Genomic DNA, 56,869 nt, shown 5'->3' on the forward strand with positions numbered 1-56,869 from the left:
TTGTAGGCCTGCCCGGTGGAGTGCAGGAAGCGCGGGCCGAACTCGGCGCAGGTCGCGACGTGGCGCTTCTCGCGCACCTCGAGCCGCATCGCCTGGAGGGCCTCGATGGTGGCCTTGTCGCGCGCGATGTAGCCGAGCAGGGCGACATAGTCGCCATGGCTGGAGCGGGAGAGATGCGCCTTCAGCCACGAGGTGAGGTCGCCGTTGGCGCCGGCGGCGCGGAGCGCCGCGGCGTTGGTCGCGTCGGTGTAGAGATCGGCATCTGCTGTTCTGACCACCGGCTGCTCCGCCGGCAGCGCGCCGGTCTTCTCGAACGCGGCCGTCAGCTCGCGGGTCTTGATCTTGGCTGCCTCGACATCGGGCTGGTCAAATGGATTGATGCCGAGGATCGAACCGGCGACGGCGGTAGCCATCTCGAAGCGGAAGAACTCCTGGCCGAGATGGTCGATCGACTTCATGACGATGCGCACAACGGGATGGCCGGCCTGTTCGAGCGCGGTGAGCTTCTGGTCATGCGTAGCGTCCGCCTCGCCTTCGGTGCGGATGTCGATGAAGAAGCGATCGTTGCCGTAAAGCGAGGGTTCGCCGAGCGGCTCGCCCGCAATCGGGATCAGGCCCTTGCCCTCCTTGCCGGTCGATTCCGCGATCAGCTGCTCGGCCCAGGCGCCGAAATCGGCGATCTTGTTCGACGACAGGATCGTCACCTTGTCGCGTCCTTCGAGGCCGGCGAGGCCCATGGCGAGTCCGAGCTGCACGCCCGGATTTTCCTGCGGCGGCACGTCCGGCCCGCAGGAGCGGGCCATCGACAGCGCATGCTTGATGAGGGTTTTGACGTCGATGCCCGCAGTGGCCGCCGGCACCAGCCCGAACGGCGAAAGCACCGAATAGCGTCCGCCGATCGAGGGCTCGCCGTGGAAGGAGCGGGCATAGTTCAGCTTTTTCGCAGCCTTCTCCAGCGACGAACCGGGATCGGTCACCGCGATGAAGCGATGGCCGGTCTTGACCTTTGGTCCGACCGCCTGCGCGACGCGCTCATGAAAATAGTCCTTCATCGCGTTCGGTTCGGTGGTGCCGCCGGACTTGCTGGAGACGATGAATACGGTGTTGGCGATGTCGATCTTGGCTTCCATCGCCCGCACCTGCGCCGGGTCGGTGGAGTCCAGCACGTGCAGCTTCGGGAAGCCCGACTTTTTCGCGAACGTCTCGGCCAGCACTTCCGGTCCGAGGCTCGATCCGCCCATGCCGAGCACGACGGCATCGGAGAATTTCTGACCCTTCACGCGGTTGGCGTAGTCCTCATAGTCGGCGACGTCGGCTTTCGCTGCGCTGTCGAGCCAGCCGAGCCATTTGTCCTCATCCGTCCCGGTCCAGACCGACTTGTCGCGCTGCCACAGCCTGCGGATCTTTGCAGAGGCCCGCCATTCCTCGGTGCTCTTGGCGACCGCCTTGCCGAGCCCGTCGCCGAGCGAGAGCTGCTGGCGGTCGATCGCCGGCCCGAGCACGGTGGCCCGCTTGTGGGCGACCGCGCCATAGAGCTTGTCGGCGGCATCCGCGAACTGCTTGACGCCGTCCTTGACGAGCTCCTCGGTGATCGCATCGAGCGAGACGCCGGAGCGCTCCAGCTCTTCCAGCACACGGTGAGCGTCCTCGACATTCTCCTCAAGGCTGTCGCGCGGCTTGCCGTGGTCGCGGAACGCATCGAGCGTCGCCGGCGGCACGGTGTTGACGGTATCTGGGCCGATCAGCCCCTCGACATAGAGGACATCGCTGTAATCCTTGTTCTTGGTGCCGGTCGAGGCCCACAGCATGCGCTGCGGCCTGGCGCCCTTGGCCGCGAGCTTCTCCCAGCGCGGACCGGAAAACAGCCGCTTGTAGTCCTGGTAAGCGACTTTGGCGTTGGCGATCGCGACCTTGCCCTTGAGCGCGGCGAGCCGCTCCTTCTCGGATGGATCGTTGGCGCGAGCGATCTTTTCGTCGAGCTGCTTGTCGACCACCGAGTCGATGCGGCTGACGAAGAAGCTTGCCACGCTCGCGACATGCGACGGATCGCCGCCGCCCGCGACATATTTTTCGAGGCCGGCGAGATAGGCTTCTGCGACCTCAAGATAAACTGCCTTCGAGAACAACAGCGTGATGTTGATGCTGATGCCGTCGCCGATCAGCGTTTCGATCGCCGGCAGGCCCTCCGGCGTCGCCGGCACCTTCACCATCAGATTCCTGCGGTTGACGTCCTTCCAGAGCCGCCGCGCCTCGGCGACCGTGCCGGCGGTGTCCATCGCCAGATAGGGCGAGACTTCCAGGCTGACATAGCCATCGGCTCCCTTGAGGCGGTCATAGACCGGGCGCAGCACGTCGGCGGCGTTCTGGATGTCCTCGATTGCGACGGCTTCGAACAGGTCGGCGACGGTCCGGTCGCCGCGCTTCAGCGCCTTGCCGATCGGGGCGTCGTACTCGTCCGAGCTGCCGATCGCCTTCTCGAAGATTGACGGATTGGAGGTGACGCCCTTAACGCCGTCGGTGTCGATCAGCCGCTTCAGGTCGCCCTTGGCGATGAAGCCGCGGGCCAGGAAGTCCAGCCAGACGGCTTGTCCGTGCTTTTCCAGTTCTTTGACGGGATTCATGATGTTTATTTATCTCCAAGCCTGCGGGCGAGGGGTTTCCGCGCCGGTCCTGACGCGCTATCCTGTAGCTTACATGCTCCCGGGAGGGAACCAATCAAGGGTATTGGCGTCATACTCTCAGTGTAACTCCGTTGCGATCATGGTGATCCAGGCGGCAGTGGTGGATTTGCGCAATAAAAATTGGCCGGGACGGTTCGGCCGAGGTCTTGTTGCGTAATTTCTACTGTCGCGTCACGGAGTGTCGTCAGTGGATTCCGATCCGCCTGACGCATCATTGGCTCGGCCGCGAATGGCTATGCTTGGGGGAAAGCATGCACGCACATCCTGACCGTGCTGCACTCGCCGTCGCCGACAACGCGCAATCGGCGGCTGCGGCCATATGCATCGACGCGTCCCACGATCTCGAAATCAGCCAATGTGCCACACGCCTGCGGCTGCTGGTCGCGGCCGGCTTCGCGATGACACTGCTCAGCGCAAGCCTTGCGCTCGATTGGTGGGACGGCCTTGGCGACTACGACACGGCGATGGGCTATGCCGGCGTCGTGGTGTTCGGTTCGATCACCTGCTGGCTGATCTGGATGCTGCCGGCCGAACGGGGGGCGGTGGTCATTGTCACCCCGTACGGCATCCGCGATCTCCGCATCGGCAATGAATTTCTGCTGTGGGACTCGATTGCAGGTGTTTCGGGTGAGGAATGCCGCGGGCACAAGGTGATTGTCCTGACGCCGACGCCGGCCCTGCAGCGGCAGCTCTCCTGCATCCGCGCCGCCTCGCGTGGCGCGCCGGCCGATCGCATCGTCATTCAGTCCGAGGGGCTGACGACCGATTTTGACACATTGCTGCGCGCCTGCCGCGACTGTCATGCTGCCAGCGATTCACGCACCGCATTGCGGCGAGACCGCGATCACGGCGCGGAAAGCCCGGCCGCACCAGCGTCATAAAGCTGCCGCCGGCTGGCTTCTATGCTGCGCTGCCGGATAGCCTATCCCCGGTAACGCCCGGATGTTGCGGTGAGGCGACATTTGCTGGAAATTAGCGAATACAGGTATAGATTCGCATAAATAACAGGCAGGTGCCTGTTCGTAACTCACCCGATGCCTACGTTGTGCGTTGCGTGGTGAAGGGCCCCGGGTGTCGAATGATCGTCATGTGCTCACGCTGATTCGAGAGTGGCGCTAAGGAACGGTCCGGTCGCTGCTTTAGTTCAGTTGTGTAGCGGAACTCACGCGGAGAGGGATCATGTACAACGATTCGCTATTCAACGCTTTCGCTAAGTCGTTCGAGGCGAGAAGCCAGCACGACATGTCGATGGCGGAATATCTGGAATCGTGTCGAAGCGATCCCATGAAATACGCCAATTCGGCCGAACGATTGCTAGCGGCGATCGGCGAGCCCCAGACGATTGACACGGCCAAGGACTCACGCCTTGGCCGTATTTTTTTGAACCGCACGATCCGCACCTATCCGGCCTTTGCCGGCTTCTACGGCATGGAAGAAACCATCGAGCGCATCGTCGGTTTCTTCCGCCACGCCGCGCAAGGTCTCGAAGAGCGCAAGCAGATTCTCTATCTGCTCGGCCCGGTCGGCGGCGGCAAATCCTCGCTCGCCGAGCGGCTGAAGTCGCTGATGGAAGTGCATCCGATCTACGTGCTCAAGGCCGGCGATGAACTGAGCCCGGTGTTCGAAAGCCCACTCAGCCTGTTCGATCCCGATCAGCTCGGTCCGATGCTGGAAGAGAAGTACGGCATTCCGCGCCGGCGCCTCACCGGCCTGATGAGCCCCTGGTGCTACAAGCGGCTCGAGGCCTTCGGCGGCGATATCTCGCAATTCCGCGTCGCCAAGATCCAGCCGTCGCGGCTGCGCCAGATCGCGGTCGCCAAGACCGAGCCCGGTGACGAGAACAACCAGGACATCTCCTCGCTGGTCGGCAAGGTCGATATCCGCAAGCTCGAGACCTACGCGCAGAACGATCCCGATGCCTACAGCTATTCGGGAGGCCTCAACCGCGCCAACCAGGGCATCCTCGAATTCGTCGAGATGTTCAAGGCGCCGATCAAGATGCTGCACCCGCTGCTCACAGCAACGCAGGAAGGCAACTATATCGGCACCGAGAATATCGGCGCGATCCCGTTCACCGGCGTCATCCTCGCCCACTCCAACGAGGCGGAGTGGTCGAGCTTCAAGGCCAACAAGAACAACGAAGCCTTCATCGACCGCATCTGCGTGATCAAGGTGCCCTATGTCCTGCGGTTTACCGAGGAGCAGAAAATCTACGAGAAGCTGATCCAGGGCTCCGAGCTCGCCTCTGCGCCCTGCGCGCCGGCGACGCTGGAGACGATGGCCCGGTTCTCGGTGATGTCGCGCCTGCGCAAGCACGAGAATTCCACGGTGTTCGCCAAGATGCGGGTTTACGACGGCGAAAGCCTGAAGGAATCCGATCCGAAGGCGCGCAGCGTGCAGGAATATCGCGACGCCGCCGGCGTCGACGAGGGCATGGACGGTGTGTCCACCCGCTTTGCCTTCAAGATCCTGGCTGCGACCTTCAACCACGATCCACAGGAAGTCGCCGCCGACACCGTACATCTGATGTACGCGCTGGAGCAGTCGATCAAGCGCGAGCAGCTGCCCGAGGAAGTCGAGAAGCGCTACCTCGAATTCATCAAGGCGGATCTTGCACCGCGTTATGCCGAGTTCATCGGAAACGAGATCCAGAAGGCTTATCTCGAATCCTACTCGGATTACGGGCAGAACCTGTTCGATCGCTACGTCGATTACGCCGATGCCTGGATCGAGGACCAGGACTTCAAGGATGCCGACACCGGCCAGCTGCTTGATCGCGAGCTTTTGAACCAGGAGCTGACCAAAATTGAGAAGCCGGCGGGCATCGCCAACCCGAAGGATTTCCGCAACGAGGTGGTCAAATTCTCGTTACGGTCGCGCGCCCAGAATGGCGGCAAGAATCCGACCTGGATCTCCTACGAGAAGATTCGCGATGTGATCGAAAAGCGGATATTCTCTCAGGTCGAGGACCTGCTTCCGGTCATCTCGTTCGGGTCGAAGAAGGACGGCGAGACGGAGAAGAAGCACGGCGAGTTCGTCGCACGCATGGTGGAGCGCGGCTACACCGAGCGTCAGGTTCGCCGACTGGTCGAATGGTACATGCGCGTGAAGCAAGCCGGTTGAGGCGGATGAGAAAGTGGCCATTCACATTATTGACAGGCGCCTGAATCCAGGCGGCAAGAGTCTTGAGAACCGCCAGCGGTTCTTGCGTCGGGCCAAGTCCCTGGTGCAGGGCGCCGTCAAGAAGACCTCGCAGGAACGCGACATTAAGGACGTCTTGGAGGGTGGTGAGGTCACGATACCGCTCGACGGCATGCGCGAGCCGCGCTTCCGCCGTGAAGGCGGAACGCGCGACATGGTGCTGCCCGGCAACAAGAAGTTCATCGAGGGGGACTATCTCCAGCGCTCCGGCCAGGGCAGCGCCAAGGATTCCGGTCCCGGCGAAGGCGACAGCGAAGACGCCTTCCGCTTCGTGCTGAGCCGCGATGAATTCGTCGATCTCTTCCTCGACGATCTCGAGCTGCCCGATCTCGCCAAGCGCAAGATCGCGCAGACCGAGAGCGACGGCATCCAGCGGGCCGGCTATACCACCTCGGGCTCGCCCGCCAACATCTCGGTCAGCCGGACAGTGCGGCTCGCGCTTGCGCGCCGCATCGCGCTCAAGCGTCCCCGCAAGGACGAGATCGAAGAGCTGGAAGCCGCGATCGCCGCGTGCACCGACGAGGACGAGCGCACCGAGCTTCTCGCCCAGCTTGAAAAGCTGAAGGCGAAATCGAAGCGCATTCCCTTCATCGATCCGATCGACATCCGCTATCGCCGCTTCGAGACGGTGCCCAAGCCGGTTGCGCAGGCCGTGATGTTCTGCCTGATGGACGTCTCCGGCTCGATGTCCGAGCACATGAAGGATCTCGCCAAGCGTTTCTACATGCTGCTCTACGTGTTCCTGAAGCGCCGCTACAAGCATGTCGAGATCGTCTTCATTCGCCACACCGACCGTGCCGAGGAGGTCGACGAGCAGACCTTCTTCTACGGTCCGGCGTCCGGTGGCACGCTGGTCTCCAGCGCGCTCCAGGCGATGTACGAGATCGTGCGCGAGCGCTTCAATCCGTCGGACTGGAACATCTACGCCGCGCAAGCCTCCGACGGCGACAATTCCTATTCCGACGGCGAGCTCACCGGCATGCTGCTGACCGACAAGATTCTCCCGGTCTGCCAGTTCTTTGCCTATCTCGAGGTCGGGGAGTCCGGCGGCAGCGCCTTCGATCTCTCCGACTCCTCGCTCTGGACCCTTTACGACCGCCTGCGCAACAGCGGCGCACCGCTCTCGATGCGCAAGGTCAGCGAGCGCAGCGAGATCTTTCCGGTGTTCCACGACCTGTTCCAGCGCCGCGAAACCCAGGAGAAAGCCGCTCCATGACGGAACGCTTGTTCGAAGGCGCGGATTGGGATTTCCACACCTTGCAGCGTATTACCGACGCCTGCGAGGAGGTGGCGACGAACGATCTCGGCCTCGACGTCTATCCGAACCAGATCGAGGTCATCACCGCCGAGCAGATGCTGGACGCCTACTCGTCGGTCGGCATGCCCTTGTTCTACAAGCACTGGTCGTTCGGCAAGCACTTCGCCTACCATGAGGCCTCCTACCGCAAGGGCCTGATGGGGCTCGCCTATGAGATCGTGATCAACTCCTCGCCCTGTATCTCCTATCTGATGGAGGAGAACACGGCGACGATGCAGACGCTGGTGATTGCGCATGCCGCCTTCGGCCACAACCACTTCTTCAAGAACAATTACCTGTTCAAGCAGTGGACCGACGCCGACGGCATTCTGGACTATCTCGATTTCGCCAAGAACTATGTGATGAGCTGCGAGGAACGCTACGGCCGCACCGAGGTCGAGCGTACGCTGGATGCCGCGCATGCGCTGATGTCGCACGGTATCGACCGCTATCCCGGCAAGAAGAAGCTGGATCTGCGCGCCGAGGAAAAGCGGGCAGGGCGCCGCCGCCAGCATGAGGAGGAGGTCTTCAACGACCTCTGGCGCACCGTGCCCAAGGGCGCGTCCAAAACCCGGTCTGCGCTGAGTATCGAGCGGCGCCGCAAGCTGCTCGGCCTGCCGCAGGAAAACCTGCTCTACTTCCTGGAGAAGAGCGCACCAAGACTGGCGCCCTGGCAGCGCGAGCTGTTGCGCATCGTTCGCCACATCGCGCAATATTTCTATCCGCAGAGCCAGACCAAGGTGATGAACGAGGGGACGGCGACCTACGTCCACTATCGCATCATGACCAAGCTGCACCAGCAGGGCCGCATCACCGACGGCAATTTCCTCGAATTCCTGCAATCGCACACCAACGTGGTGTTCCAGCCCGAATTCGACGATCCGCGCTTCTCCGGCTTCAACCCCTATGCGCTCGGTTTCGCAATGATGCAGGACATCGAGCGTATCGTCACCAATCCGGCAGACGAGGACCGTGAATGGTTCCCGGATATCGCCGGCAAGAACGACGTGATGGGCGTGCTGCGCGACGTCTGGGCCAACTACCGCGACGAAAGCTTCATCGCGCAGTTCCTGAGCCCCAAGCTGATGCGGCACCTCCGCATGTTCCATCTGCACGACGACCCCGAGGAGCGCGCCGGCATCCGGGTCGATGCCATCCACGACGAGCGCGGCTTCCGCCGCGTCCGGCGCGAGCTGGCGCGGCAGCACGATGTCGGCTACATCGACGCCAATATCGAGGTCGTCGATGTCGACCTCTCCGGCGACCGCCGGCTGATCCTGCACCACCGTGTCATCAAGGGCTCGCAGCTCAACGAGACCGACGCCAAGCGGGTGCTCCAGCATCTCGCCGATCTCTGGACCTATGACGTCGCACTGATCGAGGTCGATGCCAACGACAAGGTGCTGCGGGAGTATGTCGTGAGCCCGCGTCCGATCACGGCGGCGGCGTAGCGCCGCCGCCTAGGCCGAACCTTTGGTCGGCTTCTTCTTGGCCTTGGATGTGTTCAAGGCCGCAGCGGCGCGGATGAGCGCCTTCAGCGCCTTCTCATTGATTTTTGCCCCCTCGGGAAAATCGATCGCGCGCCTCACATTTCCGTCGAGGCTGGAATTGAACAGGCCCGCGGGATCATCCAGCGCCGCGCCCTTGGCAAAGGTCATCTTCACGATGGCCTTGTAGGTCTCGCCGGTGCAGATGATGCCGTCGTGCTCCCACACCGGGACGCCGCGCCACTTCCACTCTTCCACCACGTCAGGATCGGCGTCCTTGATGAGACCGCGGATTCGCCCGAGCATCTCGCCGCGCCAGTCGCCGAGCTCCTTGATCCTGCCGTCGATCAGCCTGGAGGCTGAGACTCCGTTCGTTGCGTCCGTCGCGCCGCTCTTCTTTGCCGTCACGGCCTTCTTCATGATCTCGCCTCGCTTGATGCACCGCTACGCCGGCCCACATAGGGCAGCGCGAACAGATATAGCCCGGTCGCGAGCAGCGGAATCAGCGGGACGAAGGCCAACAGCCCGATCCAATTGGCCTGGACCTGCAGCGTCAGGGCGACGATGTTGGCGATGACGGCGAGCGTGAAAGCCATCGACAGCCAGCGATGGATCTGTCGAATCCACATGTTCGAACTCAATGGGACCTCCTCTGGGATATGATCGGAATAGGAAGGCTGTCGAGCTAGTCTGCCCGCGCCAACAGCTCGTCCAGCTTCGCAAAAAACTGCTTCCAGCCGGCGTGCGCGCCGCCATAGGCCTGCTTCTGGCTGGGACGGAAGCCCGCTTGCTCGACGCGCAGATGCGTGCCGGCGCCCGTCGGCGTGAGCGTGAATGTCACCACGCTCTTAAGGTCGTAGGCCGCGTCCTCATGCGTGAAATTCCAGGTGTAGGCGAGCGATCGCTGCGGTTCGATGGCGAGGACCTCGCAGTCCAGCACGCCACCCCATTCGCCGCGAAGATTGAAGCGGTGACCGACGGTGGGCTTGAAGTCGTTCTTCATCAGCCATTCCTCGATCAGGTGCGGCTGTGTCAGCGCGCGCCAGATCCGCTCCGGCGGAAAGGCAAATTCGCGCTCGATGGTCACGGAACGCGTCTCGGTCGCAGCTTCGGTCATTGGTCCATCCTCTTCAGGAGATCGTCGAGGGCATCGAGCCGGTTCTGCCAGAACCCGGCCATCTGGCTGGTCCAGTCGATCAGCGGATTGAGCGCGCCGGGCTGCGCGCTGTAGTGCGTCTGGCGTCCCTCATGGCGGTCGCGCACGAGGCCAGCCTGCTTCAGCGCGCCGAGATGTTTTGAGACCGCCGGCTGTGAAACGCCTGATAGCGCCGTCAGTGCCCCGACTGTCTGATCTCCGTCGCGGCACAGCCGCTCGAAGATCGCCCGCCGCGTGGGGTCGGCGAGCGTCCTGAACAGCAGATCGTGAGCGGCGGACATGCGAAATCCATAACCAATAAGTTATGGATTATTCATAACCGTAGAGTTATGGGTAAGTCAAGCGCGATGCAGATCAGTTGGGAAGTGGGGCCCACGGGCTCCCCCTTACCTCTCCCGCTTGCGGGAGAGGTCGACGCGAAGCGTCGGGTGAGGGCTCTCTCCTCTTGGAGGTTCTCGATTGCGGAGACACCCTCTCCCCGACCGTCCCCCGCAAGCGGGGGAGCGCACCTTTTTCGCAGTAATCTGCCTATGGCCGCAGATAAAGATAGCCCTGCGACTGAAGCTCGGCCAAGCGAACCACGCCGCCTTTCTCCGCACTGACGAAGCCGGGCAGCAGATCCGTCAGCGTGATGTTCTGCGCCTTCATCGTGTTGCCGCAGGCGGCAAGCTCGACGCCGTCCTTGGAGAAGTCGACCACGCGCTTGCTGATATCGGGGTTGGCCTGCGCCGCGTGAAACGCCTTCAATGCCGGCCCGTGAATCACCAGCGCGATCGTGACGTGATCGGGACCGCCGACGCCGTCGATGTGGTTCTGGATGTTGCCGAGCACGAAATTGACCTTCTCGGCGTCGCTGAGATGGTAGACGACCTTGAGCTTGTTGCCTGCGTTGGCTTCCGTCGCGGCCTTTGCACCACGTGCGGCGAACATCGCACCCAGGGCCGAGGCCGTGCTCCACAGAATATTGCGTCGGTTCATGATGACCTCCCTCGGCTGCATGGTTGGTTGGGGTGGCGGTAGCGTCGTGCGCCGGATCATGCGCCTGCTTTTGCCGGACACATATCACTTGTGGCGGAGCGCCGCGAGTTCCTTGCGGTCGGTCACGAGCGAGGCGCACTCGCTGCTGTCGGTGCGGTCGAGGCGAAAACTCCTGTCGTCGGCGCCGCCGACCAGCGATCGTTCGGCATCATCATCCGGCTTGTTGTTCTGCCAGACCCTGACCCGTTCGAGCCGCACGATGGCGGACTTGTCGTCCTTCGCGAGCGCAACGCCGATGCCGCCGCCCTCGCAATCGACGCCGCAGCCGAGGCGAACCTCGTTGCCCTCCCTCACGAACACCGCGTGGTGACAGGAACCGCTGGAGTCGAAATCGCCGCTGCGATGGCGGTATCTGAAGCCGAGCCGGAACGAATTGTGGAGCTGCTTGTCTTCCTCATCGGCCTCCGCCGAGACCAGCAGCTTCATCGAAGCGACCTTCTGCTTCGGATGCCGCGCCAAATGGTCGGCATCGTAGCGGCGGACGAAACAGGCATAGGCCTTGTTGCCGGGTGCGCCCGCATACATGCGCGCGTTGAAGGTTTCGGCGTCGGCCTTGCTGGCCTCGCGGACGTCGTCGGCCTCCTCGGCTCGGGCGACGCCGATGAACGCGGCAAGGGCAAGCGGAAGGACGAGGGCAAGCTTCATGATCGCACCGAACGCGTGAGCCGTTGACGGCCCGCATCGGGACGGCGGGGGCCGACTGGCGGTTAGTCGCAGGCGACGTGCCGCGCGTTCAAGCGGACCTGTGTCGCACTCCTGTGGGGAGCCTCGCGCAAGGTTCCACCCTTAACATTTTAGAAGGACGGGCGTTGATGAACCCCAGGTTGTTGCAAAGGACTGGTGGCGGTCGAACATGTCCGTAGGTCAGAACTCGCCTAACCTTGCGATCGGCTATTCCCGGGTACGGCTGCTGAAGCTCTTCGGGGCCGGTCTGCTGCTGACGCTGCTCTGTGCTGCGCTCGCATTCAACTGGCACCTCGGCAAGAACATCACCACGTTCCAGATCGCGGCCTGCTATGTCGGCGTGGCGTTTTTCGGCCTTGCCACCTGCAAGATGCTCTGGACGTTGATCTCCTCCAGGGAGCCGGTCGTCTTCATCAGCCGTGTCGGCATCCGCGACACCAGGCTTGCCGACGAGACCATCGCCTGGAGCTCCGTGCGGGACATCTTGATCTGGCAGCATCGCACCCAGACGATCGTGGTGCTCAAGGTCGATCCCCTTGTCGCCGAGCGATTCGCCGGGGGCTTTCTGAAGCGCGTATTGTCGCTGATGAACAGGGCGCTTGGCGCCAACGGCGTGATCCTCAATGCGGGTGGATTGACCATGGACGCCGAAACATTGTTCGATACCTGCAAGCAATATTGGGCTGCCGGCCGATCGGCCTATCCGGGGCGCTCCATGGCGGAGCCTGAGCCCGAGCCTGTCAGCTAGAGCGCGATATGTTTGGCAGAACCGGTGCAGGCCCAGACCTCACAACACCCTCTCCCCGCCGGGGAGAGGTAATCGCCGATGCGGCCAACGCGTCACCGCAAGCTGGCGTTGAACTTGTCCAGCACTGCCGGGCCCGGGCAGAGCGTGTCGGCTTCCGCGGAGCCGAGACGGACGCTCGGTGCGCTGCCTTAGTCGCAGGTTGGACCAGGAAGGTTCAAGCAAACGTAGGGCCGTCGCCCCTCTGGAACTCGATGTCGAGATTCCTTCGACATTGTCCGAGTTCGGCAATGTGATAGCCTTCACAGACGATTGCTTCTCGAAGTCGTAGAGTGGGGCTGCCTCTAGCAAGTTTGTGGAGTGCCCCGCAATGGGCGAAATTCGCAACTTCAGACCCGGAAATCAGGATGGGCCGCCTCCACACGGCCCAATACCACGTCGTCTCGCGGCTATCATCGTCGGTGACATCGCCTCCTACAGTCGCCTGATGCAGGCCGACGAGGAGGGCACGCATGTCCGCGTCAAACGGATCGAGCGGGATCTCATCCAGCCCAGCATCCTCGAGCACCACGGAAGTCTGGTGAAGACGACGGGCGATGGCTTCATCGCGATTTTCGACAGTCCCGTCGAGGCCGTTCGATGCAGCATTGTCATCCAGCAGAATCTTATCGGCCGCAATGCCTCGATTCCGAAGGATTCCCGGATCGAATACCGAATTGGCGTCAATCTCGGTGATGTCATCGTTGAGCCGGACGACGTCTACGGCGACGGCGTCAACATCGCCACACGCATCGAGGGCATTGCCGAGCCCGGTCAAGTCTACATCTCGGGCGCGATCTACGAGCAGATCAAGCACAAGGTGGTGTGCGGCTATGAATCGCTCGGGGATCGCAAGGTCAAGAACATCACGGATCCCGTGCGCGTCTATCGCGTGCTGCCGGACGCAGATGCCGTCGGCACGACGCGCGGCCGGCGCGAGAATACCTTGATCTTTCTCCTGGGCATCACGCTGCTCGTCATCGCCACCGGCGTGCTCTGGTATCTGCTGGTGCAGCGGCCCGGCAGGGTAGGCGAGCAGGCTGCCACGCCGACCGCCTCTCCGGCCGCATCACCGATCCCGCAGCCGTCACCGCGCGAGGCGGCGACACAGACGCCGCAACCGTATCCCTCACTGGCGTCGGCGCCTGCGTCGCCCACTCCGGCGCCCAGTCAGCCGACAGCGGCACCGGTCCATGAACCCGAAATGATCGCCATACGCGGCGGCAGCTTTGCGATGGGAAGCAACGATGATCCGACCGAACGTCCTGTCCACCAGGTCACGGTCAAGCCATTCTCGATCGGAAAATATCCGGTGACGGTGCATGAGTGGAACGAATGTGCCGCCGCCAAGGCGTGCGGATTCACGGCCACCGGTAAGGACGATGCGCCAATCACCAATGTGAGCTGGACCGACGCACAGCAATATGCCGCCTTCCTCGTGCAGACGACGAAGAAGCCCTACCGGCTCCCAAGCGAAGCCGAATGGGAGTATGCGGCGCGCGGCGGGACGTCGACAAAATATTGGTGGGGCGACAAGCCCCAGCAGGGCATGGCCGGGTGCAAGGACTGCGGTGACGCCGTGGCCGAGCAGCCGGCGAAAGTCGGCAGCTTCAAGCCCAATCCTTTTGGTCTCTACGACATGGGCGGCGGCGTCGACCAATGGGTCGAGGACTGCTGGCACAAGGCCTATCAGGGCGCGCCAAATGACGGTTCGGCATGGAGCGGTGGGGACTGCGGCTCGCATGTCCTGCGCTCGGGCTCCTGGAAGAACGATTCGAGATACGTACGGCCGTCCAACCGCGACGGTTACGATACCAATGTTCGTTACCCGACGCATGGATTCCGCGTCGCGCTCAGTCCTTAACTGCCGGAGTAGATTCGATGCAAATGCTTCGCTGCGTTGCGCTGACGGCGGTGCTCGCATTGCTCCCGGGCATGGCCTTCTCGCAGGGTAAGCCTGCTCCAAAGGATGCAAAGGTCTATTTTATCACCCCCTATGACGGGCAAAGGGTGCGCGGCGGATTCCTGGTCCGGTTCGGATTGCGCAACATGGGTGTGACGCATGCCGGCGACGAGTACCAGAACGCCGGCCACCATCATTTGCTGATCGACGTCAACGATCCCATCGATCCGAAGGAGCCGATCCCGCAGGACAAGTCGCATCTGCATTTCGGGGCGGGGCAGACCGAAACCCTCCTCGACCTTCCGCCCGGGACCCACACCCTTCAACTCGTGCTGGGCGACGCGAAGCACTATCCTTTCGATCCGCCTGTCGTGTCGGAGAAGATCACCGTGCGCGTCAGGCCTCAGCGCGGCAAATGATCACCGCAGGCTGGCGTTGAACTTGTCCAGCGCCGCCGAGCCCGGGCAGAGCGTGTCCGCCTCCAGCGAGTTGAGCGGCGTCTCGACCGTGTTGAGATGCGCGTGCATGTCTTCCGCGTCGGGGTCGACATAGAGCAGGCCGGTGACGATCTGGCCTCTGGCGGCGTGCTTCTGGAGGAAGGTCTGGGCGCCCAGCCGGTCGTGCGGATCGTAATCGGCGTCGATCTTGCGCAGCGCTATCTTGCTGCCGTCGTGCTGCTCGACCACCTGCACCGTGCCCGGGGCATAATCGACCGCGATCGGATCGCGGCCGACCAGCACGTCGAGCCGATTCACCGCGTCATTATGCTCGCGGACATAGTCGAAACTCTTGGTCGAGCCGGCGTGATTGTTGAAGGCGATGCAGGGGCTGATGACGTCGATGAAGGACGCGCCCTTGTGGCCGATCGCGGCCGCGATCAGCGGCACGAGCTGGCTCTTGTCGCCGGAGAAAGAGCGCGCGACGAAGGTCGCGCCCAATTGCAGCGCGATCGCGACGAGGTCGATGGCGTTGTCGGTATTGGTCACGCCCTTCTTGGACTTCGAGCCGCGGTCGGCGGTCGCCGAGAACTGGCCCTTGGTCAAGCCGTAGACGCCGTTGTTCTCGACGATATAGGTCATGTTGACGCCGCGCCTGATCGAATGCGCGAACTGGCCGAAGCCGATCGAGGCGGAATCGCCGTCGCCGGAGACGCCGAGATAGATCAGGTCGCGGTTGGCGAGGTTGGCGCCAGTCAGCACCGACGGCATGCGGCCGTGCACAGAGTTGAAGCCGTGCGAATTGCCGAGGAAATAATCCGGCGTCTTCGACGAGCAGCCGATACCGGAAATCTTCGCCACCCGGTGCGGCTCGATCGAGAGCTCATAGCAGGCCTCGATGATCGAGGCCGTGATCGAGTCATGGCCGCAGCCGGCGCACAGCGTCGAGATCTTGCCCTCGTAGTCGCGATGCGTGTAGCCGAGCTCGTTCTTCTTCAGCCCGGGATGATGGAATTTCGGCTTTGCAATGTAGGTCATGACACGGCCTTGCGGAGCGGGGTCACCTTGAGGTGATCCTGGTGGTCGCCAATGGCTTTTGCGATGTAGCGGGCGGTGATCGGGGTGCCGTCGTAATGCACGATCGGCACGAGGCGCACCGGGTCGATGCCGTTCTCGTTGACGATGAGCTGGCGGAGCTGGCTGTCGCGGTTCTGTTCGACCACGTAGACGAAATCGTGCTCGGCGAGGAAGCTCGCCACGCTCGAGTGGAACGGGAAAGCGCGGATGCGCAGGCGATCGAGATGGTGCCCGCGCGCCTCTAGTAACCCGATCGCCTCGTCCATCGCGGGCGAGGTCGAGCCGAAATAGATCACGCCATACTTGGTCGGCCGTTCCGCATTGGCCTGCAGCGGCCGCGGCACCAGGTCCTGCGCGGTCTCGAATTTGCGCACGAGACGCTGCATGTTGTCGGCGTAGACCGAGCCTTCCTCGGAGTAACGCGCATAGCGGTCGCGCGAAGTGCCGCGAGTGAAGTAGGAGCCCTTGGTCGGGTGCGTGCCGGGATAGGTGCGGTAGGGGATGCCGTCGCCGTCGACGTCGAGATAGCGGCCGAAGTCGCGCCCCTCGTCCAGCATCTCCGTGGTCATCACCTTGCCGCGGTCATACTGCTTCGCGTCGTCCCACTTCAGGGGACGGCTGAGACGGTGGTTCATGCCGATATCGAGGTCGAGCATCAGGAAGATCGTGGTCTGGAGCCGCTCGGCGAGGTCGAAGGCGGCGGCTGCGAACTCGAACGCTTCTGCGGGATCTTCCGGGAACAGCAGCACATGCTTGGTGTCGCCATGCGAAGCATAGGCGCAGGCGATGATGTCGCATTGCTGGGTTCGGGTCGGCATGCCCGTGGAGGGGCCGGCGCGCTGGATGTTCATGATCACGGCCGGGATCTCGGCGAAATACGAGAGGCCGATGAATTCCGTCATCAGCGAGATCCCGGGGCCGGAGGTCGCGGTGAAGGCGCGCGCGCCGTTCCAGGACGCGCCGATCACGATGCCGATCGAGGCAAGCTCGTCCTCGCCCTGCACGATGGCGTATTTCGCCCTGCCCGTTGCGGGATCATGCCGGAACTTCTTGCAGTGAGCGGTGAAGGCCTCGGCCACCGAAGAGGATGGCGTGATCGGATACCAGGCACAGACGGTGGCGCCGCCATAGACGGCGCCGAGGGCGGCCGCGCTGTTGCCCTCGATGAAGATGCGGTCGCCGACCTTGTCGGTCTTCTTCACGCGCAGCCCGATCGGGCATTTCAGGTTCTGCAGCGCCCAGTCGCGGCCGAGATGCAGCGCATGAACGTTGGAGGAGAGCAGCTTCTCCTTGCCCTTGTACTGCTCGCCGATCAGCTGCTCGATCAGCTTCGGGTCCATGTCGAGCAGCGCCGAAAGCGCGCCGAGATAAATGATGTTCTTGAACAGCTGGCGCTGGCGCGGATCGGTGTACGTCGAGTTGGTGATCGCGGTTAAGGGGACGCCGATCACGGTGATGTCGTCGCGGAATTTGGTCGACGGCATCGGCTTGGTAGAATCGTAGAACAGATAGCCGCCGGGCTCGATGCCGGCGACGTCCTTGTCCCAGGTCTGCGGGTTCATCGCCACCATCAGGTCGATGCCGCCGCGGGCACCGAGATGGCCCTCTTCCGTCACCCGCACCTCGTACCAGGTCGGCAGGCCCTGGATGTTGGAGGGGAAGATGTTGCGCGGTGACACCGGCACGCCATGGCGCAGGATCGCACGCGCGAACATTTCGTTGGCGCTGGCCGAGCCCGATCCGTTGACGTTGGCGAAGCGGACGACGAAGTCGTTTACGCTGCTGATCGGCTTTTTGTCGGACATGATGATCCCGCGTCAGTCATTTCGATGAAATACTTCTGCATGTCCCAGGCTCCAGTGGGACAGCGCTCGGCGCAAAGCCCGCAATGCAGGCAGACATCCTCGTCCTTCACCATCACGCGTCCGGTCTTGAGGTCGCTGGAGACGTAGAGGTCCTGGTCCGGATGCGGTGACGGCGCCTTCAGGCGTTGGCGCAGATCGGCTTCCTCGCCATTTTGCGTGAAGGTGATGCAGTCCATCGGGCAAATGTCGACGCAGGCGTCGCACTCGATGCAGAGCGAGGTCGAGAACACGGTCTGGACGTCGCAGTTCAGGCAACGCTCGGCTTCGCCGAGCGCCAGCTTGACGTCGTAGCCGAGCTCGACCTCGGTGCGGATGTCCTTCAGCGCGATCACCTTGTCGCGATGCGGCACCTTGAAGCGCTTGTCGTTGGAGATGTCGTTGTCATAGCTCCATTCGTGGATGCCCATCTTCTGCGAGGAGACATGCACCTCCGGCAGCGGGCGCTCGGTGATGTCCTCGCCCGAGAGCAGTTTGTGGATCGACAACGCGGCGTCATGGCCCTGCGCCACCGCCCAGATGATGTTCTTCGGGCCGAACGCGGCGTCACCGCCGAAGAACACTTTCGGGTTGGTCGAGACGAAGGTCTTCGGATCGACCTTGGGCATGTGCCATTTGTCGAACTCGATGCCGCAGTCCTGCTCGATCCAGGGAAAGGCGTTCTCCTGGCCGACCGCAACCAGCACGTCGTCGCATGCGAGGGTCTGGTCCGGCTCGCCTGACGGCACGAGATTGCGGCGGCCCTTGGCGTCGTATTCGGCCTTCACCTTCTGGAAGGTGACGCCGGTCAGCTTGCCGTTGTCATGGATGAAGGCGACGGGGACGAGGAAGTTGAGGATCGGAATGTCCTCGTGGATCGCGTCTTCCTTCTCCCAGGGCGAGGCCTTCATCTCCTCGAAGCCGGAGCGCACGATCACCTTGACGTCCTCGCCGCCGAGGCGGCGCGCGGTGCGGCAGCAGTCCATCGCGGTGTTGCCGCCGCCGAGCACGATCACGCGCTTGCCGATCTTGTCGGTGTGGCCGAACGACACCGACGACAGCCAGTCGATGCCGATATGGACGTGGGCGGCTGCCTCTTTCCGACCGGGAATGTCGAGCTCGCGGCCACGCGGTGCGCCTGAGCCGACGAAGATCGCGTCATACTTCTCCGCAAGCAGCGCCTTCATGCTCTCGATGCGATGACCGCCCTTGAAGTCGACGCCGAGGTTGAGGATGTAGCCGGTCTCCTCGTCGATCACCGAATTGGGCAGGCGGAATTTCGGGATCTGCGTGCGCATCATGCCGCCGGCTTCCGGGTCGCCGTCGAACACGGTGCAGTGATAGCCGAGCGGCGCGAGATCGCGCGCCACGGTCAGCGAAGCCGGGCCGCCGCCGACGAATGCGACGCGCTTGCCGTTTTTCGCGGAAGGGCGCGGCAGGCGCTGCGTGATGTCATCCTTGAAGTCAGCGGCAACGCGCTTCAGGCGACAGATCGCCACCGGAGTTTCCTCCACGCGTCCGCGCCGGCATGCCGGCTCGCAGGGACGATCGCAGGTGCGTCCCAGAATTCCGGGAAACACGTTCGATTTCCAATTGATCATGTAGGCGTCGCTGTAGCGGCCTTGGGCGATCAGTCGGATGTATTCGGGAACCGGGGTGTGCGCAGGACAGGCCCATTGGCAATCGACCACCTTGTGAAAGTAGTCGGGGGCCGCGATGTCGGTCGGTTTCATTCCTACCCTGTCCGCACAGGCTCAAAGACCCGGCGGCCTTGTCTTGAGCCTGTCGAACGCTTAACGCGCGGCGATCTGGTTTCTGAATGACGTCATTGGGTTAGCTTATTAGAACCACTCCGAAGTACAACGGCAAATTTTCGCGATTGACCGCTTTCATGGGAGCTGCGCGCGCACAGCATTAACGGCCGCACGTAGTGCGCGTGCGGTGCAGCATGTTGCGATGCGTGTGAGCGCGTCAGCGGCGCGCGATGTCGCTCTTGGCGAGGTCCCAGATCAGCGCATAGGTGCCGACGGAGACGGGAAGCGGGAAGGACGATGCAGCAGGGCCGGTGAAGCGCTCGGCGATGGCGGTCGAGACCGCGCTGACTTGCGTGCCGTCGATCAGCACGAACCAGTCGCGCGCGCCTTCGTTGCGCACCGCTGGAATCTCCGCCGTTGCGCCCGACAACTCAGGCTCGCTCTCGAGCAGGTGCATCGAGATGATGCCATCGAGCTTCTCCGGCGTCAGTTTTTCTTGCAGTGCATCACGCCAGGCTGCGGCGTTGTCAGGTGTCGGGCGCAGTCGCACCACGCCGAGCGCGGCCCCGCGTCCGGTGCCGTTGCTGACGGTGATGCGGGCGACCACGCGCAGCATGTTCCTGAAGCGCGCCATGGCCTGCCGCGACCAGTCGGTTGGGCTTGCGAGCCGCGCCCGGTAGGCGGGACTATCGAGCACGTCGAGTGTCGCGGTCGAATAGAGGCTGAGATATTTGGGGTTGGCGGCGTGCGCGACATAGCGCCGCGCCTCCAGAAACCCCTCGATCGCGACGCGCTCTTCGAGATGCTCGCGATCGTACCAGCGGTTGAAATCGGCTTCATCGGCTGCGTCGATATTCATCGACGTCAGCAGCATGCCTTTCCCGGCGAGCGGCATTTTCTTGTCCTTCCTTACTGACCCCTCATGGTGAGCAGCGCGTCTTCGCGCGTCTCGAACCATGAGGGCCCCGCTGCTGCATCTCGGCCTTCATCCTTCGAGACGCGCGCGCTCCTCAGGATGAGGGGATAGACTGCTATCGCGCGGCCTTCGAAGCAAGATCGGCGATCGACCTCATGACCGCGTCCCTGACACCGGCATCATAGAGCGAATGTCCGGCTTCTTCCACGATGCGAATCTCGGAACCCGGCCAAACTTTCGCTAGCCGCTCGGATGTCTCAGGCGGGCACAACAGATCGTAGCGGCCCTGGACGATGATGCCGGGAACGCCGGCCAGCCTTCCTGCGTCCCGCAACAACTGGTTCTCGGTCATGAAGCTGTCGTGGACGAAATAATGCGCTTCCATGAACGGCGTCGCAGGCAGCGTGCGCCAGACGTTCAGCGAGGCGAGGTCCAGCCGTGTCTTTGCCGCCTTATGCTCCGACAATGCGCGCTCGGTGTCGTGCCAGGCTCGCGATGCCGGTCCATGCACGGCAGGATCGGCATCGAGGATGCGGCGCCAATAGGCGTCCACCGGCTGATCGCGCTCCTCCGACGGCAGCACGCTCAGAAAATCCTCATACAGCTCGGGATAGAATTGCGACAGGCGCGCGGTGAAGGCGATCTCGACCTCGGCCCGTGTCCCCAAAAAGGTTGCGCGTAGCGCGATGCCGGAGACGCGCTCGGGATGGGCTTGCGCATAGGCCAGCGCCAGCGTCGCGCCCCAGGAGCCGCCGACCACCATCCAGCGTTCAAAGCCGAATTTCTCCCGGATCTTCTCCATGTCCGCGATCAGATGCGCCGTCGTGTTGTGCTCGCACGATCCCTTCGGCCGGCTGCGGCCGCAGCCGCGCTGGTCGAACAGCACGGCACAGAAGCGGTCCGGATCGAACAGCCGGCGATGGTCGGGCTGGCAGCCGCTGCCGGGGCCGCCATGCAGGTAGACCGCCGGAATGCCCTCGGTGCGGCCCACGCTCTCGACATAGAGCTCGTGGCCGTCGCCGACATCGAGCATTTCGGAGGTCAGTGGCGCAAAGGGATCGGCGCGTTTGGCCGATGCAGCCGCGTCCGCGTCAGGCACCATTCTCGGATTCCAAAGTGCCGCCGGCGAAATTGCGGTAGAGGAAGCGGTTGGTCTCGCCCTCGGCCTCGCGCTCGGCCTGCTTGAAGATGGTCTCGTGCAGCGGCGACAGCGCGCAGGCCGGATCGGTGTTGGCGGCATCGCCGGTCAGCGCAAAGGCCTGGCAGCGGCAGCCCCCGAAATCGATCTCGCGGAATTCGCAGGACTTGCACGGCTCCTTCATCCAGCCGGTGCCGCGATAGCGGTTGAAGGCGTTGGAGTTCTGCCAGATCCAGGCGATCGAATGGTTGGAGCGCACGGATTCGAAGTCGAGTCCGGTGATGCTCTCGGCGGCATGGCAGGGCAGCACCTTGCCGGCCGGCGAGATGTTGAAGAACTGACGGCCCCAGCCGCCCATGCACTTCTTCGGCCGCAGCGCGTAATAGTCCGGCACCACGTAGTCGATCGCGAGCGTGCCCTTGAGCCGCTCGCGCGCTTCCTCGACGAGGCGGGTACATTCGTCAAGCTGCGCCACCGTCGGCATCAGCGCCGCGCGATTCTTCAGCGCCCAACCGTAATACTGCACATTGGCGACCTCGAGCCGGTCGGCATCGAGATCAACCGACATCTGGATGATGTCGGGGAGCTGATGCAGGTTCTGCCGATGCATCACCGCATTCACCGTGAGCGGCAGGTCGAGCTCGCGAGTCCATTTCGCGACCTCGAGCTTCTTGCGGTGCCCGTTCTTGTAGCCGGCGACGCGATCGGCCAGGCCTTCTTCAACGCCCTGGAAACTGATCTGCACATGGCAGAGGCCAGCATCAGCGAGCTCACTCAGTCGCTCGCGCGTCAGCAGCACGGCCGAGGTGATCAAATTGGTGTAGAGGCCGACGTCGCTGGCGTGCTTGACCAGTTCGACCAGATCCTTCCGCGCCGTCGGCTCGCCGCCGGAGAAATGCACCTGGAGCACGCCGATCTCGGCGAGCTCGGTCAAAACCTTCTTCCATTCTTCGGTGGTCAGCTCCTTGCCCGAACGGTCGAGCTCGACCGGGTTGGAGCAATAGGGGCATTGCAGCGGGCAGCGATGGGTGATCTCGAGCAGCACGGCGAGGGGAATGCCAAACATCTCCGCCGTCGAGCGCTGCTTTTCCAGCACCGCGAGGCTGTCGCTGGCATCAGGCGGGATTGGGGGATTGCCGAGCACATCGCTCATGATGTCTTCTCCCGGGCCTCAGTGAGGAAGCCCTTGTCGGCGAGATCCTGGAGCATGGCAATGACGTCGGTCAGGATCGCCTCACGCGGCGCGGCGTATTTCGCCGCCAGCTGATCGGAAACGTCGCCGACGCTGCGCTCGCCATCGCAGAGCTGCAAGACCTCGACCGCGATCTCGTCCGGCGCCAGTACGCGTTCCGGCGCCAGGATCACCCAGACTTTTCGCGTCTTGTCGTATTTCAGCTTGGCATGCCGCGGCAGCACGGGGCGGCTCGCCTCGTTGACGCTGATGTTGCGCGGCCCGGCCATCTCTGTCCTCTTCAGCTCGCCTTTTTTAGTTTTCTTTGGGCACGAATGCGCCCGGCGGAATGTTGCCCTCGACATAGGCGTGGTAGAGCGCATCGAGCTGCACCCACAGTACGTTGGTCTTGAAGATCAGCGCATTGCAGACGGACGCGCGTTGATCCGGTGTCGTGGCGTGTACCTTGACATAGTCGAGCGCGAAGCCGGCATCGCGCGGGGCCTGCGCCAGGCGCCGCTTGAAGTAGCTCATGATATCAGGATTGACGAAGTCATAGTGCTCCAGCATGCCGGAGATGCGTTCTTCGTGCAGGTTCGGCGCAAACAATTCGGTGAGCGAGGAGGCGATCGCCTCCAGCGGGCTCTTTTCGCGGCAGTAGTGGACATAGGCCTCCACCGCGAAGCGCGTCGCCGGCAAGATGCCTTCGGTCGATTCCACGTAGGCCGTGTCGAGCCCGAGGCCCTCGGTCAGCTTGAGCCAGCGCTCGATGCCGCCTTCAGAGCCGACGTCGCCGTCATGGTCCTCGATGCGGTGGCGCCATTCCAGCCGCGTGGTGCGGTCGCGGAAACGCGAGATCACCACCGCGTCCTTGATCGGGATCGTGCTCTGGTAATAGTAGCGGTTCAGCGCCCAGGCCTGCACCTGGCCCTTATTGAGCTTGCCGCCGTGCAGGAGCTTATGGAACGGATGCAGGCTGTGATAGCGCGTCGCACCGATATGGCGCAGCGTGGCCTCCAGCTCCTCGGCCGAGTTGAGCCTGATGTCCTTGCCGATCGAGAGCGCAGTCATTCCTGTCAGTGACGCGGCATTCACAGCACGATCTCCGTTCCGTCGGCGGGTATCTGCCAGCCCGCTTGTTCAGCGGCCTTGCGCTCGATTGAGCCGGGCAGCAGCGCCGGATTCGAGTTGTTGATATGCAGGAACATCTTCCTGTCGATCTTGAGATCGGCGAGCCGCGCCATCGCGCCGTCGTCGCCGGACATCGCGACATGGCCCATGCTCTTGCCGGTCTTGTGGCCGAGCCCGCACCTGATCATCTCGTCGTCCCGCCACACCGTGCCGTCGAAGAACACCAGTGCGGCGCCGTCGATCTCGGCCTTGAGCGCATCGGTCACCTCGGCGCAGGCGGCGATGAAGTAGAAGCACTTGCCGGTCGATTTGTCGGTGATCTTCAGCCCCAGCGTATCGCCGTCTCCGGTCTCGCCGCCGGGGTGCGCCTTGCCTTCCAGATACCAGGCCGATTTGCCCGGCACGGCAAAGGGCAGCACCTCGATGCCTGAGCGCGCACCATCCGGCAACCGCGGCTCGAACGGCTCGCTGATGGCGATCGGCTGCCGCCGCACGTTCTTCTCGTTCAGCACGTTGAAGATGCTATTGGCCTTCAGGATCGCCAGCACCTTCTCATGCGCGTAGACCGTGAACGGCGAGCCTTCGCGCATCGAGAGCAAGCCCGCCACAGCATCAACCTCGCCATTGGTCAGGATCACGCCTGCGATCGGGGTGTGGCGCAGCGCGCCCGCCTTGGGATGCAACTGCGGCGTGACGTTCAATTGCTGGCGGAGATCGGGGGACGCGTTGATGAGGAACCAATGCTCGCCATCGCCGCTGAAGGCAACCGAGGCTTGCGTCCTCTCGAGCTCATGGCCATTCGTGCGGGCCGCCCGGCAGCCCTCGCAGCCGCAATTCCATTGCGGCACTCCGCCGCCGGCTGCAGCGCCCAGGACGACGACGCGAAGCATGATCCGTCTCCTGGAGGGAACGTCGCGAGGTGGATCTTACGCCGACACAAATCCTGTATTCCGGAAACGTATCGTGACCGAAAGAACCACCTGCGCTGAACGCGAACTCACCAAACCGCTTACTTGCGGGTGGCGCTCACATACATGTTGATTTCCATGCCACAGGGCACTTCGACGATCTTCGGGGTTTTCCAGGCCATTTTGGCTCTCCATTTTCGCGAACTGGGACGTCTACGCCCATGGGTTAAAGTAATGCGAGCACAAAAGTTCGCCAGTTAAATCTTGGGGAGGAGGGCCATGTTGCGCCGCGAAAAATGATGGTGGAACATCACTTCTGGAGACGCAGCCTTGCGCCCGGCGCATTCGGTCGCGACCCCTGTCCTGATAAAGCAGTTGTGAGTGCAGTGCGACTTTCAATCCGGTACAGGCGACCCAACTGGATCTCGGTGATGCCCAAATACTTCTTCAACACCCGTATCGGCGATGAATTGATCGTGGACCCTGACGGCGAGGACCTGCGCAATCCCGATCGCGCCTGGGAGGTCGCCCGCCAGATGATCCTGGAGGTCCTGAAGTCCGAGGGGACCCAGCCGGCGCTCATGGAGGCGGTGATCGAGGTCACCGACGTCGAAGGCGAGATCGTGCTGGAATTTCCCTTCACCGAGGCCCTGCTGGATATCCCGGACCAATCCGCGACCCGGCACTAGCCGCGGCCGAAAGTGCGCTCCCTCTCCCGCAAGCGGGAGAGATTAGGAGCCCGCGGCTTGATCGAACCAAGCGAAATCCGCATGGCTTTGCCGCGTTCCCGGCGCTAAAAGACGCCGGTTACACGGAGCAAGCCATGCAAGACCTCTGGCGCCTGTCGGCCGCCGACCTCGCCACCCTCGTCAAAGCCAAAAAGGTGTCCGCCAGGGAGGCTGCAACGGCCGGTCTGGCGCGGCTTGATGCGGTCAATCCCAAGCTCAATGCGGTCATCGACCATCGGCCGGAGGATGTGCTCAAGCAGGCCGACGCCGTCGATGCCGCTATCGCGAGGGGTGAGGATCCGGGCGTCCTGGCCGGCGTGCCCGTCACCATCAAGGCCAATGTCGACCAGGAAGGCTTTGCGACCACCAACGGTCTGAAACTCCAGCGCGACCTGATCGCGCGCGAGGACAATCCGGTGGTCGCCAATTTCCGCAAAGCCGGCGCCGTTCTGCTCGGTCGCACCAATTGCCCGGCCTTCTCCTATCGCTGGTTCACCACCAATCTGGTCCATGGCGACACCAGGAATCCCCGCGATGCCTCGCTGACCCCGGGTGGCTCGTCCGGCGGCGCCGGCTCGGCTGTCGCGGCCGGTATCGGCCACATCGCTCACGGCACCGACATCGCCGGTTCGATCCGCTATCCGGCTTATGCCTGCGGCGTGCACGGCCTGCGCCCGACGCTTGGCCGCATCCCCGCCTTCAACGCGGCGCTGCCGGAGCGCCCGATCGGGCCGCAGATCATGGCGGTGTCGGGACCCTTGGCCCGAACGGTCAACGATTTGCGGATTTCGCTTGCCGCCATGTCGGCGCGCGACGTGCGCGATCCCTGGTGGGTGCCGGTGCCGCTGGAAGGCCCGGCCCGGCCGAAGCGCGCCGCGATCTGCCTCAACCCGGATGGGCTTGCGACCACGCCCGAGGTGAAGGCGGCGGTGACCGACGCCGGCAAGCGGCTGGAGCGCGCCGGCTGGACCGTCGAATTGATCGAAAACACCCCGCCGATGCGCGAGGCGGTCGAGTGGCAGGTCAAGCTCTGGCTTGGCGACGGCTATGAGGCCCAGCTCGAGATGGCCGAGCGCGAGGGCGATCCCGGCGCGCTGGCGTGTCTGCGCGGCAGCCGCGCCAAGGTCACGCCGTTCGACCAGGCAAATTATGCCAAGGCGCTGACCCGACGCGCCACGCTGACCCGCGACTGGATGCTGTTCTTCGAGCAATATGCGGTGGTGCTGACGCCGGTGTCCGGCGAATTGCCGTTCCCGGATCATCTCGATCGCAAGGACGAGGCGTCCTTCAAGCGGGTCTGGGAAGCGCAGCTGCCGCAGATCGCCATTCCGTTCATGGGCCTGCCGGGCCTCGTGGTCTCGACCGGTCTCGTCGGCAAGGCTCCGGTCGGCGTCCATATCGTCTCCGGCCGCTATCGCGAGGACCTTTGTCTCCTTGCAGGCGAAGCGATCGAGGCGGGCGGCGTGCCGCCGTCGCCGATCGATCCAGTGGGTTAGCGATGTCGGCGATCTACGAATTCAAGGCCAACTCGCTTACCGGCGACGAGGTCGCCCTGCGCCGCTTCGAGGGCCAGGTGCTGCTGATCGTCAACACCGCGAGCAAATGCGGCTTCACGCCGCAATATCGCGGCCTCGAGGATCTCTATCGCGATCTGTCGCCGCGCGGCTTCTCGGTGCTGGGTTTTCCCTGCAACCAGTTCGGCGCGCAGGAGCCGGGGCAGGCGAACGAGATCCAGGCGTTCTGCTCGACCAATTACGACGTCACCTTCCCGCTGTTCGCGAAGATCGACGTCAATGGCGCCAAGGCGCACCCCTTGTATGAGTACCTGAAACGCCAGCAATCCGGACTGCTGGGCGCCTCCATCAAATGGAATTTTACCAAGTTCCTGGTGGACCGCGCAGGCCGAGTGATCGCGCGCTACGCGCCGACCGCGCGGCCGGAGGGATTGCGGCAGCAAATCGAGACCCTGTTATGAGCGAGACAATGATGAGCGACGAATTTCCCGACCGCCTGTCGGTCGATCCGAACAGCCCCTATTACAACGCGGACATCCTGTCGCGCGACGTCGGCATCCGCTTCAAGGGCGTCGAGAAGACCAATGTCGAGGAGTACTGCATCAGCGAGGGCTGGGTCCGCGTCACCGCAGGGAACGCCAAGGATCGTCATGGCAATCCGCTGACGCTCAAGGTGCATGGCCCGGTCGAGCCGTACTTCAGGGATAAGAAATAGAGAAGGCTGAAGCGCCCATGTCCGTCCGCATCGTCGACGTCCGCGAAATCACAAAACCGATCTCCTCGCCGATCCGCAACGCCTATATCGACTTCACCAAGATGACGACGAGCCTGGTTGCCGTCGTCACCGATGTGGTGCGCGACGGCAAGCGCGTCGTTGGCTACGGCTTCAACTCCAACGGCCGCTACGGCCAGGGCGGTTTGATCCGCGAGCGCTTTGCCTCGCGCATCCTCGAAGCCGATCCGAAGTCGCTGCTGAACACAGCCGGTGACAATCTCGACCCCGACAAGGTCTGGGGCGCGATGATGACCAACGAGAAGCCGGGCGGCCATGGCGAGCGCTCGGTCGCGGTCGGCACCATCGACATGGCGGTGTGGGATGCGGTGGCGAAGATCGCGGGCCAACCGCTGTTTCGTCTGCTCGCCGAACGGCACGGCCTCACCGCCAATCCGCGCGTGTTCGTCTACGCCGCCGGCGGCTACTACTATCCCGGCAAGGATCTCTCGGCGCTGCGCGGCGAGATGCGCGGCTATCTCGACCGTGGCTACAACGTCGTGAAGATGAAGATCGGCGGCGCGGGAATCGAGGACGACCGCACCCGCATCGAGGCGGTGCTCAAGGAGATCGGCAAGGACGCGCAGCTCGCTGTCGACGCCAACGGCCGTTTCGATCTCGAGACCGGCATCGCCTATGCCAAGATGCTGCGGGACTATCCGCTGTTCTGGTACGAGGAGGTCGGCGATCCCCTCAACTACGCGCTCCAGGCCGCACTTGCCGAATTCTATCCGGGCCCGATGGCGACCGGCGAAAACCTGTTCAGCCACCAGGACGCCCGCAATCTGATCCGCTATGGCGGCATGCGCCCGGACCGCGACTGGCTGCAATTCGACTGCGCGCTGTCCTACGGCCTCTGCGAATACCAGCGCACGCTGGACGTGTTGAAGACCTATGGCTGGTCGCCGAGCCGCTGCATCCCGCACGGCGGCCATCAGATGTCCCTCAACATCGCAGCCGGCCTCGGCCTCGGCGGCAATGAGAGCTATCCCGACCTGTTCCAGCCCTATGGCGGCTTCCCCGACGGCGTCCGCGTCGAGAATGGCCACATCACCATGCCGGACCTCCCCGGCATCGGATTTGAAGGCAAGTCGGATCTCTACAAGGAGATGAAGGCGCTGGCGGAGTAGGGTTTGGACGCGAAGGTCGCGCCAAAATACTCAGGGTCGTCCCGGCCTTCGCCGGGACGACGATTGAGTGAGCTACGACAGCCGTACATCAAGCAATGCACCTGTTTCAGGCGCGTTGCAGCAACGGTCGCAGCGTGCGGACGTCCGTCACGGCTTCAATCCCATACACCGACTTGATCAACTGCTCCGCTTTCTCGCCTCCAACCACCGGCGCGATCAGATCACGCGCCTTGTCGATGACCTCTTCCCGCGTCATCGGGTTGCGCGGCGTGCCGCGCACGGCGGTGACGCGTTCGGAGAGGCGGCGGCCGTCGGCGAGCTCGATCTCGACGATGGCGACGCGCACTGGCAACAGCTTTGCCAGCTCCTCGTCACGCACCAAATTCACCTTGGCGCGTTCCTTCAGCACTGCCGCATCCTGCATGCGCGGCTTGTCGTGCGCGGCATGGAACGACGCCGTCTTGTCGAGCAACATCACGGCGACCATGTGCTGGAGGCAGATGTCGGGGATGTCGCGGTTGTCAACGACTTCGGCGACCGACGGCGCAAGGCGCACCGTCACGCGCTTGACCTGATCGGCCTCGAACGCCTGCTTGCTGCGGATCGCATAGATCGCGTCGAGCGGTCCCTGGATCGGTGAGCCCACCGTCCATTTCTTGATGTCGGTCACCGCGATCTCGTAACGCTCGCCGAGCTTCTCCACCAGTTTCCCGGTCGCTGCCTTCGGCGCATAGGCCAGGAAGTAATTATCCGGGCCCGAGAACACGTCATCGACGCCGTTCCAGTCCGAGCGCACCAGCAGCGCCGAGGTCACGCCGTTGCGGGCCGGCATGCCGGCGAACACAAAACCTTTCTCGATATGGTCGACATCGCGCCGCCACACGATGAATCCGGACGACTGCTGCGCGGCGTAATCGAGCACCCACCGCATCCGGCGCGCATCGAAGCCGGCGACGCAGGCCGCCGCGGCGGACGCACAGAACGTGCCGGAAATGCTGTGCGTGCTCAGCACGCTCTCATAGCTGAAATCGGCCCCGCCCATCGCCATCACCACGCGCGTGCCGACATCGTAGCCGAGCGTCACCGCCCGCAGGAAATGGGAGCCGTCGATTCCGAGGTTTTCGCCGAGCGCAAGCGCCGCCGGAACGACCGAGCTGCCGGGATGCGACCGCGACGGGCTGTGCGAATCGTCGGTCTCGTCGGCATGCGCCATGACGCCGTTGGCGAGCGCAGCCTCGACCGGCGATGCCGTGAGTGCCGTGCCGGCGACGGTTGATGTGCCCTGCGCGGCATTGGCGCGGATGTAGCGCTGCGCGGCTTGGCCGGGCGGCAGCTCCGATCCGGAGATCATCGACGCCAGCGTATCGAGAATGTGGTGCTTGGCGTGTTCGACCACTTCCGCCGGGAGCGCGCGGGTCTTCGCCGCGCTCATATAGTCGCACAGCGCCGTCATTTCCGGCGCCGATCCAGAGCCTTCGGCAAAACTGCGTGCGGACGGAACGGCGAGCCCTGCCGTTGCTGCTACGGACAGGCCGAGAAAATCGCGTCGCTTCATGATGTCCCGTCTTTGGTGCAGGATCTTGGGTGCAGCAATCCGATGAAGTATCAGGCCGCTACGACAGCCGCATATCCAGTAGCCGCCGTCCTTCGCCCTTCAACAGCTTCTTCACCGCGCTCGAGGCCACGACCTCGCCGTCATTGGCATAGGCCTCGTGGTTCTTCTCGATGTCGTCGAGGCGGTAGAGATAGTTGACCATCACGCCGGCCGACTCCCGCACGCCCTTCGGCGAGAGGTCGCCGAGCCAGTTGATGCGTTCGAGCCGGGAGCCGTTGCCGAGATGGAAGCGGGCCACGGAATCGATCATCTTGCCCTTCGGCGTGCGCGCCTTCAGGAAGTAGTGCGCGGCAAGCGGCTCGATCAGGCTGCGCAGTTGCGCGGCGGTCTCCGCATTCTCAAACCATTTCGGCTCGTCGAGATGCTTGAGCACCTCGCGGTCCTCGTCCGATAGCGGCAGATCCTTGTCCTGCTTCATCCACTGCATGAAGCCCGGCACCGGCGACAGCGTCACGAAGGTGTCGAGTTTCGGCGTTTCCCGGCGCAGCTCCTCGACCACCTGCTTGATCAGGAAGCTGCCGAACGAGATGCCGCCGAGGCCACGCTGGGTGTTGGAGATCGAATAGAACACGGCGGTGCGCGCGCGCTCGATCGGCACGGACTGACGATCGACCGCGAGCAGGGGTTGAATCGCGCCCGGGATCGTCTCGGTCAGCGCCACCTCGACGAAGATCAGGGGTTCGTCGACCATTGCCGGGTGGAAGAAGGCGTAGCAGCGGCGATCGGCCGGATCGATGCGGCGGCGCAGATCGTCCCAGTCGCTGATCTCGTGTACGGCTTCGTAACGGATGATCTTTTCGAGGATGTTGGCCGGGGTCGACCAGTCGATCCTGCGCAGCACGAGAAACCCCCTGTTGAACCACGAAGAGAGGAGATGCGAGACGTCGCGATCGAGCGCGGCGAGATCGGTGTGTCCGTTCATCATGCCGAGCAGATCGGCCCGCATGTTGACGAGATCGCCGGTGCCGCCGGGCGCACGGTTGAGGCGGCGGATCAGTTCCTGCCGCCGCGGCTCCGAGGCGAAGTGAAGGGAGCTTGCGTCCTCGTCGCTGGGCTGGGCGCGCCATTTCTCGATCGCTTTTGCCAGACGTTCCCGGTCCGGGCCGAAATCGCGCACCAGTCCGTCGAAGAAGGCGCGACGCCCTGCCGCATCCAGGTCCTGGTAGAGATCGAGCACCTCGCGCGCCATGGCTGTACCGGAGGCTTCGCCCCGGCCGGACAGCAACGCGCCGCAGAGCTCGATCAGCCCATCTGCGTCCTGTTTAATGTCCGCGGAATCGCCGCGGCGCAGCAGCGTGCGGCCGCGCTCGGAGATGGTGGCGAGCAGGTCGGAGAAGAAGGCGTTGGCCATCTGGGCTTTTCGAATCCGGGTTTGTGCGATGCGGCAGCTTACACGGGATTTAGGCGGAAGCCGATCACAATCAAGCGGAAGAATTTGGCATGCGCGTCATGCTTTTTTTGCAAACTCCGTCGGCGTCCGTCCCGTCACCTGGCGGAACGCCGCCGAGAAGGCGGGCACGCTGGCATAGCCGAGCTGGGCGGCGAGCTGCTTGACCGACACATTGGCATCCGTGGACAGCCGTTCGATCGCCGCCGCAACCCTTGCGCGCTGGCACCAGCTCTTGAAGCTCAGTTGTGTCTCGGTCGAGAACAGCCGCGACAGCGTGCGCGCGGAGGTTCCGACCTCACGCGCCAGCGTGTCGATGTCGTGCAACCCTGTGGGATCGTCGAGCACGATCATCGCGGCGCGCCGGCAGCGCGGCTCATGCGGCAGCGGCACGAAGGTCGCGGGATCCTCGGCCTGGTGCAATTCCAGCATCACCAGGCGCACCAGCAGCTCGGTGCGCTCAGACGTATTGCGAGAATCAAAGAGCGCGATGATCGCCTGGTGCAGTAGCGGCGACACCCGCACCACGAATTCCTTGGTCAGGCCCTCATAGCGCTGCTCGCGCTTCAGCCAGGGCAGGTCGAAATAGAGCGTGCGCATCTCGATGTCGGCGAGCACGTCGATGGCGTGCTCGAGGTGGGCCGGCACCCAGACCGCGCGGTCCGGCGGCACCAGCCAGCGCCCCTCGGGCGTGGTCACCTGCATGGTGCCCTTTGCGGCGTAGACCAGCTGCGCCTCGCGGTGCATGTGCGGGTCGAGCCGCAGGCCCTTGGGGTAGTCGCGCGCGACCAGATGCACGCCCGCGGTCGAGCGGTGGTTTCCCAAAACCTCGCGGATTGGCGTTTCGACGACAGTCATTGGCAGCATCCCGTAATCCGCTCGACATATAACCCATTTCGGAGCAGGAGAGGATTCGTATGAACAGCCCCAGCCGGGTCATCAGTTTCGTCAACGCAGGCCACTTCATCGACCATTATGCGATGCTGATTTTTGCCGCCGCGGTGATCATCATGGGGCCGGCGCTCGGCATGACCTATTCCGAACTGCTGCCTTATGCGACGCCGGGCTTCATCGCCTTTGGCGCCGGCTCCCTGCTCACCGGCTGGCTCGGGGACCGCTGGAGCCGCCGCCACATGATGCTGATCTTCTTCATCGGCATTGGGCTTGCCATGATCTCGGTCGGCTTCGTGCAGACGCCGCCGCAGCTCGGCGCGGCGCTGTTCGCGATCGGCATCTTTGCCTCGATCTACCACCCCGTCGGCACCGCGATGATCGTGTCCTATGCCGACAAGCTCGGCCGCGAGATGGGGCTGAACGGTGTCTGGGGCAATCTCGGCGTGGCTTCGTCCGCACTGGTCACCGGCGTGATCGGCCAGTATTTCGGCTGGCGCTTTGCTTTCATCGTTCCCGGCGTCGTCACCATCCTGATCGGCATCGCGTTTGCGATGATGGTCGTGCATGAGGACCGCAAAGGCTCGAAGCAAGCGGCGGCGCAAGCGCGCGTTGCCAAGCAGGACATGTGGCGCGTGATCCTGTCGCTGCTGATCGTGGTCATCGCAATCTCCACCACGTTCAACGCCGTCACCGTCGCGCTGCCAAAGCTGTTCGCGGAAAGGCTTGCCGATCTCACCAGGAGCCCGGCGCTGCTTGGCGTCATCGCGGCCTGCGTCTACGTGTTCGGCGCGATGACGCAGTACACGATCGGCCGGTTGCTCGACCGCTATTCGCTGAAGACGGTGGCGCTGCCGCTGTCTTTCATGCTGGCGCCGTTTTTGTATCTGGCGGCCAGCCTCTCCAACCTGCCGCTGATCCTGGTCTCGATCGGCATCGTGATGGGCGCGTTCGGGCAGGTCACGGTCAACGACGCCATGGTCGGCAAATACACCAGCGAAGAATGGCGCTCGCGCGCCTATGCGGTGCGCTATTTCGTCGGCTTCACCGCGGCGGGCGCGTCGGTCGGCCTGGTCGCCTGGCTCTACGAGCAGGGCGGCTTCGTCACCATGCTGCACGCCTTCGCCGCCCTCTGCCTGCTCGCGATCGCAGCCGCGATCATCCTGCCGCGCGAGATCAGGACGCCACAGCCGGCGTGAGGGGATGAACGTCCGCAACAGGTCGTCATGCCCGGGCTTGTCCCGGGCATCCACGTTCTTCGTACTGCGGGCAAGGCGTGGATGGCCGGGACAAGCCCGGCCATGACGCCGTGGAAGCTTCAGCGTCCCAAACTCTCACGCCATGTGCGATGGCCCTGTGGAGGGGAACACGCACGAGCGCCATGATGCAATTGTGCTGGTGTTTTGCCCGACGAGTCAAACGCCCGCGAGCGGCTGAAAAACCTCAACGCCATCAGCGTCGTTCTACTGTGCATGGGGTTGTTTTCGACTTTTTTGTTGGAGCGCACCCTTGGCCCCGCCGCGGAGCCAGGGAACTCCCTCTACCTCCTTCGGGTTCTACCTCTGTCGCCGCCGGCACCTCGCCGGCCAGCCGAAGGGGGAAAGACGCCTGTATGCAATGGAGCCTGCTCCGACCAGCCGGCCTTGTCCCCGCGGCGCTCGTCCTCACGACCATTGCGGCCAGCGCCGAGGGCGGCAAATCGGCCGGTCCCTCCGAATTCCTCCTGGTGGCGCAGATCGTGCTGCTGATCGCTGTCGGCCGCAGCCTCGGCGAGATCATGCAGCGGATCGGCCAGCCCTCGGTGATCGGCGAATTGCTCGCCGGCATCCTGCTGGGGCCGTCGCTGTTCGGCTGGATCTGGCCGGACGCGCAGCAGGCGATCTTCCCGAAGACGCCCGAACAGAAGGCGATGATCGACGGCATCGCCCAGTTCGGCATCCTGCTGCTCTTGCTGCTGACCGGCATGGAGACCGACCTCAAGCTGGTCAGGAAGGTCGGCAAGGCGGCGATTGCGATCTCGATCGCCGGCATTGCCGTCCCCTTCGCCTGCGGCTTCGCGCTCGGCGAATTTTTGCCGGATGCGCTATTGCCAAACCCTGAACAGCGCCTGGTGGCGTCGCTGTTCATGGGCACGGCGCTGTCGATCTCTTCGGTCAAGATCGTAGCCGTGGTCGTGCGCGAGATGAACTTCATGCGCCGCAATGTCGGCCAGATCATCGTCGCGACCGCTGTCATTGACGACACCATCGGCTGGATCATCATCGCGGTCATCTTCAGCCTGGCTTCGCAGGGCACGCTGGATGTCGCCTCGGTGGCGAAAGCCGTGCTCGGCACGCTCGCCTTCCTCGCCGTCAGCTTCACCATCGGCCGACGGCTGGTGTTCCAGCTCATCCGCTGGGCCAACGACAATCTCGTCAGCACGGGGCCTGTCATCACCGTGATCCTGCTGCTGATGGGTGCGATGGCGCTGATTACGCATCTGATCGGTGTCCACACAGTGCTAGGCGCCTTCGTGGCCGGAATCCTGGTTGGTGAATCGCCGATCCTGACACGGCAAATCGACGAGCGCCTGCGCGGGCTGATCTCGAGCTTCTTCATGCCGGTATTCTTCGGTCTCGCAGGCCTGAGCGCCAATCTGTCGGTGCTCCGCGATCCCAATCTGCTGATGCTCACCGGCCTGCTCGTCGTGATCGCCAGCGTCGGCAAATTCGGCGGGGCCTTCGTCGGCGGCACTATCGGCGGTCTGAACTACCGCGAGTCGCTTGCGCTCGCGAGCGGCATGAATGCGCGCGGCTCGACCGAGGTGATCATCGCGACCATTGGCCTCTCGATCGGCGTGCTCAGCCAGAACCTTTTCACGATGATCGTGACCATGGCGATCGTGACCACGATGGCGATGCCGCCGATGCTGCGCGCGGCGCTGGCGAAGCTGCCGATGAACAAGGAGGAGAAGGAGCGGCTGGAGCGCGAGGAGTTCGAGAAGCGCGGTTTCGTCGCCAATCTCGAAAGGCCCTTGCTGGCGGTGGACGAGAGCGTCAACGCCACCTTTGCCGCTCACATCGCAGGCTTGATCGCGGGCATTCGCGGCCTGCCGATCACGGTGCTGCATATCGGAAAACGTGTGAAGGAGCAGGAGAAGTGCCGCGGCGAGGAAGAAAGCCACGAGGCCGTGGTGAAGAAGGCGGCCGAAACAGTCTCCGCCAGTGGCGATGGCGATGCCGGTAGCGTCGATGTCACGACGCGGGTCCGCAAGTCCGGGCTCGGCGAGGCCATCGGAGATGAAGCAAAGAAGGGCTTTGATCTTCTTGTCGTCGGCGTCGACAAGATCGCTGCGACCAAGGATCGCTTCAACAGGAAAATCGAAGACATCGCCGCCCAGTTCGATGGGCCGCTTGCGATAGCGGCAGCCAAGGGCAAGCATCTGAAGCAGCCGATGCCCGAGGCGCTCAACATCCTCGTGCCGGTCTCCGGCAGCGGCGTCTCCAAGCGCGGCGCCGAAGTCGCGGTTGCGCTGGCGCAGTCCGGATCAGGCTCGCTCCGCGTGATCTACGTGGCGACCACGCGGGACAAGGGCGCGCAGCGTGGCGCGTCACGTGGCCTGAGCCAGGAGGAGGGCATCCTGAAGGATACCAGCGATCTCGCCGCCCGCTATGAGGTCGACATCACCACGACCTTGCGCGTGAACCGGGCGCCCGAGGCGGCAATCCTGCGCGAGATCGACACCACCGACGTTGATCTCGTAGTCATGGGCGTCGACCGCATCCAGGCCGATCACCTCTCCTTCGGCGGCGTCGCCGACGCCGTCCTGAGGCAGTCGAAGGTCTCGGTGCTGCTGGTGTCGAGCGGCGAGGCGCACCGGGCGCCGTCTCAGACGACCTAGGACCGAGAAGCGTGTCGGCGACGCGGCACGCCGCTTGCATTTATTCCCGTGGGTATCTGCCCTCTCACCGAGGCTCCCATGGATATGCCGTCCGATCTCCCGGTCCGGAGCCTGATCGATCGCGCCGCCACCGGCGTTGTCTACGATCCGCTTGGAGCGACGACCGAGCACCCAAAATTCGTCCATCACCTCGGCAGCCCCTGGTTTCTGGCACTGACCGCGCTCGGCGTCGTGTTCGGCGACATCGGCACCAGCCCGCTCTACGCCTTCCAGGTGGCGCTCTCCGGCCTCGGCCATCCCTTGCCGGCGGCAGCCGAGGTGACCAGCATCGTCTCGCTTATTCTTTGGGCGCTGATCGCCATGGTGGCGCTGAAATACGTCGTGTTCATCCTGCGGGCCGATAATGACGGGGAGGGCGGCATTCTGGCGCTGTTGTCGCTCGTCGCCGCCGACAAGGTCGCGAACGGCGCGCGGCTTCCCATCCTCGTGCTGCTCGGCGTCATCGGCGCTTCGCTGCTCTATGGCGACGGCGTCATCACGCCGGCCATCTCCGTGCTCTCGGCGATGGAAGGCCTGAAGCTGGTCGCGCCCGCTTTCGAGCATTTTATCCTGCCCGCGACGCTGGCCGTGCTGATCGGCCTGTTCGCGATCCAGCGCCACGGCACCGGCAGCATCGGAAAGCTGTTCGGACCCGTCATGGTGGTCTGGTTCGCCGTGATCGCCGTGCTCGGTGCAGTCAACGTGTGGAAAGCGCCGGCGATCCTGCTGGCGGTCAATCCGCTGGAAGCCGCGAACTTCCTCGTCGCCGATCCAAAAATCTCCTTCGTGGTGATCGGCGCCGTCTTCCTCGCGCTCACCGGCGGCGAGGCGCTCTATGCCGACATGGGCCATGTCGGCGCGACCGCGATCCGGCGAGCCTGGTTCGCGCTGGTGCTGCCGGCCTTGATGCTGAACTATTTCGGGCAGGGCGCGCTGGTGCTGTCCGATCCCACCGCCGCCGACAATCCCTTCTACAAGCTCGCACCAGTCTGGGCGCTCATCCCGATGGTGATCCTGGCGACGTTCGCCACCGTCATCGCCTCGCAGGCGCTGATCTCCGGCGTGTTCTCGCTGACGCGGCAGGCGATGCAGATGGGGCTCGTGCCGCGGGCGCGGATCACGCCGACGTCCTATGACGAGGCCGGCCAGATCTACGTGCCCGCCGCCAACTGGCTCCTGATGACCGGCACGCTGCTCACGGTGATCATGTTCCGCTCGTCGGAAAACCTCGCCGCCGCCTACGGCATCGCCGTGTCCGGCACCATGCTGATCACCACTATCCTGCTCTACCACGTCGCGCGGTCGCGCTGGAAATGGTCCCGCCGGCTGGCGCTGCCGGTAATCCTTGTATTCGGCGCGATCGATGCCACGTTCCTGGTGTCGAACTCGCTCAAGATCGTCGAGGGCGGCTGGTTTCCGCTGGTGGTCGGCACGATCATCGCCGCGCTGATGCTGTCCTGGCGCAGGGGCTCATCCACTGTGCGCCAGCGCCTCGATGGCATGTCGATGCCGCTGAAGGAGTTTCTCGGTTACGCCGACACGGCCGTGATCGGCCGCGCGCCGGGCATGGGCGTGTGGCTCACAAAAGTCGAGCACGGCGTCTCGCCGATGCTGCTGCGCCATATCGAGCACAACCGCGTGCTGCACGAGACCGTGGTGCTGCTCACCTACGTTTCGGATCGCCGTCCGCGCGTGCCGTTCGGCGAGCGCCACTCAGTGCATCGCCTCGGCCGCGGCTTCTACCGCATCCAGGTCCGGCTCGGCTTCATGCAGACGCCGGACATTCCCTTGACGCTCGACAATTGCAACAAGCTCGGCTTCGACGCCGATCTCGAGCACAAGAACTACTATCTTGCGCACGAGACCATCGTCCGCCGCGAGACCGGATCGGCGATCGATCCGGTCTCGTTCGGCATCTTCTCGTTCCTGAACCGGATCGCCAGCCGTGCGCCTGATTTCTTCAAGATTCCCCACGACGCGGTGATCGAGGTCGGCTTCCGCGTCGATGTCTAGAGCATGATCCGGAAAAGTGTGCAGCGGTTTTCCGAGAAGATCATGCTCAACAAAAAAGCCTAAAGCGCGATGACATCGCGCTTTAGGTGTCAGGCTTCCGTCTGCGTCGCGGGCTTTGCGGCGGGCTTCTTGCGGGATTCGAGCCAATTCTCGAAGCGCTGCACCACCACGAAGAAGGCCGGCACGAACAGCACCGCGAGGCAGGTCGAGGCCAGCATCCCCGAGAACACCGTGATGCCGATCGACTTGCGGGCGCTGGCGCCGGCGCCGGTCGCGATCACCAGCGGCACCATGCCGAGGATGAACGCGAACGACGTCATCAGGATCGGGCGGAAGCGGGCGCGCGCCGCCTCGATCGCGGATTCCAGCACCGGCTTGCCGTCGCGACCGTGAAGCTCGAGCCCGACCTCGACGATCAGGATGGCGTTCTTGGCCGATAGCGCGATCAGCAGGATCAGGCCGATCTGGCAATACAGGTTGTTGTCGATCTTCAGCGCGTTGAGGACCAGCATCGGCCCGATCAGCGACAGCGGCACCGCGAGGATCACCGAGATCGGCGCATACCAGCTCTCGTACTGGCCGGCGAGCACGAGATAGACCAGCAGCATGGCGAGCCCGAACACCCAGTAGATCTGGTTCGAGACCGCCTTCTCCTGGTAGGACATCGCGGTCCATTCGAAGCCCGCGCCGGGCGGCAGCGTCTTGTCAGCGACCTCCTCCATCAGCTTCAGCGACTGGCCGGACGAGTAGCCTTGCGCCGGCAGGCCGACTATGGTCGACGAGGGATAGAGATTGTAGAGGCTGATCAGCGAGGGACCGGTGACCGGCGTGATCTTGGCGATGGTGCCGATCGGGATCATGTCGCCATTCTGGTTGCGCACCATCATGTTGGCGATGTCGCGCTCGGTGACGCGGAACGACGGATCGGCCTGCGTGTAGACCTGGAAGACGCGGCCGAACTTGTTGAACTGGTTGACATAGGACGAGCCGAGATAGGTCGACAGCGCCGAGAACACCGCGTCCGTCGTCACCTGCAGCGTCTGGGTCTTGACGCGGTCGATCTCGACGTTGAATTGCGGCACCGACGAGCGGAACGAGGACGACACGCGTTGCAGCGCGCTCTGGCTCTGCGCGTTGCTGACCATCGCCCCGGTGATCGCCTGGAGCTTCGCGAAATCGCTGTTGCCGTCGCGCAGCTCGACCTGCATGGAGAAGCCGGCCGTGTTGCCGATGCCCTGGATCGCCGGCGGCGGCAGCACCAGCGTGCGCGCCTCCATGATGGTCGCGACCTTATCGTTCAGCCCGTACACCAGCGATCGCAGATCCTCGCCTTTGCCGCGTGCCTCCCAATCCTTCAGGATGATGAAGGCGACGCCGGCATTGGCGAGGCTCGCGCTGTTGTCGAGCGCCGAGATGCCGGCAACCGTGATGACCTGCTGGACGCCCGGCGTCTCCTTGATGAGCTCGCTCGCCCTGTCGAGCACCTTCTGGGTTCGCTCGAGCGAGGCGCCGTCGGGCAGTTGCACGGCGGCGATCAGATAGCCCTGGTCCTCGATCGGAAGGAAGCCGGTCGGCACCCGGGACAGGCCGTAGCCGCCGATCCCGATCAGGACCAGTGCAAACGCGACCGAAACCGTGGCGTGCCTGACCAGGAAGCCGATCAGCCGGATGTAGCCCCGTTCGACCCGGTTATAGACGGCGTTGAAGCCGCGGTAGAAGAAGTTGCGCTGCTCCGGCGGCACCGCCGGCCGCAGCCAGAGCGCGCATTGTGTCGGCTTCAGCGTCGCGGCGTTGATGGCGCTGAGCAGCGCGGTCGCGGCGATCACCAGCGCGAACTGCGAATAGATGCGCCCCGTGAGGCCGGCGAGGAACGATGCCGGCAAAAACACCGAGATCAGCACCAGCGTGATGCCGACGATCGGCGCGAACAGCTGGTCCATCGCCTTGATCGCGGCGTCGTGGCCGTTCATGCCCTGCTCGATGTTGTGCGCGGCGCCTTCCACCACGACGATCGCGTCGTCGACGACGATGCCGATCGCGAGCACGATCGCAAACAGCGTCGACATGTTGATGGTGAAGCCGAGCGCCGCCATTGCGGCGAACGCGCCGATAATGGTCACCGGCACCGTGGTCGCCGGCACCAGCATTGCGCGCCAGTCTTGCAGGAACACCAGGATCACGACCAGCACGAGCAGGCCGGCCTCGATCAGCGTCATGTAGACCTCATGCACCGCGGCCTGCACGAACTTCGTGGTGTCGAACGGCGTGTCGTATTTCATGCCCTGAGGGAAGGTCTTTGCCAGCTCCGCCATCTTTTTCTCGACGGCCTGCTCGACCTGGAGCGCGTTGGCGCCGGGCGATTGGAATATGGCGATGCCGGTGGAGGGCTGCCTGTTGAGCGAGAAGATCTGGCTGTAAGTCTGCGCGCCGAGCTCGACCCAACCGACGTCGCGCAGGCGCGTGACGTCGCCGCTGGTGCCGGTCTTGACGATGATGTTCTCGAACTGGCTGGTGTCGTCGAGCCGGCCGTTGACGTTGAGCGTGTACTGGAACGCCTGACCCGGCGGCGTCGGCGGCGCGCCGACCTGGCCGGCCGAGACCTGCTGGCTCTGCTGCTGGATCGCCTGGATGACATCCTGCGGCACCAGTCCGCGCACCTGGAGCTTGTTCGGATCGAGCCAGACCCGCATCGAATACTGACCGGCGCCGAACACCGTGACATTGCCGACGCCGGGCTGGCGGGACAGCTCGTCGCGGAGGTTGATAGTGGCGTAGTTGCTTAAGTACAGACTGTCGAATGTGGAGTCCGGCGAGGTCAGCGTCACGAACAGAAGGATCGAGGTCGACTGCTTCTGCACGGTGACGCCCTGGTTCTGTACGGACGCCGGCAATTGCGACAGCGCGCTGGAGACGCGGTTCTGCACCAGCACCTGAGCGAAGTTGAGGTCGGTGCCGATCTTGAAGGTCACGGTCAGCGTATAGGTGCCGTCGGAGCCGCTGTAGGACTGCATGTAGAGCATGTCCTCGACGCCGTTGACCTGTTGCTCGATCGGCAAGGCAACCGTGTCGATCACGGTCTTGGCGCTGGCGCCGGGATAGCGCGTGGTGACCTGCACCGTCGGCGGCACCACGTCCGGATATTGCGCGATCGCGAGATTGAACAGCGCCACGCCACCGATCAGGATCATCAGGAGCGCGATGACGTTCGAGAGAACAGGCCGCTCGATGAAGAATTTTGAGATCATGGCCGGTGGCTCCTACTTGGCAGACGCCTGTGGCTGGCCGATCTTCGTGACTTGCGGATCGACCTTCTGGCCCGGGATCACCCGCAACAGCCCTGCGGTGACGACGCGGTCGTCCGGCTTCAGGCCGCCTTCGATCACGCGTAGGCCGTTGTCGACGGGGCCGATCTGCACCTTGCGCTGTTCGACCGTGTTGTCGCCGTTGACCACCAGGAGATAGCGGCCGCCCTGGTCGCTGCCGAGCGCGGTGTCGGGGACGAGCAGTGCATCCTTCTCCTGAGTGAACGGCACACGGACGCGGACGAAATAGCCGGGCAGCAGCACCCGCGTGTCATTGGGCACCAGGCCGCGCACCGCGAGCGTACCGGTCGACTGGTTGAGCGTCGGCGCGACGTAGTCGAGCTTGCCCTCATGCGGATAGCCGGTCTCGGTCTGCAAGCCAATCTCGATCGGAAACTGCTTGAGGTCGGCGGCGGTCAGTCCGCGGCGCTGCGCCTCGGCGCGAATGCGCAGCACGTCCTGCTCGTTGACGGTGAAGTTCACCCAGATCGGGTCCATCGCAACGATGGTCGCAAGCTGGGTCGGGGAGGAAACGCCGACGAGCTCGCCGATCGAGACCATGTGCGCGCTGACGATGCCGTCGAATGGTGCCACCACCTTGGTGTAGCCGTAATTGACTTCGGCGATCCGCGTGTTGGCCTGCGCCTGCTGGAGGGTGGCCTGCGCGTTGTCTCGGTTGGCGGTCGAGGTGTCCAGCGTTGCTTGCGAGACCGCCTGCCGTTGCACCAGATCGACCTGCCGCTTGAAGTCGGTTTCCGCCTGCTTGAGGGAAGCCTGCGCGCCGGCCTCGGCGGCCTGCGCCTGATCGAGCTTGAGCTTGTAGGTCTCGGGCTCGATCGTGAACAGCTGGGTGCCCTGCTTGACGAAAGTGCCGTCCGTGTAGTCGATCGATTGCAGGAAGCCCTGAACGCGCGCCACGAGATCGACGCTCTTGATCGGCGCGGTGTTGCCGGTGGCCTCGACATAGCGCGTCACCGCGCGCTGCACCGGCGTGGCGACGTCCACCTTGGGCGGCGGCGGGGCCACGAACGCGTTCTTTTCCTCGCAGCCGGCGAGTACGGCGACGGCCGCCACCGCGGCCAGCGTCCGCCCGATCTGTCTCCACGCTCCATTTCGATGTGCGGGACGAGCGAGATTTGCGCAGATCATTCGGTGGCTCCCGATTGCTGTCTGTCGGTGCGACAGGCTAGCAACAAATGTCCGGCCGCGAAACACCATAGCCATGGCAGTCACGCCCCTTGCACTGCAAACAGCGGCGTGCCTTCGACAGTTTTCGCTTTTCACCGCGCGCAGGATCGACCAGAATTGTGTCAAAGGCGGCGCGATGGGCGTGAGGCTCGCGGAAAGAAGCAGACAAGAAGAAACGTGAGGAGAACATGACATGCCAACTCCATTCTGGTCGGCCTGCGCCGGCCTCGTCCTCGCAGCGGCGGTCGCCATGCCCGCGCTAGCCGATGGCCTGAAGGACGACATCGCGCCGACCGGCAAATTGAGGGTCGCGATCGCGATCAGCCCGGCGGGCGGCGCGTTCTGGTCGACCAAGACGGAAGCCGGCTATGCCGGCGTTCCCGTCGATCTCGGCAAGGCGATGGCCGCCCAGCTCGGCGTCCCCGTCGAATATGTCGTGCACCAGAATTCCGGACAGATCACCGATGCGGCCGGCAAGAACACCTGGGACGTCACCTGGCTGCCCAAGGATCCCGAGCGCGAGACCAGGATGATGTTCGGCCCGATCTACGAGGTCGCGGACGCCACCTACATCGTCAAGGCCGGTTCGAACGTCACCAATTTTGCTACGCTTGACCAGCCCGGCATCAAGGTCGCGGCCGTCAACGCCACCACCACCATGCGCGGCGCCGTTGCGCATCTGAAGAATGCGAAAGTCACGGGCTATCAGACCTATGACGAGATATTCGGTCTATTGAAGGGCGGCGAGATCGACGCCTTCGCGCTGTCGCGCGACCAGCTCAACAAGATGGCGCAGAAGATTCCGGGCGCGCGCGTGCTGGACGAGACGTTCAAGAAGACCGTCACCGCGGTCGCAGTGCCGCTCGGCCATCAACAGGCACTGACCTTTGTCGCAAAATTTATGAACGAGGCGGTGACGAACGGCACGTTGCGCAGGGCCTACGATGCCAACGGCCTGAAGGATGCACCGATCCGGACGGAGTAGCGGCGGCGTCGGCTCCATGACAAGAGAGATTGAAATTCGCGCCTTCTCGGCGCCTGATGCAGCAGCCGTGCGCGAGCTGTTCATTCAGGTGAATCGTTTGTTGGCGCCAGAGCACATGGTGGAGGCATTTGAAAGCTACATCGCCCGCTCGCTCGCCGAAGAGATCGATCGGCTCGCCGATTATTATTCAAGCCGGAACGGCGGCTTCTGGGTCGCTGTTGATGACGACGAGATCGTCGGGATGTTCGGTCTGGAGGCGTCAGGCGAGCACGCGATGGAGTTGCGGCGGATGTACGTCGCTCCCGGCTTGCGGCGCGCGGGAATTGGGCAACAGATGCTGGCGTTCGCGGAGCATGAATGCCGCCGGCGCAATCGGCTGCGACTGCAGCTGAGTACCTCGGAGCTTCAGAAGGACGCGCTGGCGCTATATAGAAACGCGGGATACGAAAGCATACGCGAAGAGATTGCCGATGCCGCCAGCAACAAGACCGTAGGCGGGGGCGTTCGTCGCTACCATTTCGCCAAGTCGCTTTGACAGCCCTTCCTAGCTCCGTGCTTGCTATTTCGTCATGTGGTGCCGGACTCCGCGGTGGCGGCAGGAGGCCGCGTGCCACGACGAGCGGGATCTTGCGCAAGGCCTATGACAATAACGTCCGGAAGGACACGCCGATCCGGACGGAGTAGGGCAGGCCTTACGGCTCCGCGGTGCGAATCCCGGCGGGGCTCACTTGCATCTTGAGCGTAGCGGTCCTGTTCAGCGTCTTGCCGTCGAACGAGAAGGCGATGAGCTCGCTTTCGACCATGCATTGGGTCAGGAGATATTTGGAGTCCTTCGACCACACCATGCCCTGGCACCAATGACCGATCTTCGCGTCCGCCACCGGCGTGAGCTCGGTGCCCGAAATCCTGTAGACCTTCAGCAGTCCGAAATCATTGAAGAAGGGCGAGGCCGAGGGCTTGTTCGAGCCGTTCATGACGGTCACCGCGACATAATTGCCGTCCGGCGACATCTTCACGCCTTCGGGCGTCTGCCCCACGCTGACCGTCGTGACGACGCGGATCGGCTTTGCGGTCATGTCGATCAGGCTGATCGTGTCTGTGTCGCCGCCGCTGGCGCCGACATTGCCGACGATTGCTGCGGCACTGCCGGTGAGATCGATGTCGTAGGGACGCACGCCGGAATAGAGGTCGCGCTTGGCGTACTCCACTTTGCTCCCGTCGACCGTCAGCAGCGAGATCCGGCTGTCTCCGTCGCGGGTGACCAGGGCGGTCGCGCCGTCGTGGGAGAAGACGGCGTGGCTCGGGCCGGATTTGGCGTCGCCGAGCTGGATCTTGCCCGCCGGCGTCAGCGCGTTGCCGCTGATGGTGAAGACCGAGACCGTACCTTCACTACGGTTGGCAACCAGCGCCAACGTCGCGGCACGGTTGATCGACACGCCGGCCGCGCCTGCGCCGGCCTGAAGCGTCGCGAGCACTTTCGGCGGAGGAGATTTCAGGTCGATGACCGAGAGCTTGTCATCGGGCAGGGTCTTGGTTGCGTCAGCCGGATCGACCTTCATGGCGCCCGTGACAAGTGCGAACGCGCCATCCGGTGCAATCGCCACGCTTGGCGGCGGGCCGACGACACTCGCCGGGGCCGGCACCTCGGCGAGCACCTTCAGCGCGCCGTCGGTGAAATCGATGACGCTGACCGTGTCCGGCAGCGCCTGCTTGCGCACCACGGCATTGCCGTTCTCCAGCACCATCTTGCCGTCATTGGCGGTGACGACGATCTCGGCATGAGCGGCGAAATTTGCCAGGCCGGCCAAGGACGTTGCGACCAGAGCTGATGTGGCGCGGCGTGTGCGCATGCGAAGAGCGGCTCTCATGTTTCCCCCGTAAGGCTTGTTTTTGTTTGGCGAAGTTAAAGGCAACCGGGCGCATGACGCAACAATTTGGCGGCAATCATTTTTTGCGTTTACGCATGGAATAAATGCATAGGACGTCTCCTGGCGAGGATGCCGCCGCCCGGCAGAGCGCGTTTGTAAAAATTTCTGTCCGAACAACTGCGCAGAGTGTCTCTTGCGTCAAACTGACACAGCTCTGTCAAATGTGATCGCTAGGGTTGCGGCGTCACTCCTTCGGGGCAAACAGAGATGAAATCCAGATTTTTGACGACGGCTGCGATTTTCGCGGCCGCGACTGCACTTGCATGCGCGATGCCGGTCCTCGCGGACGATTTCGGTCGGGACCGCGGTCACGACCAGGATCATGACCACGATCGCGACCATCACCGTCATCCGCATGACATCCGCACCGAGACGCCGATCAAGCATCTCGTGGTGATCTTCAACGAGAACCGCTCGTTCGATCATTACTTTGCGACCTATCCCAACGCGGCCAACCCGTCGGGCTCGATTCCCTTCGTGCCGAAGCCGCATACGCCGAAGGTGAACAACCTCATCAACGCCAATCTGCTGGTGAACAACCCGAACAACAATGCGGCCAACGGCACCGGCGCGACGGATCCATTCCGTCTCGACCGCACCCAGGCCAATACGCGCTCGCAGAACCATTCCTACACGCCCGAGCAGCAGGCCGTCGACAACGGCAAGGAAGACCTGTTCCCGAAATTTACCGGCCGCGGTACCGCCGGCGGTGCCGGCGCCTTCGGCACCAACGGCCAGGTGATGGGCTATTTCGACGGCAACACCGTCACGGCCTTCTGGAACTACGCCCAGCACTTCGCCATGAGCGACAACAACTGGACCGACACCTTCGGTCCGTCGACGCCCGGCATGCTCGAGGTGATCTCCGGCCAGACCAATGGCGTGCAGAACATCATCGGCACGTCGTCGTCGGTCGCCGATGGCCAGGGCGGGCTGACGCTGATCGGCGACACCGATCCGGGCAACGACGCGTGCTCGAGCACGACCAGCACCATGCTGATGGCCGGCAAGAACATCGGCGACCTGCTCAACGACGAGCACATCAGCTGGGGCAGCTTCATGGGCGGCTTCGATACCACGCTCAAGAACGCCAACGGCACCACCGGCTGCGGCCGCAGCACGTTCTCGAGCAATGTCAACGGCACCATCGTCGACTACATCCCGCACCACGCCTGGTTCCAGTACTACAAGTCGACCGCCAACCCGACCCATGCGCGGCCGAGCTCGGTTCACGCGATCGGCCATACCTACGCGATGGACGGCAAGACCGTCGATCCGGCTAACCATGGCTACGATCTCGAGGACTTCTACGCTGCGGTGAAGGCGGGCGATTTCCCGGCCGTCTCCTACATCAAGATGCCGGCCTTCCAGGACGGTCATGCTGGCAACTCCGATCCGCTCGACGAGCAGGCCGGCAATGTCGAGCTGATCAACTTTCTGCAGAAGCAGCCGGAGTGGCGCGAGACCGCCGTCATCATCACCTATGACGACTCCGACGGCTGGTACGACCACCAGTACGTTGCGCCGAAGAGCGCGTCCTACGATCCGACCGCCGATCAGGTCAATGGTCCGGGCCTGTGTGGCCTCGGTCCGCAGAAGCAGCGGGCGCCGAAGGGCCTCAGCGGCCAGCCAGTGAACGGCCGTTGCGGACCGGGCACGCGCGTGCCCTTCATCCTGGTCTCGCCCTACGCCAAGACGAACTTCGTCAGCCACACCTACATCACGCAGGCGTCCGTGGTGAGGTTCATCGAGGACAACTGGCTGCGCGGCCAGCGTCTCGGCGGCGGCTCGTTCGATGCCACGACCGGATCGATCATGGACCTGTTCGACTTCGATCGGGATCACAGCCATGACTTCCGGACCGATGCGCTGTTCCTCGATCCGACCTCCGGCACGGTGATCGTCAACCCGCCGGACGAACATCACCACCACTAGTCCAACGGTACGCTTTATGAACAGCCGCACTCTGTGGCTTCTCGGCGCCGGCCTGCTTTGTCTGGCTGGCGCCGTCTTTGCTGTCGAGACCCAAGGATCTGCGGAGGCAAATCCGACGGGCGCGAATCCTAATCCGGTCCGGCTCATGCGTCCGCCCGTCGCTCCGCTGTCCGCGATGGCGCAGCTCGGCAAGCAGATCTTCTACGACGCGTCGCTGTCTTCCTCCGGCACGTTATCTTGCGCGTCCTGTCACAGCCCTGATCACGCCTATGGCCCATCCAACGACGGACCGGTCATGCTCGGCGGTGCAAATTTGTCGCGACAAGGCGCGCGCGCTGTTCCGTCGCTGACTTATCTGGAGCGCCAGCCGAATTTCAGCATCGGCCCCGACAAGGGCGACGACGACAATATCATCGACCTTGCGCAGATGGCGGCAATCGGCCAGCAGGCCGCGCGCACAACGAAAACTGCGGGTGGAAACGCCGCGTCGGCGCAAAACATCGTGCCGCAGGGCGGCCTGTTCTGGGACGGCCGCGCCGACACGCTTCAGGATCAGGCGCTGTTCCCGCTGCTCGATCCCAACGAGATGGGCGGCGGCAGCGCGGAGATCGTCGCGGACAAGCTGCGCCACGCGCCTTATGCCAACCGCTTCGTGGAGTTGTTCGGGGCCGGCGTCCTTAAAAATCAGCGACTCCTGATCGCGGAAGCGATGTTTGCCGTCGCACGCTACCAGGTGGAGGAGCCGAGCTTCCATCCCTACACCAGCAAGTACGACTACTGGCTCGAGGGCAAGGCGCGGCTCTCCGAGAACGAGCTGCGCGGCCTGCAATTGTTCAACGATCCCGACAAGGCCAATTGCGCCGGCTGTCACACCTCGGCGCCGACCCGCGACGGCCTGCCGCCACTCTTCACCGACCACCAATACGAAGCGCTCGGCGCGCCGCGCAATGCCACGCTCGCCGGCAACCGCGATCCGAATTACTTCGACCTCGGCGTCTGCGGCCCGCATCGCACCGACATCCCCGAGCAGACGCAATATTGCGGCATGTTCCTGACGCCGACGCTGCGCAATACGGCGACCCGCCGCGCCTTCTTCCACAACGGCGTCTTCCGCAGCCTCGAGCAGGTGCTCGATTTCTATAATTTCCGCGACACCAACCCGGAAAAATTGTTTCCGCGCGCTGCGGACGGCACGGCGCAGAAGTACGACGACCTGCCGCAAAAATATCACGCCAACGTCGATGTCAGCGATCCGCCCTTCGATCGCCGCCTCGGCGATACGCCGGCGATGACGGCGCAGGACGAAGCCGACATCATCGCGTTCCTGAAGACGCTGACGGACGGCTACAACCCGGAGAACTAGAAGGGGCGTCCAGCCACGGCGTTGGCGCCGCCTTGCCCTCTTAGCGCGGCTTGATCTCGGCGTATTTCGCCATCGCCTTCTCGAACTTCCGCTTGAACAGCCACATCGCGCCGAGAATGTCGCGGAAGCTCGCCGAGCTTCGCGCCCGGTCGGCCTGCCCGAAGGCGAAGACGCTGTTGTTGCGCAAGTGTTTCATGATCGTCGGATTCGACACCCTGTAGCCGAGCAGGTCGCCCGATTTGAGTGCGGACCGCGTCGGCGTCGGGATAATCTGGATCAGCTCGAACAGCTTCATCTGGTCGATCGGATCGGGCAGCGTCTTCACGATCGCGGGGATCTCGGCAAACAGCTCCGCATGCGCGTTCATGAGGCCGTCGCGCACGTTGGTCCAGTGGTTGAAGCGGTGATCGGTGCCGCGGGCCCGCGCTTCCTCCTTGTCGTCGCGCGCATTCAGTTCGGGATCGGCCGCCGCAATCGTGGCCTTGATGGCCTCCCATTTCCTGCGGCCGTTCCGGTCCTCGGACGGATCGGTCTGGAGGCTGCCCATATAGGTGTTCGAGCGCCCGTTGCGGACGTTCTGCTTGCCGTTGGTCTCCGCAAAGAACAGCCCCAGACTGATGCGGCCGGCTGCGTCGGCGTGAATCGGTGCAAGCCCCTTGGCGCGTGCAATCGCTGCGGCGAGATCGACGACGTCCTTGAACGGCGTCGCCGAGGCTTGCGCGCCCGCGGGCGGCGCCTCCATGATCTCGAACAGTCTTGCGTATTCGTCGACCAGCGGTTCGATCTCGGCATCGAAATAGGCCGGCGGAATTTCGAACTTGTTGGGCTTTCCGATCCTGGACGGCATGGCGTCCGTCAGATCCTTGTATGTGCTGATCACCGCGACGCGTGCAAGATAAAGCGCCTGGCCCGGCAGGTTCGGCAGCGGCTGCTTCGCCTCGATCTGGCCGCGGCGCTCGGCAAGGATGGATTTGAAATCGCCGAGCGCGCGATCGTAGGCGGCGATCACATCCGATTGCTTCGCCGTGAGTGCTTGCGCCTGGCTCAGGGCGGGCGATGCGAGGATCAGCCCAAGCCCCGCTATGGCTGCGATGGCATGACGTGCGCGCATGGCCGGTTCCCCCAACGATTCGTCGGTCAGGGGATCGTAAGCGTCAGACGCGAAGGCTGGCGAGATGAAATCTGATCCGCCCGCCTAGTCGTTGGCCTCCGGTGGCAGGAAGTCGACCTCGTGCAGGGCCGAGATGCGGACGACCTCGGCGGGGTCGGTCAGATTGTCGAGCTGGCTGAACAGCGCCTCCAGCTTCTGCATCGGAGAGACCCAGAACAGCGCGCGGGCCGGTTTGTCGGATTTGTTGAAATAGCCGTGCGGGATGCCGCGCGGCAGGCGCACGAGGTCGCCGGCATGGGCCTTGACCCATTGGCCGTCGAGCTTGAGGTCGAGCGTTCCTTCCTGCACCAGGATGAATTCGTCCTGGGTCGGATGGATGTGCACCGGCACGAACTGGCCAGGCTCGCTGTTGGTCTCGAATGCGAAGGTGGATTCGGTGACGGCCTTTGGGAAATAGACCTGGCCCAGGATGTTCCAGCTCTTGCCGCCATAGCCCGTGCCAACAGCGGTAATGCCCTTTTCGAGTGCAGTCATGGCTCGCCTCCAATGCGATGTCCGGCTGGGTCGGAGTTTTGCGCAGCTGCCGGGCACTGTCCATCCGTCAGACTTGCGCTAACGACCGTCGCGATCGGACGTCTGCCTGCGCAAGAAGCCCTCGACTTCCGCCTGCACCGAATACGGCGTCGGGATCGGGTCGCCAGCGGAATCGACGGCGGTGTCGAGGGAGCGGCGCAGCATGCGCGCCAGCTCGGCCTTGCGGTAGGGCTTTGTCAGAAGCGGCGCGCCCGCTGTGGCGCGGCCCTGCGCGTGCAGCGAGTCGTAGGCATAGCCCGATGTGAACAGCACCCGCAGCGAGGGCCGCGCAGCCACCATTTGCTCGGCGAGTTCCCGCCCGTTGATTCCGCCGGCCATCACGATGTCGGTGAAGAGCAGGTCGAACGGCATGCCTTCGGCAGCCAAGGCGAGCGCTTCGGTCGCGTTGGCGGCGGGGATAACCTTGTAGCCGAGGCTTTCGAGCTGAACGGTGACGTATTGGCGGACGTCGCGATCGTCCTCGACGCAGAGGATGGTCTCCGTCCCGCCCACGACCTTGCGCTCGTCATAGCCTGCGGGGCGAAGCGTGCTGGTCTCCGCCTTCGGCAGGTAGATCGTGAATGTCGTGCCGCGGCCTTCCCTGGAATCGACCTTGATGCCGCCGCCGGATTGCTTGACGAAACCGAACACCATGCTGAGCCCGAGCCCCGTGCCCTTGCCGACCTCCTTGGTCGAGAAGAACGGATCGAAGATCCGCTCGATGATGGCTTGCGGCATACCGGTGCCGTTGTCGGCGATCTCGATCTCGACATAGTCGCCGGCATAGCCGGCGCCGACTGCGACGGCTTCGCGGACGCCGAACACGACATTGCGCGTCGTCAGCGTCAGCTTGCCGCCATCGGACATCGCGTCGCGGGCATTGATGGCGAGGTTGAGCAGCGCCGAGCAGAGTTGTCCGCGGTCGGCGAAGGCGAGCCAGATGTTGCCGTCGAGCCTCGTCACGATCTCGATCTTCTTGTCGAAGGTCGCCAGCAGCAGTCTCGCGAGCTCTTCAAGCAGTTCGTTGACGTCGATCTCGGCCGGCTGGAGCGCCTGCTTTCGCGCAAAGGAGAGCAGGCTCGATGTCAGCGCGGCGCCGCGATCCGCCGCCTCGCTGATCAGCTTGGTGATAGTCGCGAGCGGCGGGTTGTCCTTCACGGCATCGGCGAGGATCTCGATCGTGCCCGTGATCACCGTGAGCATGTTGTTGAATTCGTGCGCGATGCCGCCGGTGAGCTGGCCGACCGCCTCCATCTTCTGGGACTGGATCAGCTGCTCCTCGGCGGCGCGCTTCCGGGTGACGTCCTTGACGAAATTGTTGATGATGGTGCGCCCGCCGAGCCGCAGCGCCGTGCTCGACGCCTCGATCAGGATCTCGTCGCCGTTCCGGTGCTGCAAGCTCGCTTCGAAGCGGATGCCGATCGGCGTATCCGACAATTCCGGCAGGAGCCGCATCATGCGCTGCCGAAAACCGTCGCGGAGCGGTTCGGCGACGAGGAGGTCGACGACATCGGCGCCGATGGCCTCGTGCCGCGACCATCCGGTCAAAGCCTCGGCTTGAAAGCTCCATTCCAGGACGACGCCGTTCGCGTCGGTCTGAACGAAGGCATCGAGCGCGGTCTTGATGACGGCTTGCGTCATCTGGGCGCTATCCGCGATTGTCTTCGCCTGATCGGCGAGTTGCGCGGCAACGCGCTTGTCCTGTGACGCTTCGATGGCACGCGTGCAGAGGAGCGCGAGCAGCACCGCAACGACGGCGCTGACGAGCAGGGCGACGAGCTGGACCGTACCAAATCCGCGCGCGTGATCGCCGCTCACGACATAGGACGTCAGGAGAGCCACGGCGGTCACGACGAGCTGCGCGGCCATCGCGAGTGTCAGAAGCCTCCCGAGTTTCATGCTCTCACACCCAAGACGTCAGCCACGGACCGCCCTCGGCCGCCCCGTCGAGGAGTCCGGCATCATGTGAGCTACAGACTCACCGCGTTTCCGTCGAGGGTCAACTTCCGGCGGTGCCGGGCGGCGGCTTTTCCCAGACAGGAGGCCGGGCGCTTCAACCTACGGGCGAATCGGTCTGCCGCAGTGTCGTCACCCAGATCACGCGCGCCGCCTGCTGGGTCGGGTTGTCGAACATGTGCGGCACGATGCTCGGAAAGCGGAAGCTGTCACCGGCCTCGAGCAGATGGGCCTGGTTGTCGAGCCACAGCCGCAGGCTGCCGGACAGGATGTAGCCGGCCTTCTCGCCGGTGTGCTGCAGGAAGTCGGTGCCGGACGAGGCGCCGGGATTGAGCGTGAGCTCGTAGAGTTCGAGCTGCCCCTGGTCAGCCGGCGTCAGCGCTTCCTTGACCACGCCGCTGGCGGTGAGCCGCAGCAGGCGCCGGCTATTCTTGCGCACGATGTAGCGCGGCACGTCGGCGGGATCACTGGTCTCGAAGAAGTAGGAGATGGGAACGTCGAGCGCGATGCTGAGCAGGCGCAGCGTGCGTATCGACGGCATGGCGCGCGCGCGTTCGAGCTGGCTGATCATGCCGTTGGAGAGGCCGGTCTTGTTGGCGACGTCCTGGATCGAGAGGCCGGCGCGCTGCCGCAACAGGCGCACGGTCTCGCCGAGGCGCTGGTCGACCGCATCGTCGCTGTCAATCGTCGGGGCGTCCTTCGGAGCCTTCGTGTCGCCGCGACCATCCATGTCGCTCTCCCATGCATCATTTCGCCGCCGGACCACATCGGTCCGAAGGTTCAGTCAGAGTGAAAACGTCGCGCATCCTAGCAAGGTGATTGACAGCTGTATTTAGTCATGATGAAATTTTAGCTGAAAAATTTAGAAGCACTAAAGCCCACTCCTGTCCCTTGCCGGGGATTCGGGGCGCGGGAGATGGTGCCGCGTGCGACAACGGAGAGTGGTCATGGCAGACGACACCGGGAAGTTCGGCGTTGGGGCACTGCATCTCGGCATTCCGAATCGTCGTCAGTTCTTCCAGCTCGGCGCGGGTGCCGCGGCGGGATGGACCCTTTCAGGCAACGCCTATGCCCAGACCGAACGCCCCACCAATCCGCCGGACAAGCCGCGCGGGCAGGTGATTGCGGCGCTGTCGCAGGAGCCGACCGTCTTTCATCCCTTGATGCCGGGCATCGAGGTCGATCAGGGCGTCTGGTGGCAGGTGTTCTCGCCGCTCTGGTTCATTGATCCCGACGGCAATTTCGTTCCCGATCTCGCCCGCGAAGTCCCGACCATCGAGAATGGCGGCCTGTCGGCCGACGGCCTGACCTGGAAGATCAAGCTGCGCAGCGACGCGAAGTGGCACGACGGCACGCCGTTCACGGCGGACGACGTGAAATTTTCAATCGAGCTGATCAACAATCCCGATTTCCGCGCGCGCAGCCGCGTCGGCCACAGCCTGGTGAAGGACATCAAGGTCGTCGCGCCCGACGAAATCCATTGGCGAATGGAGGCTCCCTATTCGCCCTATATGTCGATCCTGGGATCACTGACCTTCATCGTGCCAAAACACATCCTGGAGAAGGCGTCCGATCAGAATGCCTCGCCGTTCCACAACGCGCCGGTCGGGACCGGACCATTCCGTTGGGGCGAGCGCGTGCCTGGCGACCACATCCTGCTGAATGCCCACACCGGCTACCACGGCAAGGGGCCGTACGTCGAACGCGTGGTGTTCAAGTACATCCCGGACCTCACCGTGCTCTATACGCAGTTCCGCACCGGTCAGGTCGACTACACCGGCCTGCAAGGCATTTTGCCAAACTTCGTGCAGGAGGCGAAGACGCTGAAGGGCCGCAGGATCTTCGTCTCCTCGACGTCCTCGGTCGAGCACATCGCACCCAATCTAGAGTTCGGGCCGCTCGCCGACCGCACGGTGCGCGAAGCGCTCTATCTCGCGATCAACAAGCAGGCGATCATCGATGCGCTCAACTACGGCCTGCCGACTCAGACCGAGAGCTTCGTGCCGCAGCAGGCCTGGTCATTCCAGCAGGGACTGCCGCAGCACAAATACGATCCTGCCAAGGCCAACGCACTGCTCGATGCGGCCGGATGGACGCGCGGCTCCGGCGGGGTCCGCGAGAAAGGCGGCGTCAAGCTCGAATTCACCAACTCGACGACCTCGGGCAATGCCGTGCGCGAGCAGACCCAGCAACTCCTGATCCAGGACTGGCGCGCGATCGGCGCGACAATGCGCGTGAACAACATGCCGGCGGCCGTGATCTGGGGCGATTTCTGGCAGCAGTCGAAATTCAACTCGGTGATCGTGGGGGTGAACTTCATGCTGGGCAGCGACCCCGACGTGACGCCGCGCTTCGGCTCCGGCGCGATTCCCGCCAAGGGTGGCCGCGGCTACAACACCTATCAGTACCAGAGCCCGGAGGCAGACCGCCTCCTGACCGAAGGCGCCAAACAGTTTGATCTCGCGCAACGCAAGACGACCTATGGCGATCTGCAAAAGCTCATCCGCAACGACCTCGCGATCCTGCCGCTGTTCCAGGGTTTTATCGCCGAAGGCGTGAAGGAGGGGCTGCAAGGCTTCCGTCCCAACATCAACACCTCAATCAATTGCTGGAACATCCGCGAATGGTATTGGGCGTGATGCGTCTGGTCCGCGGAATCGTCTGAGATGGCCCGTTACGTCGCCAATCGCCTGGCACAGGCGATCATGCTGCTGGTGATCGTCTCGGCGATCGGCTTTGCCATCCTGCATCTCGCGCCCGGCGGTCCGCTCTCGCAATTTGCCGCCTCCGCGCAGATGACGCAGGAGGATCTCGACCGCGTCACCAAACAGCTCGGGCTCGATCGTTCGCTGCCGATCCAGTATCTCGACTGGTTCGGCCGCATGCTGAAAGGCGACTGGGGCCGCTCTTACCGTGACGGCGAGGCGGTGCTGTCGGTGATCTCCTCGCATCTCGGCGCCACCCTGGAGCTGATGGCGACGGCAACCATCGTTGCGGTCCTGCTCGGCTGCTGGATCGGCGTGCTCGGCGCGCTGCGCCGCTATTCGCTATTTGATACGCTCGCAACCGTCGGCGCCATGATCGCGCTGTCGATCCCGACCTTCTGGTTCGGTCTCGTCACCATCTACGTCTTCTCGGTCAAGCTCGGCTGGCTGCCGGCCGGCAACCGCGAGACTGTCGGCGACGGCTCGCTGCTCGATCTCCTGCATCATCTGATCGCGCCGGCGATGGTGCTGGCGCTGGTCGAGACCGCGATGTGGGGCCGCTTCATGCGTTCCTCCATGCTGGAAGTGATCAACCAGGATTACATCCGCACCGCGCGCGCCAAGGGGATGCCGGAATGGCGCATCCTCACCGTGCACGCCCTGCGCAATGCGATGCTGCCGATGATCACCGTCGCCGGCCTCCAGTTTCCGACGCTGCTCGGTGGCGCGCTGGTCGCCGAGACTGTGTTCACCTGGCCAGGCATGGGCCGGCTGTTCCTCGATTCCATCGGCTATCGCGACTATCCCGTGGTGATGGGCATTCTGATGTTCTCGGCGACGATGGTGCTGATCGGCTCGCTGCTCGCCGACATCTTCTATGCCGTCGTCGATCCGCGCATCCGGGTGGGCTAGGCGATGACGACCGCTGCCCTTTCCACCGTACAGCTTGCGCCCGGCCAGGCCGCCTGGCGGCGATTCCGCCGGCACCGGCTCGCGCTTGCGGGCGCGGTGATCATTCTGGTCCTCGTCCTCGGCTCGGTATTCGGCCCTTATCTGCTGCCGTTCGACGACACCTATATCGACATCATGAAGCGGTTCGCGCCGCCGTTTTCGGGCGCGCATATCCTCGGCACCGACGAACTCGGCCGCGACGTGCTGGCACGGTTGATGATGGGTGGACGGGTGTCGCTCTCGATCGGCATCGGCGCGATGGTGATCGCGATGGCGGTCGGCATCGTGGTCGGCGCCTT

At 63.7% G+C, this 56,869-nt stretch carries 49 protein-coding genes (2 of these 49 running past the window's edge); 22 read left to right on the forward strand and 27 right to left on the reverse strand.

Features of this window, described 5'->3' with window-relative positions; all coding sequences use genetic code 11:
• A protein-coding gene (locus ABIB73_RS10105) for a bifunctional transaldolase/phosoglucose isomerase (RefSeq protein ID WP_354223546.1) crosses the window boundary here: on the reverse strand, positions 1–2,621 show its 5' portion. 229 nt of this gene lie to the left of the window's left edge; the window shows 2,621 of its 2,850 coding nt (coding positions 1–2,621); it begins with the start codon at positions 2,619–2,621; its stop codon lies off the left edge, out of view.
• 311 nt (positions 2,622–2,932) lie between these two features.
• Here ABIB73_RS10105 and ABIB73_RS10110 point away from each other — a divergent pair, with 311 nt between their 5' ends.
• The 4 genes from ABIB73_RS10110 to ABIB73_RS10125 all read left to right on the forward strand — a co-directional run bounded on the left by ABIB73_RS10110 (position 2,933) and on the right by ABIB73_RS10125 (position 8,630).
• Positions 2,933–3,562, forward strand: coding sequence for an STM3941 family protein (locus tag ABIB73_RS10110; RefSeq protein WP_354223548.1), 630 nt, complete (start codon positions 2,933–2,935; stop codon positions 3,560–3,562).
• Positions 3,563–3,860: 298 nt separating this feature from the next.
• A complete protein-coding gene (locus ABIB73_RS10115; RefSeq protein ID WP_354223550.1) occupies positions 3,861–5,804 on the forward strand; it encodes a PrkA family serine protein kinase in 1,944 nt (647 codons plus the stop codon).
• A gap of 19 nt (positions 5,805–5,823) precedes the next feature.
• Positions 5,824–7,098 carry a YeaH/YhbH family protein gene (locus tag ABIB73_RS10120; protein WP_354224267.1) on the forward strand — a complete coding sequence of 425 codons (1,275 nt, stop codon included), beginning with the start codon at positions 5,824–5,826 and terminating at the stop codon, positions 7,096–7,098.
• Positions 7,095–8,630 (forward strand): SpoVR family protein, encoded by a 1,536-nt coding sequence (locus ABIB73_RS10125; RefSeq protein WP_354223552.1) that lies wholly within the window; start codon positions 7,095–7,097, stop codon positions 8,628–8,630. Before ABIB73_RS10120 ends, ABIB73_RS10125 begins: the two co-directional genes overlap by 4 nt.
• Before the next feature lie 9 nt (positions 8,631–8,639).
• On the opposite strand, the gene ABIB73_RS10130 is transcribed toward ABIB73_RS10125, so the two are convergent.
• From ABIB73_RS10130 to ABIB73_RS10155, 6 genes are all read right to left on the reverse strand, one after another.
• Positions 8,640–9,086: a DUF1801 domain-containing protein gene (locus ABIB73_RS10130; RefSeq protein ID WP_354223554.1), complete on the reverse strand. Its 447-nt coding sequence runs from the start codon at positions 9,084–9,086 to the stop codon at positions 8,640–8,642.
• The gene (locus tag ABIB73_RS10135; protein ID WP_354223556.1) at positions 9,083–9,295 is read right to left on the reverse strand and encodes a hypothetical protein; all 213 of its coding nucleotides are present in this window, start codon (positions 9,293–9,295) and stop codon (positions 9,083–9,085) included. Before ABIB73_RS10135 ends, ABIB73_RS10130 begins: the two co-directional genes overlap by 4 nt.
• Positions 9,296–9,351: 56 nt before the next feature.
• Positions 9,352–9,783: an SRPBCC family protein gene (locus ABIB73_RS10140; RefSeq protein WP_354223557.1), complete on the reverse strand. Its 432-nt coding sequence runs from the start codon at positions 9,781–9,783 to the stop codon at positions 9,352–9,354.
• Positions 9,780–10,103, reverse strand: a complete 324-nt coding sequence (locus ABIB73_RS10145) for an ArsR/SmtB family transcription factor (RefSeq protein ID WP_354223559.1) — start codon at positions 10,101–10,103, stop codon at positions 9,780–9,782. Before ABIB73_RS10145 ends, ABIB73_RS10140 begins: the two co-directional genes overlap by 4 nt.
• A 247-nt stretch (positions 10,104–10,350) precedes the next feature.
• Positions 10,351–10,800: a DsrE family protein gene (locus ABIB73_RS10150; protein WP_354223561.1), complete on the reverse strand. Its 450-nt coding sequence runs from the start codon at positions 10,798–10,800 to the stop codon at positions 10,351–10,353.
• 84 nt (positions 10,801–10,884) lie between these two features.
• Positions 10,885–11,505, reverse strand: a complete 621-nt coding sequence (locus ABIB73_RS10155) for a hypothetical protein (protein ID WP_354223563.1) — start codon at positions 11,503–11,505, stop codon at positions 10,885–10,887.
• A gap of 208 nt (positions 11,506–11,713) precedes the next feature.
• Here ABIB73_RS10155 and ABIB73_RS10160 point away from each other — a divergent pair, with 208 nt between their 5' ends.
• The 3 genes from ABIB73_RS10160 to ABIB73_RS10170 all read left to right on the forward strand — a co-directional run bounded on the left by ABIB73_RS10160 (position 11,714) and on the right by ABIB73_RS10170 (position 14,650).
• The gene (locus ABIB73_RS10160; protein WP_354223565.1) at positions 11,714–12,292 is read left to right on the forward strand and encodes an STM3941 family protein; all 579 of its coding nucleotides are present in this window, start codon (positions 11,714–11,716) and stop codon (positions 12,290–12,292) included.
• A gap of 367 nt (positions 12,293–12,659) precedes the next feature.
• A complete protein-coding gene (locus ABIB73_RS10165) occupies positions 12,660–14,192 on the forward strand; it encodes an SUMF1/EgtB/PvdO family nonheme iron enzyme (RefSeq protein ID WP_354223567.1) in 1,533 nt (510 codons plus the stop codon).
• Positions 14,193–14,209: 17 nt separating this feature from the next.
• Positions 14,210–14,650, forward strand: coding sequence for a DUF4399 domain-containing protein (locus ABIB73_RS10170; protein ID WP_354223569.1), 441 nt, complete (start codon positions 14,210–14,212; stop codon positions 14,648–14,650).
• On the opposite strand, the gene ABIB73_RS10175 is transcribed toward ABIB73_RS10170, so the two are convergent.
• From ABIB73_RS10175 to pqqA, 10 genes are all read right to left on the reverse strand, one after another.
• Positions 14,651–15,706: a 2-oxoacid:ferredoxin oxidoreductase subunit beta gene (locus tag ABIB73_RS10175; protein ID WP_354223570.1), complete on the reverse strand. Its 1,056-nt coding sequence runs from the start codon at positions 15,704–15,706 to the stop codon at positions 14,651–14,653. It abuts the gene before it with no gap.
• Positions 15,703–17,550 carry a 2-oxoacid:acceptor oxidoreductase subunit alpha gene (locus ABIB73_RS10180; protein ID WP_354223571.1) on the reverse strand — a complete coding sequence of 616 codons (1,848 nt, stop codon included), beginning with the start codon at positions 17,548–17,550 and terminating at the stop codon, positions 15,703–15,705. Before ABIB73_RS10180 ends, ABIB73_RS10175 begins: the two co-directional genes overlap by 4 nt.
• Complete coding sequence (locus tag ABIB73_RS10185; protein ID WP_354223572.1) at positions 17,520–19,319, reverse strand: FAD-dependent oxidoreductase; 1,800 nt, start codon at positions 19,317–19,319, stop codon at positions 17,520–17,522. The genes ABIB73_RS10180 and ABIB73_RS10185 overlap by 31 nt, the downstream gene beginning before the upstream one ends.
• Positions 19,320–19,557: 238 nt before the next feature.
• Positions 19,558–20,235, reverse strand: coding sequence for a hypothetical protein (locus ABIB73_RS10190; RefSeq protein ID WP_354223574.1), 678 nt, complete (start codon positions 20,233–20,235; stop codon positions 19,558–19,560).
• A 136-nt stretch (positions 20,236–20,371) separates the two neighbouring features.
• The gene (gene pip / locus ABIB73_RS10195; protein ID WP_354223576.1) at positions 20,372–21,358 is read right to left on the reverse strand and encodes a prolyl aminopeptidase; all 987 of its coding nucleotides are present in this window, start codon (positions 21,356–21,358) and stop codon (positions 20,372–20,374) included.
• Positions 21,348–22,547, reverse strand: coding sequence for a pyrroloquinoline quinone biosynthesis protein PqqE (pqqE, locus tag ABIB73_RS10200; RefSeq protein WP_354223578.1), 1,200 nt, complete (start codon positions 22,545–22,547; stop codon positions 21,348–21,350). Before pqqE ends, pip begins: the two co-directional genes overlap by 11 nt.
• Positions 22,544–22,855, reverse strand: coding sequence for a pyrroloquinoline quinone biosynthesis peptide chaperone PqqD (gene pqqD / locus ABIB73_RS10205; RefSeq protein ID WP_354223579.1), 312 nt, complete (start codon positions 22,853–22,855; stop codon positions 22,544–22,546). Before pqqD ends, pqqE begins: the two co-directional genes overlap by 4 nt.
• A gap of 25 nt (positions 22,856–22,880) precedes the next feature.
• On the reverse strand, positions 22,881–23,660 hold the full coding sequence (gene pqqC, locus ABIB73_RS10210; RefSeq protein ID WP_354223581.1) for a pyrroloquinoline-quinone synthase PqqC: 780 nt from the start codon (positions 23,658–23,660) through the stop codon (positions 22,881–22,883).
• On the reverse strand, positions 23,657–24,586 hold the full coding sequence (gene pqqB, locus ABIB73_RS10215) for a pyrroloquinoline quinone biosynthesis protein PqqB (protein ID WP_354223583.1): 930 nt from the start codon (positions 24,584–24,586) through the stop codon (positions 23,657–23,659). Before pqqB ends, pqqC begins: the two co-directional genes overlap by 4 nt.
• A gap of 119 nt (positions 24,587–24,705) precedes the next feature.
• Positions 24,706–24,786: a pyrroloquinoline quinone precursor peptide PqqA gene (gene pqqA, locus ABIB73_RS10220; protein ID WP_045002119.1), complete on the reverse strand. Its 81-nt coding sequence runs from the start codon at positions 24,784–24,786 to the stop codon at positions 24,706–24,708.
• Positions 24,787–25,035: 249 nt separating this feature from the next.
• Here pqqA and ABIB73_RS10225 point away from each other — a divergent pair, with 249 nt between their 5' ends.
• From ABIB73_RS10225 to tarD, 5 genes are all read left to right on the forward strand, one after another.
• Positions 25,036–25,293, forward strand: coding sequence for a DUF6894 family protein (locus ABIB73_RS10225; protein ID WP_354223584.1), 258 nt, complete (start codon positions 25,036–25,038; stop codon positions 25,291–25,293).
• A gap of 134 nt (positions 25,294–25,427) precedes the next feature.
• Positions 25,428–26,828 (forward strand): amidase family protein, encoded by a 1,401-nt coding sequence (locus ABIB73_RS10230; RefSeq protein WP_354223586.1) that lies wholly within the window; start codon positions 25,428–25,430, stop codon positions 26,826–26,828.
• Between the two features lie 2 nt (positions 26,829–26,830).
• Entirely contained in the window at positions 26,831–27,307 is a 477-nt protein-coding gene (locus ABIB73_RS10235) for a glutathione peroxidase (protein ID WP_354223588.1), read from the forward strand.
• Positions 27,304–27,561, forward strand: a complete 258-nt coding sequence (locus ABIB73_RS10240) for a DUF3297 family protein (RefSeq protein WP_354223590.1) — start codon at positions 27,304–27,306, stop codon at positions 27,559–27,561. Before ABIB73_RS10235 ends, ABIB73_RS10240 begins: the two co-directional genes overlap by 4 nt.
• Positions 27,562–27,578: 17 nt before the next feature.
• Complete coding sequence (gene tarD / locus ABIB73_RS10245) at positions 27,579–28,748, forward strand: D(-)-tartrate dehydratase (protein ID WP_354223591.1); 1,170 nt, start codon at positions 27,579–27,581, stop codon at positions 28,746–28,748.
• A gap of 106 nt (positions 28,749–28,854) precedes the next feature.
• Here the strand turns inward: tarD and ABIB73_RS10250 are convergent, their stop codons facing one another.
• The 3 genes from ABIB73_RS10250 to ABIB73_RS10260 form a co-directional block, all read right to left on the reverse strand.
• Entirely contained in the window at positions 28,855–30,303 is a 1,449-nt protein-coding gene (locus tag ABIB73_RS10250; RefSeq protein WP_354223593.1) for an MmgE/PrpD family protein, read from the reverse strand.
• 58 nt (positions 30,304–30,361) lie between these two features.
• Positions 30,362–31,714 carry a malonyl-CoA decarboxylase gene (locus ABIB73_RS10255; protein WP_354223595.1) on the reverse strand — a complete coding sequence of 451 codons (1,353 nt, stop codon included), beginning with the start codon at positions 31,712–31,714 and terminating at the stop codon, positions 30,362–30,364.
• A 96-nt stretch (positions 31,715–31,810) separates the two neighbouring features.
• Positions 31,811–32,608: an AraC family transcriptional regulator gene (locus tag ABIB73_RS10260; protein ID WP_354223597.1), complete on the reverse strand. Its 798-nt coding sequence runs from the start codon at positions 32,606–32,608 to the stop codon at positions 31,811–31,813.
• A gap of 59 nt (positions 32,609–32,667) precedes the next feature.
• Here ABIB73_RS10260 and ABIB73_RS10265 point away from each other — a divergent pair, with 59 nt between their 5' ends.
• The 3 genes from ABIB73_RS10265 to ABIB73_RS10275 all read left to right on the forward strand — a co-directional run bounded on the left by ABIB73_RS10265 (position 32,668) and on the right by ABIB73_RS10275 (position 38,573).
• Positions 32,668–33,840 (forward strand): MFS transporter, encoded by a 1,173-nt coding sequence (locus tag ABIB73_RS10265; protein ID WP_354223599.1) that lies wholly within the window; start codon positions 32,668–32,670, stop codon positions 33,838–33,840.
• Positions 33,841–34,253: 413 nt separating this feature from the next.
• Positions 34,254–36,521, forward strand: a complete 2,268-nt coding sequence (locus tag ABIB73_RS10270) for a cation:proton antiporter domain-containing protein (protein ID WP_354223601.1) — start codon at positions 34,254–34,256, stop codon at positions 36,519–36,521.
• A gap of 78 nt (positions 36,522–36,599) precedes the next feature.
• The gene (locus ABIB73_RS10275) at positions 36,600–38,573 is read left to right on the forward strand and encodes a potassium transporter Kup (RefSeq protein ID WP_354223602.1); all 1,974 of its coding nucleotides are present in this window, start codon (positions 36,600–36,602) and stop codon (positions 38,571–38,573) included.
• 89 nt (positions 38,574–38,662) lie between these two features.
• Here the strand turns inward: ABIB73_RS10275 and ABIB73_RS10280 are convergent, their stop codons facing one another.
• Positions 38,663–41,818, reverse strand: coding sequence for an efflux RND transporter permease subunit (locus ABIB73_RS10280; RefSeq protein WP_354223604.1), 3,156 nt, complete (start codon positions 41,816–41,818; stop codon positions 38,663–38,665).
• 12 nt (positions 41,819–41,830) lie between these two features.
• Positions 41,831–43,024, reverse strand: coding sequence for an efflux RND transporter periplasmic adaptor subunit (locus ABIB73_RS10285; RefSeq protein ID WP_354223606.1), 1,194 nt, complete (start codon positions 43,022–43,024; stop codon positions 41,831–41,833).
• Between the two features lie 232 nt (positions 43,025–43,256).
• On the opposite strand from ABIB73_RS10285, the gene ABIB73_RS10290 reads away from it, so the two are divergent.
• Together ABIB73_RS10290 and ABIB73_RS10295 are read left to right on the forward strand one after the other, a co-directional pair.
• Complete coding sequence (locus tag ABIB73_RS10290; protein ID WP_354223607.1) at positions 43,257–44,048, forward strand: ABC transporter substrate-binding protein; 792 nt, start codon at positions 43,257–43,259, stop codon at positions 44,046–44,048.
• A 16-nt stretch (positions 44,049–44,064) separates the two neighbouring features.
• Positions 44,065–44,583 carry a GNAT family N-acetyltransferase gene (locus tag ABIB73_RS10295; RefSeq protein WP_354223608.1) on the forward strand — a complete coding sequence of 173 codons (519 nt, stop codon included), beginning with the start codon at positions 44,065–44,067 and terminating at the stop codon, positions 44,581–44,583.
• 157 nt (positions 44,584–44,740) lie between these two features.
• Here the strand turns inward: ABIB73_RS10295 and ABIB73_RS10300 are convergent, their stop codons facing one another.
• A complete protein-coding gene (locus tag ABIB73_RS10300) occupies positions 44,741–45,916 on the reverse strand; it encodes a beta-propeller fold lactonase family protein (RefSeq protein ID WP_354223609.1) in 1,176 nt (391 codons plus the stop codon).
• A 267-nt stretch (positions 45,917–46,183) separates the two neighbouring features.
• On the opposite strand from ABIB73_RS10300, the gene ABIB73_RS10305 reads away from it, so the two are divergent.
• Both ABIB73_RS10305 and ABIB73_RS10310 read left to right on the forward strand, forming a co-directional pair.
• Positions 46,184–47,911: a phospholipase C gene (locus ABIB73_RS10305; protein WP_354223611.1), complete on the forward strand. Its 1,728-nt coding sequence runs from the start codon at positions 46,184–46,186 to the stop codon at positions 47,909–47,911.
• Between the two features lie 16 nt (positions 47,912–47,927).
• Positions 47,928–49,274, forward strand: a complete 1,347-nt coding sequence (locus ABIB73_RS10310) for a cytochrome-c peroxidase (RefSeq protein ID WP_354223613.1) — start codon at positions 47,928–47,930, stop codon at positions 49,272–49,274.
• A gap of 40 nt (positions 49,275–49,314) precedes the next feature.
• Here the strand turns inward: ABIB73_RS10310 and ABIB73_RS10315 are convergent, their stop codons facing one another.
• The 4 genes from ABIB73_RS10315 to ABIB73_RS10330 all read right to left on the reverse strand — a co-directional run bounded on the left by ABIB73_RS10315 (position 49,315) and on the right by ABIB73_RS10330 (position 53,644).
• Positions 49,315–50,385, reverse strand: a complete 1,071-nt coding sequence (locus ABIB73_RS10315) for a hypothetical protein (RefSeq protein WP_354223615.1) — start codon at positions 50,383–50,385, stop codon at positions 49,315–49,317.
• 84 nt (positions 50,386–50,469) lie between these two features.
• Entirely contained in the window at positions 50,470–50,919 is a 450-nt protein-coding gene (locus ABIB73_RS10320; RefSeq protein ID WP_354223617.1) for a cupin domain-containing protein, read from the reverse strand.
• Between the two features lie 78 nt (positions 50,920–50,997).
• Entirely contained in the window at positions 50,998–52,857 is a 1,860-nt protein-coding gene (locus ABIB73_RS10325; protein WP_354223619.1) for an ATP-binding protein, read from the reverse strand.
• A 154-nt stretch (positions 52,858–53,011) separates the two neighbouring features.
• A complete protein-coding gene (locus ABIB73_RS10330; protein WP_354223621.1) occupies positions 53,012–53,644 on the reverse strand; it encodes a cupin domain-containing protein in 633 nt (210 codons plus the stop codon).
• 217 nt (positions 53,645–53,861) lie between these two features.
• On the opposite strand from ABIB73_RS10330, the gene ABIB73_RS10335 reads away from it, so the two are divergent.
• The 3 genes in view from ABIB73_RS10335 to ABIB73_RS10345 are tightly spaced (at most 27 nt apart) and all read left to right on the forward strand, a layout consistent with a single transcriptional unit that may run on beyond the window.
• The gene (locus ABIB73_RS10335; RefSeq protein WP_354223623.1) at positions 53,862–55,553 is read left to right on the forward strand and encodes a peptide ABC transporter substrate-binding protein; all 1,692 of its coding nucleotides are present in this window, start codon (positions 53,862–53,864) and stop codon (positions 55,551–55,553) included.
• Between the two features lie 27 nt (positions 55,554–55,580).
• Positions 55,581–56,531 (forward strand): ABC transporter permease, encoded by a 951-nt coding sequence (locus ABIB73_RS10340; RefSeq protein ID WP_354223625.1) that lies wholly within the window; start codon positions 55,581–55,583, stop codon positions 56,529–56,531.
• 3 nt (positions 56,532–56,534) lie between these two features.
• Positions 56,535–56,869 carry the 5' end (the start) of an ABC transporter permease gene (locus ABIB73_RS10345; RefSeq protein WP_354223627.1) on the forward strand. It continues 541 nt past the right edge of the window, so 335 of the gene's 876 nt are visible here — the first part of the coding sequence; it begins with the start codon at positions 56,535–56,537; its stop codon lies off the right edge, out of view.

This window comes from Bradyrhizobium sp. F1.4.3, from assembly GCF_040548375.1.
Classification (GTDB): Bacteria; Pseudomonadota; Alphaproteobacteria; order Rhizobiales; family Xanthobacteraceae; genus Bradyrhizobium.

Excerpts from the sequence above, each read along its gene's own strand:
- ABIB73_RS10270 (WP_354223601.1), top strand. The coding sequence starts at position 34,254 with ATGCAATGGAGCCTGCTCCGACCAGCCGGCCTTGTCCCCGCGGCGCTC.
- ABIB73_RS10300 (WP_354223609.1), bottom strand. The coding sequence starts at position 45,916 with ATGAGAGCCGCTCTTCGCATGCGCACACGCCGCGCCACATCAGCTCTG.
- pqqD (WP_354223579.1), bottom strand. The coding sequence starts at position 22,855 with ATGGCCGGGCCGCGCAACATCAGCGTCAACGAGGCGAGCCGCCCCGTG.
- ABIB73_RS10240 (WP_354223590.1), top strand. The coding sequence starts at position 27,304 with ATGAGCGAGACAATGATGAGCGACGAATTTCCCGACCGCCTGTCGGTC.
- pip (WP_354223576.1), bottom strand. The coding sequence starts at position 21,358 with ATGGTGCCTGACGCGGACGCGGCTGCATCGGCCAAACGCGCCGATCCC.
- ABIB73_RS10160 (WP_354223565.1), top strand. The coding sequence starts at position 11,714 with ATGTCCGTAGGTCAGAACTCGCCTAACCTTGCGATCGGCTATTCCCGG.
- ABIB73_RS10140 (WP_354223557.1), bottom strand. The coding sequence starts at position 9,783 with ATGACCGAAGCTGCGACCGAGACGCGTTCCGTGACCATCGAGCGCGAA.
- ABIB73_RS10145 (WP_354223559.1), bottom strand. The coding sequence starts at position 10,103 with ATGTCCGCCGCTCACGATCTGCTGTTCAGGACGCTCGCCGACCCCACG.
- pqqA (WP_045002119.1), bottom strand. The coding sequence starts at position 24,786 with ATGGCCTGGAAAACCCCGAAGATCGTCGAAGTGCCCTGTGGCATGGAA.
- ABIB73_RS10235 (WP_354223588.1), top strand. The coding sequence starts at position 26,831 with ATGTCGGCGATCTACGAATTCAAGGCCAACTCGCTTACCGGCGACGAG.
- ABIB73_RS10340 (WP_354223625.1), top strand. The coding sequence starts at position 55,581 with ATGGCCCGTTACGTCGCCAATCGCCTGGCACAGGCGATCATGCTGCTG.
- ABIB73_RS10185 (WP_354223572.1), bottom strand. The coding sequence starts at position 19,319 with ATGAAACCGACCGACATCGCGGCCCCCGACTACTTTCACAAGGTGGTC.
- ABIB73_RS10170 (WP_354223569.1), top strand. The coding sequence starts at position 14,210 with ATGCAAATGCTTCGCTGCGTTGCGCTGACGGCGGTGCTCGCATTGCTC.
- pqqE (WP_354223578.1), bottom strand. The coding sequence starts at position 22,547 with ATGAGCGATGTGCTCGGCAATCCCCCAATCCCGCCTGATGCCAGCGAC.
- ABIB73_RS10135 (WP_354223556.1), bottom strand. The coding sequence starts at position 9,295 with ATGTGGATTCGACAGATCCATCGCTGGCTGTCGATGGCTTTCACGCTC.
- ABIB73_RS10335 (WP_354223623.1), top strand. The coding sequence starts at position 53,862 with ATGGCAGACGACACCGGGAAGTTCGGCGTTGGGGCACTGCATCTCGGC.
- ABIB73_RS10275 (WP_354223602.1), top strand. The coding sequence starts at position 36,600 with ATGGATATGCCGTCCGATCTCCCGGTCCGGAGCCTGATCGATCGCGCC.
- ABIB73_RS10115 (WP_354223550.1), top strand. The coding sequence starts at position 3,861 with ATGTACAACGATTCGCTATTCAACGCTTTCGCTAAGTCGTTCGAGGCG.
- ABIB73_RS10225 (WP_354223584.1), top strand. The coding sequence starts at position 25,036 with ATGCCCAAATACTTCTTCAACACCCGTATCGGCGATGAATTGATCGTG.
- ABIB73_RS10290 (WP_354223607.1), top strand. The coding sequence starts at position 43,257 with ATGCCAACTCCATTCTGGTCGGCCTGCGCCGGCCTCGTCCTCGCAGCG.
- ABIB73_RS10265 (WP_354223599.1), top strand. The coding sequence starts at position 32,668 with ATGAACAGCCCCAGCCGGGTCATCAGTTTCGTCAACGCAGGCCACTTC.
- pqqB (WP_354223583.1), bottom strand. The coding sequence starts at position 24,586 with ATGCTTCGCGTCGTCGTCCTGGGCGCTGCAGCCGGCGGCGGAGTGCCG.
- ABIB73_RS10190 (WP_354223574.1), bottom strand. The coding sequence starts at position 20,235 with ATGCCGCTCGCCGGGAAAGGCATGCTGCTGACGTCGATGAATATCGAC.
- ABIB73_RS10230 (WP_354223586.1), top strand. The coding sequence starts at position 25,428 with ATGCAAGACCTCTGGCGCCTGTCGGCCGCCGACCTCGCCACCCTCGTC.
- ABIB73_RS10175 (WP_354223570.1), bottom strand. The coding sequence starts at position 15,706 with ATGACCTACATTGCAAAGCCGAAATTCCATCATCCCGGGCTGAAGAAG.
- ABIB73_RS10325 (WP_354223619.1), bottom strand. The coding sequence starts at position 52,857 with ATGAAACTCGGGAGGCTTCTGACACTCGCGATGGCCGCGCAGCTCGTC.
- ABIB73_RS10180 (WP_354223571.1), bottom strand. The coding sequence starts at position 17,550 with ATGTCCGACAAAAAGCCGATCAGCAGCGTAAACGACTTCGTCGTCCGC.
- ABIB73_RS10125 (WP_354223552.1), top strand. The coding sequence starts at position 7,095 with ATGACGGAACGCTTGTTCGAAGGCGCGGATTGGGATTTCCACACCTTG.
- ABIB73_RS10150 (WP_354223561.1), bottom strand. The coding sequence starts at position 10,800 with ATGAACCGACGCAATATTCTGTGGAGCACGGCCTCGGCCCTGGGTGCG.
- ABIB73_RS10295 (WP_354223608.1), top strand. The coding sequence starts at position 44,065 with ATGACAAGAGAGATTGAAATTCGCGCCTTCTCGGCGCCTGATGCAGCA.
- ABIB73_RS10280 (WP_354223604.1), bottom strand. The coding sequence starts at position 41,818 with ATGATCTCAAAATTCTTCATCGAGCGGCCTGTTCTCTCGAACGTCATC.
- ABIB73_RS10305 (WP_354223611.1), top strand. The coding sequence starts at position 46,184 with ATGAAATCCAGATTTTTGACGACGGCTGCGATTTTCGCGGCCGCGACT.
- ABIB73_RS10155 (WP_354223563.1), bottom strand. The coding sequence starts at position 11,505 with ATGAAGCTTGCCCTCGTCCTTCCGCTTGCCCTTGCCGCGTTCATCGGC.
- ABIB73_RS10165 (WP_354223567.1), top strand. The coding sequence starts at position 12,660 with ATGGGCGAAATTCGCAACTTCAGACCCGGAAATCAGGATGGGCCGCCT.
- ABIB73_RS10285 (WP_354223606.1), bottom strand. The coding sequence starts at position 43,024 with ATGATCTGCGCAAATCTCGCTCGTCCCGCACATCGAAATGGAGCGTGG.
- ABIB73_RS10250 (WP_354223593.1), bottom strand. The coding sequence starts at position 30,303 with ATGAAGCGACGCGATTTTCTCGGCCTGTCCGTAGCAGCAACGGCAGGG.
- ABIB73_RS10255 (WP_354223595.1), bottom strand. The coding sequence starts at position 31,714 with ATGGCCAACGCCTTCTTCTCCGACCTGCTCGCCACCATCTCCGAGCGC.
- ABIB73_RS10310 (WP_354223613.1), top strand. The coding sequence starts at position 47,928 with ATGAACAGCCGCACTCTGTGGCTTCTCGGCGCCGGCCTGCTTTGTCTG.
- ABIB73_RS10110 (WP_354223548.1), top strand. The coding sequence starts at position 2,933 with ATGCACGCACATCCTGACCGTGCTGCACTCGCCGTCGCCGACAACGCG.
- ABIB73_RS10320 (WP_354223617.1), bottom strand. The coding sequence starts at position 50,919 with ATGACTGCACTCGAAAAGGGCATTACCGCTGTTGGCACGGGCTATGGC.
- ABIB73_RS10260 (WP_354223597.1), bottom strand. The coding sequence starts at position 32,608 with ATGACTGTCGTCGAAACGCCAATCCGCGAGGTTTTGGGAAACCACCGC.
- ABIB73_RS10330 (WP_354223621.1), bottom strand. The coding sequence starts at position 53,644 with ATGGATGGTCGCGGCGACACGAAGGCTCCGAAGGACGCCCCGACGATT.
- ABIB73_RS10130 (WP_354223554.1), bottom strand. The coding sequence starts at position 9,086 with ATGAAGAAGGCCGTGACGGCAAAGAAGAGCGGCGCGACGGACGCAACG.
- ABIB73_RS10315 (WP_354223615.1), bottom strand. The coding sequence starts at position 50,385 with ATGCGCGCACGTCATGCCATCGCAGCCATAGCGGGGCTTGGGCTGATC.
- tarD (WP_354223591.1), top strand. The coding sequence starts at position 27,579 with ATGTCCGTCCGCATCGTCGACGTCCGCGAAATCACAAAACCGATCTCC.